The following is a 57,671-nucleotide window of genomic DNA, read 5'->3' on the forward strand; positions in this document are numbered from 1 at the left end:
CATATGTTCTCAATAGTCTATCTCCTCAGCTTCCGATTTTCCAGTTTCAAAAAAAGGATTTTTCAAATTAGTCTTTGCAAATAACCTTTGAACCTTCACCATCAATTACAATTCCCTGATGGTTGTTAATAGGGCATAGATTCAAATCCGAAAATTCAGTCATTATTTTCTCGGTAACTTTCTTAAATGGTGCTGTAAGATAATGCGGAAGAACATAGAAATCAATCAAATCAAGCCCTGCATCATCTTCTTGTGAGTAGTCCTCCGGCTTTTCATCCATTTGCTCGATATATTGGATGCTTGGAGCGCATATAATCGCACCTGCCGATTCACCAATCATCAGTTTTCCCTTTGCCAATTCTTTTTTCAACAGCTCATCCGTTCCCGTTTTACGGAGCTGGTCTATAAGGAAAAAAGAATTTCCGCCGGTAAAATATATCACATCCGCATCTTCAAAAACAGACTGTATCGTTGAATAAGCCTCCGTTGAAATATCAATTTCAGTTACGATTGCTCCCAACTTTTTGAATAATTTTCGAGCCGAGCCGACATAACCGGTGTAGCCTTCACGCAGCGAAGCTGTTGGAATAAATGCGACTTTTTTATTTTCAATTTCTTCCTTTATCAGACTTCCTACACTTGAAAAGTGCGAACATAAAAACAGTTTCATCAATATTCTCCTTTATATATAAATTCTAATTTTCCAATTTAACAAACTTGAATTTGTAAATATCATTTTACATTTTTATATGAAATCACAATATGACTTGGTGCAAATAATACTGATGCAATAATCAATAGCACTGACCTACTCATAATCCCACTAAATAAGAACAACATTGAAGGAATAATAGAAAGTGCTAATGCTCTGAAAACGCTGTTTTTCTTAAAACATATAATCCAAATAGCACAATAAAGCATTACCAATATGGTATCTACAATCAGATATAGTGCAAATGCTTCGTCAGACCACCACCCGAACCAAGTTCCCGGAATATTGATTATCATGAATCCGAAACAACCCAATCTCCCTACTTGTTCTGTGACCTCAACATATTTATTATTCCACTTATTATCAAATCCATCTTTGCACTTAATCGCAAATACAACATTGGGTATCATAATGACTGCAATAAAAATCAGCCCAAAAACATTAAACCATTCCATATTATCTACCATCACAAACTCTGATTTGTATTTCTGTTTGTTTTAAAAATGGGCAACTCCGATTGGAATTGCCCACTCATTGCACTAATTATGCGATTTTTTCTTGCTTGCACCGATTTCTGCATCAATTGATGTAAGTTTGATGTAAATCGCTGTTTTTTTAGTTTTTTATCAAATGAAGTACGTCCCGTCTATTCGGTAAAACGGTACATCTTTACATCATCTTAATAGAGCTTTGCACCTGCTGGAATGTGGTCATCAACCATCAGAAGATGAAGCTTTTCTTCGCCTTCTTCTTCATGAATAGCACTGAGGAGCATACCGCAAGAGTCAATGCCCATCATAGCTCTCGGTGGAAGATTTGTGATAGCAATAAGAGTCTTTCCAACCAGTTCTTCCGGCTCATAAAAGCTATGAATACCGCTTAAAATGGTTCTGTCTGTGCCTGTTCCGTCATCAAGAGTAAACTGTAACAGTTTCTTTGACTTCGGTACTGCAACACACTCTTTAACCTTTACCGCACGGAAATCTGACTTGCTGAATGTATCAAAGTCTACCATTTCCTCAAATAAAGGCTCTACCTTTACCTTAGAAAAATCAATCTTTTCAGACTCAGTTTTTACATTTTTTTCAGGTGCTTCAGAAGCTGTATTATTTACATCATTTTTCTTATTTACACCATCTAAGGACTTCATTGTTGGGAAGAGCAGCACGTCTCTGATTGCCTCCGCGCCTGTCAGAAGCATACACATACGGTCAATGCCGAATCCAATACCACCGGTCGGCGGCATACCGATCTCCAATGCGTTCATAAAGTCTTCATCTGTTGTATTGGCTTCATCATCGCCCTGTGCAAGCAGTTCTTCCTGGGCTTTAAAACGTTCTCTCTGGTCGATCGGATCGTTCAGCTCAGAATAAGCATTTGCCATCTCCCAACCATTCATGAAGAACTCGAAACGCTCTACATATTCCGGATTTTCTGGCTTTTTCTTCGTCAGCGGCGAGATCTCAACCGGGTGGTCCATAACGAACGTCGGCTGAAGCAGATGCTCCTCTACAAACTCCTCAAAGAAGAGATTCAGGATATCACCTTTTTTATGTCTCTCTTCAAACTCAATATGATGTTCTTTTGCAAGTTCTCTTGCCTGCTCCAGAGTCTCAACTTCATTCCAGTCAACGCCTGCGTACTTCTTCACTGCGTCAACCATTGTGATACGCTCGAACGGCTTACCGAGATCCATCGGGATTCCTTTGTATACGATCTGTGTCGTTCCGAGCACTTCCTGCGCAACAAAACGATACAGGTTCTCTGTCAGATCCATCATGCCGTGGTAATCTGTAAATGCCTGGTAAAGCTCCATCAGAGTGAACTCCGGGTTATGTCTTGTATCAAGACCCTCATTACGGAATACACGTCCGATCTCATATACCTTCTCGAGTCCTCCGACGATCAGTCTCTTCAGGTACAGCTCCAGGGAAATACGAAGCTTCAGATCTTCGTTCAGGGCATTGAAATGTGTCTCGAACGGTCTTGCTGCTGCTCCACCTGCGTTCTGTACAAGCATTGGAGTCTCAACTTCCATGAATCCTTCTCCGCTTAAGTACTTGCGGATCGCACTGAGAATCTTGGAACGCTTGATAAAGGTATCTTTAGACTCTGTGTTCATGATCAGGTCTACATATCTCTGACGGTAACGGGTATCTACATCTGTCAGACCGTGGAACTTCTCCGGGAGGATCTGTAAGCTCTTGGAGAGGAGTGTCACCTTCTCTGCATGGATAGAAATCTCACCTGTTCTTGTTCTGAAAGCAAATCCTTCCACTCCGAAGATATCACCGATATCAGATTTTTTAAAATCAGCGTAAGACTCTGTTCCGATCGCATCTCTTGCAACGTATACCTGGATGTTTCCCTGTAAATCCTGGATATTGCAGAAAGATGCCTTGCCCATGACTCTCTTAAACATCATACGTCCTGCAATTGCCACATGGATCGGGCTTGCGTCCATGATATTTCTTCTCTCTTCGTAATCCTTTTTAAGAGCTTCTTTCGCCTGCTCCTCATCCATTCCCTCTACGTTCGGCTCCTGGCGGTCTTTTAACAGCTCAGTCTCATGTGCCTCGTAAAGACCTTTCACCTCAAGCGAATGATGTGTCTGATCGAACTTTGTAATCTGGAACGGGTCTCTTCCGTTCTGCTGCAGCTCTGCAAGTTTCTCGCGGCGAACCTTCAGTAAGTGGTTAATATCCTGTTCCTGTGTCTGCTGTGCCAATCTCTTCACTCCCTTTTCTTTGTATTTTTTAGATATTTCTCTGGATAGAAAGTACTTTGTACTGCATAATTCCGGCCGGTGTTTCTACATCGACAATATCATCCTTGTGCGCGCCGATCAGAGCTTTTCCTACCGGAGACTCGTTGGAAATTTTTCCTTCCAGGCTGTTTGCCTCGGTGGAACCAACGATCTGGAACTCAATTTCTTCGTCATACTCCAGATCCAGTACGTCTACTTTACATCCAATATTGATCTTATCGGAATCTACTTCGTCCTCAACAACAACCTCTGCGTTTTTCAGGATTTTTTCGATCTCTTCAATTCTTGCCTCGATGTCACGCTGCTCATCTTTTGCTGCATCGTACTCGGCGTTCTCGGAAAGGTCTCCCTGCTCTCTTGCTTCTTTGATTTTACCGGCAATTTCTCTACGTTTGTTTACTTTGAGATCGTGAAGCTCGTCCTCCAGTTTTTTCAGGCCGGCATAGGTAAGAATCGTTTTTTTCTGTTCCATTTTATACACCCTTTCTATCGTTTCTGTATCCAGTCATATCTGATTTTATTCTGTAAACTCTCCGGAAATGCGCTGTATTTTCAGTATTCCCGGTTGAAATAAGGATAGACTCCGCCTATCCTAACAATTAAAGTAGTATAAAGGATTGCCCACGGAATGTCAAGAAAAAAAGAAACGCAGGAAAGATTTTCTTTTTCACAAATCCTTCCTGCATCTTTCTCTTATTTTTCCTTTATTTTTCGGATGAGCTTCCTGTCAGTGCTTTCTTTTTCCAATTTCCTTTTTTATAGAAAATCAGCGTCAGAAGCGCACCCATGCACCAGCTTACCAGCATGGAAATCCAGAGTACCTGATATCGTCCGTTTGGCAGCTCCGGCGTTCTGGTCAGAAAGGCCAGACCGTATGCCAGCGGCACACGGATTACAACAGTAACAACCATCGAAATCCACATCGGGGTCATCGTATCGCCTGCTCCACGCATGACGCCGGAAAGCGACTGTGTTATTGCCATGGCAATATAGCCGACCGCAAGGATCTTCATCATATTGGCACTTAATGTTACGAGCTCTGTGGTATTCGTAAAGATTCCCATCAGATGATGGCCGAAAATAACAATTAAAAGGGTAATGGTCGTTGAGGTTCCGACTGCAATCAGTGTTCCCTGTTTTGCGCCCTGCTCTACGCGGTCCATACGGCGTGCACCGACATTCTGACCGGCATACGTTGTCATCGCGGTACCAAACGAAAAGTTCGGCATCATTGCAAAGCCATCGACACGCATGATGATAACATTCGCGGCGATAACCATTTCACCGAAGCTGTTGGTCAGCGACTGTACGATAACCATCGCCATGGAGAAGATCGCCTGGGTAATACCGGACGGCAGGCCAAGGCGGATAATTTCCATCGAATACTGTTTTTTCATTTTCAGGTATTTGGGTCTGAAATCAAAAATGTCGGTCATACGCATCAGACGCCACATGCAGAGTACTGCAGAAATTGCCTGCGCAATCACGGTCGCGTATGCAACTCCGGCAACGCCCATGTGGAACTGGGAAACGAATACAATATCCAATACAATGTTGATGACCGTTGCCACCAGCAGATAAATCAGCGCCGAAATCGAATCGCCGAGTCCGCGAAGGATACCACATAGAATGTTATAGTACGCACTGCCGGCACAACCCACCATCAGGATCACCAGATACGAGGTACACCAGTCGATGATAGAATCCGGTGTTTTCAGCATTTCCAGCAGCGGCCTTGAGAGGACGGCTCCCAGAATCATAATAATGATGGAAGAAATTGCTGTCAGCGTGACGCAGTTTCCGATCGTCATTGAAAGCTCTTTTCTTTGTTTTGCCCCAAAATACTGCGACACCATGACGCCGGCGCCGACGGAAATTCCGACGAACAGAACCAGAAGCAGGTTTAAGATCGGGCTGGCGCTTCCAACTGCCGCAAGCGCATTGTCCCCGACATATTTTCCGATCACAATACTGTCAACCGTGTTGTAGAGCTGCTGGGCAATGTTGCCGATCAGCATAGGGATTGTAAAAGCTACAATCTTTTCCCACGGCTTTCCCACCGTCATGTCGGACGGTGCGAAAAGTTCCTTCATAGTCATACACTACACTCCCTCTTTAGTGTTTTTTGTCCCAATACCTCTGTTTATCAGTATAGCACAGAAAAAGCACCCATGATATATCAATATTGGCATATCATAGGTACTTTTTTGACTTATTTTTTATCCTCGTTCCCACTCATTCAGCATCTGTTCCAGCGCCTGCAGGCTCTCCACCTGATTGATCGCCGCGCGTAGCTTTGCCGAGTGCGGAAAGCCTGCCGTATACCATGCAACATGCTTGCGCATCTCGCGGATGCCGATCGCGCCGCCTTTGTATTCCACCTGCATCCGTGCATGGCGGAGCATCATTTCTTTTACCTCATGCTGGGTCGGCCTTGCAAGCGTTTCGCCTGTTTCCATATAATGAAGAATCTGTTTAAAAATCCACGGATTTCCTTCCGCGCCGCGTCCGATCATGATTCCGTCACAGCCGGTCTGCTCCACCAGTGCCTCGGCACTTGCCGCATCTGTCACATCGCCGTTTCCGATAACCGGAATCGATACTGCCTCTTTTACCCGGCGGATGATATCCCAGTCTGCTTTTCCGGAATAAAACTGCGCTCTCGTTCTTCCATGAACCGCAATTGCGGCCACTCCGCAGTCCTCGAGGATCTTCGCAATTTCCACAGCATTCGCCGATTCTTCGTTAAAGCCCTTTCGAATCTTTACGGTTACAGGCTTTTTCACTGCCTTTACCATGCTTGTCACGATTTCCCTCACCAGATGCGGATCCTTCATAAGGGCCGAGCCTTCGCCGTTATTGACAACCTTTGGCACCGGACAGCCCATGTTAAAATCCAGAATATCAAACGGCCTTTCTTCGATCTCCGCGGCAATCTGCCCCAAAATCTCCGGATCACTGCCGAAAAGCTGCAGGGACACCGGATGCTCACCCGGATCGATCGTCATCAGATCCTCGGTATTTTTATTCTTATATAAAATTGCCTTCGCGCTCACCATTTCCATACAGATCAGGCCCGCGCCCTGCTCCTTGCACAGAACACGAAACGGCAGATCCGTCACCCCCGCCATCGGTGCAAGCACGAGTGGGTTTGGCATCTCCACGTTTCCGATTTTCAGTGGCGGCATCTTTTGCAGTGTACGTTTCTTATTTTCCATTCGGCTTCTCTCCGTCCTCTTCCATCAGCGCCTCCTCCGGCACCTCCTCACCGAGGAAGAAGACACGGTAATACAGCTCCAGGGATTCCAGCAGCTCCTTTTTTTCTTCCTGATACTGCTTAATCCGAAGCGCGCCGCCGATCTCGTCGTACATCGCATCTGCGTCTACGGCCTCTGTTTCAAACTGCAGACTTCCGTCGCTGTCGAACCACATGGTAAAAATACCGCCGATTTCCACCGTAAACATAACACACATGACATGAAGCTCATCCTGCACAGACTGTGGCAGGGATGCAAAATCCTGGTTAAAATAATATTTCTGTTCGTATGCACTTGCTCCGCAGAGCACTACTTTTTCATTATCTGAATACATAATTTTTCCTTTCTCTTCCTTTTCCGGTCTCTCTATACGTAGCTGTATAAGCCTCGCACCGAAACCTCGCCGGAATGCACCTCAGTGATCGTTCCGTCCTCTTTTTGCACGCGCAGCTCACCGGTCGGCGTGATGCCAAGTGCAACGCCCTCGAACGGTTCCTTCGGATCGAGTACACGCACCGGCTGGTCTTTGTTTGCAAGCACAGCCTCATATGCTTCCTTCAGCCCGGAGAGATCCCCTGCTTCCAGGAATTTTTCATAGTCCTCCTCAAATGCCTCCAGCACTGCTGCGACCACTTTCGCCCGGTTGACGGAATGACCCATTTCTATCGCCAGTGAGGTCGCAATCTCCGCGATTTCTTCCGGAAATTCCATCTGATTGACATTGATTCCGGTTCCGATGACAACATAATTGATATAATCAATCTGTGCACTCATCTCTGTCAGGATCCCACAGAGCTTTTTCCCATTCAGCACCGCGTCGTTCGGCCATTTGATTTTCGTATCGACACCGAGCGCTTTTTGCACACCCTGCACTACGGCAAGTCCCATTACAATCGTCAGCATCGGTGCTTTGGCCGGCTCAAGATCCGGGTACAGCAGAATCGACATCGAAACAGAGGTTCCCTCCGGTGATTTCCAGACTCTGCCGCGGCGGCCTTTTCCGGCAGTCTGCGTCTCGGCTGTTGTCAGGGTACCGTTCGGCGCACCCTCTTCCGCCAGCCGCTTCGCCCACGTGTTTGTCGAATCCACCTCGCGGCTGTAATAAACCGTCTGTCCGACATATTTCGTATGCGTGCGGCTTTCCAGCTCATCCTTCGTTACGAGATCCGGCTCATTTAACAGACGGTATCCCTTATTCTGAACAGCCTCAATTTCGTATCCTTCTTCTTTCAACTGATTCATCATCTTCCATACTGCGGTGCGGGAAATCCCAAAATGTTCACACAGCTCCTGTCCGGAAACATTTTTTCCGGATTCCCGCAGAAGACGCAGCGTCTCGGCTCTCTTATTTTCCAGCATATCGTATCTTCACACTCCTCGTGTCGCTTTCTCACATAAGAAGCACGCTTTCTTCGTTTCGTAAAATCAACAGCAGCGCTGCGGAAGAGTTTTCCGCAGCGCTGCTGTGCGTGTTTCTTCGTTATTCTATTATACACAGTCTATTCCGGTTTTTCCACCCAAAACTTTATGCTCCGAGGGTCGCTGCCATAACTGCTTTGATCGTATGCATACGGTTCTCTGCTTCTTCGAATACTCTCGACTGCGCAGATTCAAACACCTCATCGGTTACTTCCATCTCGTTCAGGCCGTAGCGGTCGTGGATCTCTTTTCCGATCTTTGTTTTCAGATCGTGGAAGGACGGCAGGCAGTGCAGGAATACGGCGGTATCTTTTGCATTTGCCATTGCTTCTTTTGTGACACGGTACGGAGTCAGATCGTGGATTCTCTCCTCCCATACGCTGTCCGGCTCACCCATAGATACCCAGACATCGGTGTAGATAACATCGGCATCTTTTGTTCCCTCTTTTACGTCCTCGGTGAGGGTGATGGTTGCACCGCTCTCCTTTGCATACTCCTCACACTGAGCCACAAGCTCTGCGTTCGGGAAGTATTTCTTCGGTGCACAGGCCACAAAATCCATTCCCATCTTGGCAGATGCAATCATCAGGGAATTTCCCATATTGTAGCGGGCGTCGCCCATGTAAACGAGTTTGATGCCTTTTAAGTGGCCGAACTCTTCCTGGATTGTCAGCATATCGGCGAGCATCTGGGTCGGGTGGTACTCGTTCGTCAGTCCGTTCCATACCGGGACTTTGGAATATTTTGCCAGCTCTTCTACGATCTCCTGGCCGAATCCACGGTACTCGATTCCCTCATACATACCGGCAAGAACGCGGGCTGTATCTTTAATGCTCTCTTTTTTGCCGATCTGGGAACCGGTCGGATCCAGATACGTTGTTCCCATACCGAGATCGTGTGCAGCTACCTCGAAGGAACAGCGGGTTCTGGTGCTGGTTTTCTCGAAGATCAGTGCAACGTTTTTACTGCGCAGGGTATCCACCGGAATGCCTTTCTTTTTCTTCTCCTTCAGCTCTGCGGACAGATCCAGCAGATAGGCAATCTCTTCCGGTGTAAAATCTTTCAATGTCAGAAAATCGCGTCCTTTTAAATCCATGGCTTGTTCCTCCTTATATCTGCATATGGTGTATTTTATTATTTCCTATACTGTGATGTTGGGTCAAAAAGTTTTTTGCCCCTTGGTTTCCTTGAATAGTCTCTATTATGAAACAGACCTGTTCATCTGTCAAGAGGAAAATGTATATTTTTACGTATTTTCTTTATATTATTCATATAATATGCATTTTTATGCACTTTAAAAACACTCTCTTTCCATTTTTCCCGTTATCACGGCTGTCACCGGGGGCTCTTGTAACTGCGGACTTTTGTTCGCTGTCCATGAAAAATCTCCCACATCCGGCATCACGCTTTCTGTGGGAGAATTCTCTTTTTCTTATCGATTTATCTCTATTTTACTTCTGCACTTCTTTTCCTGCCGGCACTTTCTGTTCCTCCACAATACCTTTGAATGTGGTGGCCAGACTTGCCAGTCCCTGCAGATCGGACGGAACAACAATCTTTGTTGCCTTTCCATTTGCCAGAACACCGAGTGCCTCGAGGCTCTTTAAGGTAAGAACAGCATCGTCTGCACCGGCTTCTTTGATCGCGCGGATACCATCGGCATTTGCCTGCTGTACTTTGAGGATTGCCTCTGCCTGGCCTTCTGCCTCACGGATCCGTTTCTCTTTTTCTGCCTCTGCGCGAAGAATAGCCGCCTGTTTTTCAGCCTCTGCATCGAGGATGGCCGACTGTTTTTTACCTTCGGCAACAAGGATGGTCGATTTTTTCTCTCCTTCTGCAATCAGGATTGCTTCACGGCGTTCACGCTCTGCCTTCATCTGTTTCTCCATTGCTTCCTGAATGGCTGCCGGAGGCATAATGTTTTTCAGCTCGACACGGTTTACTTTAATTCCCCACGGATCGGTCGCGATATCAAGCGCAGCCTGCATCTTCGTGTTGATGATCTCACGGGATGTCAGCGTTTCATCAAGCTCCAGATCTCCGATGATGTTTCGAAGCGTTGTTGCCGTCAGGTTTTCAATTGCCATCAGCGGATTGACAACACCGTATGCAAACAGCTTCGGATCGGTAATCTGGAAGAATACAACGGTATCAATCTGCATCGTAACATTATCTTTTGTGATAACCGGCTGCGGCGGGAAATCCACCACCTGCTCTTTTAAATTCACGCGGATGGCCACGCGCTCGATAAACGGAACTTTAAAATGAAGACCGGTTGCCCAGGTGCCTTTGTATTTTCCAAGGCTCTCAACAACGTAAGCACTGGCCTGCGGCACGATCTTCACACACGATGCTGCAATAAACAGTACAATCACAAGAAGCACAATCAATAAAATTCCTGCAACTCCTCCACCACTCATGTTTCATTTCCTCCTTCTTTTTCTTTGACCTTTACAATCAGCTTGACGCCTTCCACACGGAGCACTGCAACAACAGTGTCCACGGGAATCGTGCCTCCTTCGTTTTCTGTCCGCGCGGTCCAGATATTTCCGCCAAGCGAAACCTTTCCGGTTCCCGCAAGATTGGAGATTTCTTCCGTCACGACTCCTTCCATGCCAACCACACGGTCCACGTTCGTCTTCAGTGTATCCTTATTCAGAAAGCGAACGGCGAACGGACGTGTAAAAAACAGAAGTACCAGCGATACAACAAGAAACAGTACGATCTGAATCACAATCCCTGCTCCGCACATGGCAGCGATCAAAGCAACAAGCGCCCCACCTGCAAACCAGATCGTCGCAAGACCAAGTGTTGCTGCTTCAATCACTAAAAAAACGACGAGTGCGATCAGCCAATAAACCGGCAGGTAAGCTGTAATACCCATGCGTTTTTCCCCCTTTCTGAAAAAATTGGCTGTTGTATTCATCATACTATAATGATGAAAAAATAACAAGCAAAGTTAAAAACATTCAGAAAAAAGAAAGATTTGTCAGGAATCATCTACAGACTGTCAATTCCAAGCCGGGACATGAAAACGAGGATAGCTGACAAAAAACCATATGCGTGAATACGTAAAAATAATACGAGGGTGAAGCTCAATAGTTTCCAGAATACCGATTTGATTTGAACTGCGTAATGCAGGCAATTCCGTATCGTCAGGGTTTTTCGAACAAACGGATCTGACCCATACTGTTTCAGCAGCTTTCTGACCACAGAAACATTTTTTCCTTCATATGTCATCTCTTCCTTCGCCAGATACATTGCACCAATCACCAGGTGAAACAGCATCAGGTCGCCATAAATGTGTGTTGCTCTGGCCGGTATTTTGGGGAATCACTTTTTTCTGTTTTCTCTCCAATACCTACCGCGTCCGCCATACAACACTACGTCAGACATTAGCAGACTTCCGCGCCGATAACCAGAAAACCAAGCTGTTGAAAATTTTTGAAAATAACGATGTCCCGTAACTGGAAATCCAACAACATTTCCTGTAAAACTCCATAAGGATAGTCTGCACTTTTTGACTATCCGGTAGTATTTGTTTCAGAGTAAAAAAAGAGTAAGTGAACGTCTCCCCTTGTTCACTTACTCTTTTTTCTATACCGTCGATTCCATCTCATTTTTCATGACTTTGAACCGATCACAATCTATGGAAATGCATGCTCTCTCCGCCTATCCCCTTGCGAAGGTTCCACGCCTGTTTTTAATAAAAATGCTGATATCCGATCTGGATTCCGCTGCCGTAGCCGCTGTTAAAATACAGGCATCCGCCAACCGGGCTCTCGCCGGAAAGTGCTGCCTGTGCAGCTGCATAACAGTCACTTCTTGCTCCGCGGGAAAGCACGCTCTGGAAGGTTCCGGTCGCAACCGGTGTAAACTGTCCACCCTGATAAATAACGCCGGAAACACTGTTCGGGAAGGAACCGCTGTTGACACGGTTTACTACAACCGCTCCGACTGCCACCATTCCTGTGTAGCTCTCGCCGCCTGCCTCGCACTCGATCAGTGCTGCAAGCATTGCCACATCATTGCTGTCTGCGGAAATTACCGATGCACTGCCTGCTGTGGAGGCTGCTGCTGCGCTGCTTGCCGCACAGGCCTGTGATGCCTGGTATTCCTCCATGGAAACAGCACCTTTTAACTCCTCTGAAAGTGTCACATAGTCTCCATGAACGTATGCGCTGCTTCCGCTGTACTGGATCTGATACCAGTCTGCCTCTTCGCCGAATACGCTGACCTCACCATTCTGTGTCAGTGTTCCGATCTGCGCGGAATCTGTGGATGCTGCCTCACGGACACGAAGGCTGTCCGCCTGAACAACTCCGGTGATACCGCACATATTGCGGTAATGTGCTTTTGCCTCTTCCCCAAATACCAGATATTCATTCTTTATGTAGCCTTCTACACCATTGGAAGAGATCTTGCTCCACTCGTCTCCTTTTTCTGTTACAGTAACCGCATAGCCCGGCATCAGAACTCCGACGATCTCGGAATCTGCGTTTGCCTCGCTGCGGATGTTGACATATCCTTCTACGTTTGCTGCAGCCATTGTGCTCCAGTCTGTTTTATTTAAAATGGTTTCTTCCTTTGTCTCTGCTTTTACGGGTGCAGCCATGATGACAGTCAGTGTGAGCACGCTCCCCAGGATGCCCGGCACATAACTTTTTTTGAATGTCATACTTACCTCCTGAACAATTATTACGTTTTTGTTACATCTTGTTACAAACCGATTCTACCAGTGTTACATCTTTTTGTCAACTGGAACATTTCGACAACATTCCTGTCTTTTCCCATCGTTTTTTTCATAGAACCCACAATTTTTCACCACTTTTCCGCTTTTTTGACGAATTGGATCGGTTTTTATTCCCACTTTTTCTTCTGCATGCGGCCTGCCTGGAATACTTTTCCGTGTCTTGTTTCCTTCTTTTTATTTTGCTTTTGTTTCACATTCTGCCCTTTCTGCCCTCTTTTTCCGCAAATATTTTTTAAGAAATTGTGACAGTTCTTTTTCTATTTTTCGACATGCATTACAAACCTTTTCCACTTTTGACGCATTTTCAAATTTTCTTTTAACTTTTTATTTTTACATGATATTTCTTTCTACATATGGTATAATCTTAAAAAAGAAAGAAAATTTATATTTTATCAATTATTTTTCTTTCAATTTATACGTGAAACTTACCGCAGGAAAATAAAACAGACCGACATTAGAAACCGATCAGGTGAAAGGAGGATGTCATATGTTACACAGCACACAGACAACGAAAAAACACACAGGAAATTTGATTCTGAGATTCGGAATGGCAGGCCTCCTGGCGGCCGGATTATTTTTTTCCGCTCCGTATTCGGCAGCAGCCGAGACAGTTCCAAGTGCAGAAAATACAGACGCCGGTGAAATTACCATTCACTTCACCCATTACGATGCACAGGACCTGGAATTCTATCTGAACACCGATCAGGCGGCTCTTGCTTTTACCGATGCTGCCCTGACATTTCAGGATTCCACAATGGATGCACCGGTCACCATGTCATATCTTTCCGATGATGGTTCCTATGTCCTGTATCAGAACAGCGAACCGGTCGAGGAAGTAAACGGAACGTTCTCCGTATCGATGGTTACGGAACCTGGCTACACACTGGATATGGATCAGATTTCCTTCTATGTTAATGGACAGGCCGTTTCCAATGGCGGTTCCGTTGTGATTACGGATTCTTCGGCGGCGATGACTTCTCTTGTTTACTGTACCGCAATCCCGGAAACACCGGCAACTGACCCGGAGCCATCTCTTCCGGAAGAACCATCTGCACCGGAAGTTCCGGAAGAACCGGCCGCTCCAGAACCATCCGTTCCGGAACAGCCATCCGCACCGTCAGAAACCCCGACCGTGGTACAGCCATCTGCTTCGGAACAGCCGGCACAGGAAAATATTCTTCCGGAAACCACAGCTCCTGCATCCAAAACCGCACCGGAACAGGTTCCTGCATCCGAACCGATCGCAGCAGAACCGATTGCCAGCGCAGTTGTTACAGAAGACGAAGAAGTTGATCTTTCCACCATCCACCCGGAAGTTACCGCATCCGCTGTTACTTCTTCCAGCCAGCTTCCAGCCGCAACGCAGATTGTACCATCTGTCAGAACAACAGACCCGGATGCACAGATTATTACTTCGGAAACTGCAGCTCTTGAAAATGCCGCACAGACCGAGAATACACAGACTGCACACACAGGAATCGGCTCCTGGTTCCATCAGCGAACAAATCAGATCCTCGCAGTCATGATCGCTGTGATCCTGCTTCTGATCCTGATCGAATCACTTCTGGCACTAAAGGATTCCATGAATCAGAAAAGATCGCATCGCTTCTATTAAAAATAAGGTCCATAATAAAAAATAAGCATACAAAAAGAAGGAACGTATCTCATGAAACATGGGATACGTTCCTTCTCTTATATTATTTTTTATCCTCTTTTTTTCGCAGCCGCTTTCTGAATCTCACAGAAATCGTGCAGCGCCTGACGGCCGATTTTTACAATTTTACGGATGTTGATGGAATTTGTTCCTCCCTGACGCGGCTTGAAGCTGATCGGGATGAAACGGATTTTCCGGTGAAAATACGCTCCGAAGGCAGTCATCAGTGCGTTCGGCAGATTGTAGTTTTCCGGCATCAGCGGCAGATACTCGGCCACGTAGTCTGTTTTCATCAGACGGAACGGGGCATTTGCATCCGGCACGGATACGTGGAAATAGGTCCAGAGCACCGCGCACAGCACTTTTTCCACGACAGCGCGGGAAAAGCCGTCGCCGCGGCTTGTGCGGTTTCCGAAAATGGCGTCGTAGCCCTCGCGGATCTGCCAGAACTTTTCGAACTCCGCCGGATCGGTCTGACCGTCGGAATCGGTCTGGAAGATATAGTCCGCACCGTTTTCAAGTGCATAGCGGTAGCCGTACAGAACGGTGGAACCGTGGCCGCCGTTTGGCTTCGTCAGCACGGTGAGCAACGGGCGGGTTTCGCACTCTGCTGAAGCAATTTCATACGTATCGTCGCGGCTTCCGTCGTTGATGATCACAAGACGGGACGCACCGCCGCCGTTATGCTTCTCCACGACGGGACACCATTCCTCGATCGTTCTTTTGATATTTTCCGACTCATTATAGGCTGGTATTACAATATATAAGGTATCCATTGGTATTCTCCTTGCATTTCCTTCCATCCATTATACAGGATTTCTTTTCATTGCGAAAGATGCTCTCATGGAGAAAATTTCCCAGTACCGTTCGTTTGTTATTCTTCCCACAGTTTCTGCGGATAACGGCCCTCGTCTTTTAATTTCTGCAGTGCTGCCATGACATTTTCTTTGTCTTCTTTGTACGTTACGCCGTACCAGTTATCATAGGAGCGGAGTACGGTGACTTCCGCTTTTTTCTCCTGCAGCAGTTCATCGACAATGAACGGCAGGAAGTATTCGCCTTTTAACGGGTTAGTTTTGTATACATCCTCGAGGAACGGCAGGAAGCGGCGTTTCAGCTCAATCAGGATACTCGGTGTGAAGCCCCAGAGGTTCATGGAAACGATCGTTCCCTGCGGCAGTCCGGTCCAGGTTGCGCCGTCATCCTCGGTGTATTCGGCCTGTCCGCCGTGGTTTTCGATTCTTGTGCGCTCATGAATGCCGACAAGGTGGTTCTGGTCGTCTGCGGTGCAGATACCGCGGGCTACGTGGCCATTGTCGGTCAGGGTTTTGTACAGGTCGTAGGCAACCATCGCGTACTGATAGGTCGCGCCGTCCTGCTCGGTTGTCAGCTGGCGGTAGATCTCCTCGAATGCCGTTCTTCCATAATAATCATCGGAATTGATGACGGCGAACGGTGCGCCGTCGATGGCTTCTGCCGCACAGAGAATCGCATGACCGGTTCCCCACGGTTTGACGCGGCCTTCCGGCACTTCGTAGCCTTTCGGGAGAACGTCGAGTTCCTGGTAAGCATACTCTACATCCATGTATTTCTCAATTCGCTTGCCGATGCCCTCGCGGAATGCCTCGTCGATGGCTTTTTTGATGATAAAGATGACTTTCTCAAAGCCTGCCTGTTTTGCATCATAAATGGAAAAGTCGATAATCATATTTCCGTACGGGTCAACCGGATCAATCTGTTTTAATCCGCCGTAACGGCTTCCCATTCCTGCTGCCATGATGACTAATACTGGTTTTTTGCTCATGATGTTCTCTCCTTTTTATTCTCCAAAATAAGCTTTTAATCTCTCCGCAAAGTCTGCCGGGATTTCTCTTTCAAATGGAAATGGTTCTGCATCCGCCAGATACTCGGCGATTTCGCCCAGGACACCGGCGCTCCGGTTCAGTGACCAGGCGGAGATCCAGTCGATCGTATCGTGGCAGGTGTGCATGCCGAAACCATCGCGGTTCAGCGTCATCGCCGGGATGCCCTTCCATGCGAAGGTGTTGGAATCGCTGCTCCAGATGTTGTTGATGAGCGATACGCCTTTGTCCGCCTGTTTTAAGTGCTCCATGATCGCGTCGCATGCCTCTTTCGTTGCTGCCACGCCAAGCACGGTTCCGCCGATGGCCTGTCCGGCGAGGTCGACGTTCATGTTGAAGCGGTGCTGCGTCAGCTCGGCTTCATGCGCTTTCACATACGCCCGGCTTCCGCAGAGACCCAGCTCCTCCGCGCCGAACCAGATGCATTCCAGTGTCCGTTTCGGGCGGTTTTCGGCGAAGTAGTGTGCCAGCTCCATGATGATCGCTGCGCCCGCCATGTTGTCGTATGCACCAGGTCCCTGCGGAACGGAATCGTAATGAGCCGTCAGCGTCAGGATTTCCTCTGGCTGCTCGGTTCCCGGGATGCGCAGGATGATATTTTTCGACGTTCTCCTGATTTTTTTCTGCTGTAAAACGAGGCGTGCACGGCTCGCTCCCCGTTCTACCAGTTCCATCGCATCAAGATAATGAATGACGGCGCACGGCAGTTTCGGATTTTTTACGCCGCGCAGGGTGCGGTAGTCCGGCAGGCGGTCCTCGTCTTTGTCCAGCGGCGTTCCGGTCAGGATCAGAAATCCGACGGCTCCTGCTTTTTCCAGTTTTTCATAGTTTTCTGCATTGGCACCGCCGTTGATCAGGACGATTTTCCCTTCTGCATGGGAAAGGCTGACCGGGTCGCCGTTTTCTACGTAGAGGAATGGTGCCTCCATGCCTTCCGGAGCGGTATTGGCTGCCGCGAAGCAGCCGCGGACGGTGTATGTTTTCTCATATGGCTCTGTGACCGTAAAGACAGCTTCGTCAACCTGCCATGTCTCAATCTCGAACGGCTCGCGGCGGATCTGCAATTCGCCCTGCCCCCATTTTTCTGCGATTTCAGAAAGTTCTTTTTCGATCCGGCAGGCTGCTTTTTCTTCGCCTTTCGTTCCGGCTTCGCGGATGTAGTTAAACTGGCTGACGAACGCATACTGCCGCTGGCCGCTGATGGTATTTGCTTTCATAATAATGTTATGTCCTTTTCTTTTCTTTTTTTATTTTCTTAAAGTTCTTCCAGTACCGCTCTCGCGCTGCGCACGGCTTTAACATCGGTGCGGTAGAGGGTGTATTCGCTTAAGGATGGAAGTCCCATGTTCACATTTTCTTTCCGATACTGCATCGGGCTCGCCAGTTCGATTTTTCCGGACATGTGGTAGGCGGTCACGCCGGTTTTCAGATACAGCTCGCGGATCGCATCCGCGCAAATACCGCCGCCCGCCTGAATACGGATGCGTCCCGCCGCCTGGCGCTGCAGTTCGGCGAGAAGCTCTGCTCCTTTTACCGCACTGTTCTGCTGACCGGAGGTGAGAATGGTGTTCATACCGAGCGATACCGCCTGCTCAAGCGCTTCTTTCGGATCGCGGCAGACATCGAACGCGCGGTGCAGCGTCACAGACATGCCGTTTGCCGCCTCCATCAGCTGTTCCATCGCTGTCATATTCATTGTTCCATCCTCTTTCAGCACGCCGATCACAACGCCCTCTGCACCGAGTTCGCGATACATCGCAACTTCCTCGCAAATTTCTTCTAATTCATATGGGGTGTAGCAGAAATCCCCGAACCGCGGGCGGATCAGTGCATGAATCGGAATGGTTGTCTGTCTGCGGATCACCTCAAACAGCTTCGAACCCGGAGTTGTTCCGCCGATCACCAGATTCTGACACAGCTCCAGCCGGCTTGCCCCGCCTTTTGCCGCCGCAAGCGCCGACTCCGCCGAGTCCACACAGACTTCCAGGATATAATCGTTCATAAAATTCCCTCTGTTTTCGTAAGTTTTCTTTCTCTATCATACCCTATTTAGGGCGATTAGGAAAGAGCTTCTTTGGTTCACTTTCGTTCACTTCTGCTTCTGATGCAGATATTTTTCTCTCGTTGCCATGCCGCCGCGAATGTGGCGTTCAGACTTGTTCACATCCAGAATTTTCCTCGCCTCTGCCGCCAGACCCGGATTCACCTGTACCAGACGTGATGTCAGATCCTTATGCACGGTACTTTTGCTCACTCCGAATTTTTTCGCCGTCTGCCGTACGGTCGCTTTCGTCTCAATCATGTAAATTGCTGTCTCCACAGCACGCTCTTCGATATAGTCCCTCACAAAAAGCCTCCGAAGACGCTGTTTTTACAGTGTATTCGGAGGCTTTGATGGGTATGTCTTCTATTTTATTATTTGTAATATACCCATACCGCTTTTGTCTGTTCCAGCACCTGATCGATATCCCAGGTTTTTTCGGAATTTTTTCTGCTGTTTGGGTCGTTGATTTTCAGTCTGCCATTCTGCAATCCGGTAAGAACGATAAAATGACCGTTGCTGGTAAACTCCCCGGGTCCCATCAGGGCAATGATGGGGTTTCCGGCCTGCAGGTTGTTTTCCACCCGTTCCCGTTCCACAGGGATTTCTTTGCTGGAAAGGCCGATCTGCCGGGCTCCTTCCAGCATCAGAGACCAGGCGGTTCCGCTGCCGTCTACGGCATAGCCGTTCTGTGAGGCAAAATCGGCGACCCAGCGCGGATTTTTTGTGATATCGCCAGTCATGAAAATGGCAACCATGGAAAGTGCTGTCGGTCCGCAGCCGCTTAATCCCATCACTTCACCGGCATATCGGTGATAGCCCCATCTCTGATCCCACTGCAAGAGAAGCGGAACCTCCGATGCGGATGACAGGTCGCTCAGGTCAATCTCCGGCTCCTCCTCTTTTTTCAACGGATATTCTTCGACGAACGTCTCCGTCTCATTGTTTCTCTCGTAAAGCGACAACAGCTCCTCCGGGTACTGATCCATTGAAATGCCGTTTGCTTTCGCATACCGTTGGATCGGATTCTGCCGGAAGCGCCGCACACCGCCCAAAAACAGAAGACAGCCGAACAGCAATAGCAGCCCGCGGATCCGCCATACCTTTCTTTTTCGTCTCCGTGCTCTTTCTCTTCTTTGTATTATCCTTCTTTGTGTCATTCTTTTTTGTTCTGCTATCTCTTGCCATTCCAGTGTATTGTTTTCACGGATCATGAAAAATCCCCCTCCCGATCTTATGGTGTACTCCCAAAATCTTTCTGTGCCTGATTTTGTGAGATGATTGAGAGTACATTCTTCCTTTTCATCATAACAAATTTCCGATTTTTCTTTTTGTATATTTTCCGAAGAAAAACTGCTTTTTTTCCGTCTGCTTTCTTAAGATTTTTTGTATCTGTGCAAAGCCATGCGAAACGGAAGCAAAACCGCAAGCAGGAAAAAGATGGCAAATTCCGGAAATATCATTGAGAAAAAAGTTCAAAAATGGTAAAATAGGAAAAACAACATCTTTAAGCGGAGGATAAAACAAAATGAAAAAACTGAAAGTAAAAAAAGGCAGCACCTGTATGGCTTGTCTTGCCTGTGTGGGAGCATGTTCTGAGGCATTTTATAAGGTATTTGATCCGGACAAGGCATGTCTGCAGATCGTAGAGAAAAAGTCTGTTCGCCCGATCGCCTGTCCGCAGTGCGGTAAATGTGCCGAGGCCTGTCCGGAAGGCGCCATCACCCAGAACCCGAAGGGCGTTTACATGATCAACAAGAAAAAATGTACGGGATGCGGAGCCTGTGCGAAGGCCTGTCCATTTGGCCTGATCGTAAAAACCGAGGGAAATCCGGCTTCCAAATGTATCGCCTGCGGTATCTGCGCGAAAGCCTGCCCGATGGATGTACTGGAAGTTGTGGACGAATAATGATCCGAACTCTTAGATACCGCCAGGATCTCATGTAAGCACAGATCCTGACTCATTGCTCACATAAACATAAAAATGCACTGTGGAACGTCGTCGGACAATTCCACAGTGCATTTTTCTGTTAAACGAAAAACAATTGATTCCCGCTCGCCGCTTGGCAGAATGATCGATGCCCGTTTCCGCAGACAGCATTCCGACAAAAAGGGACAAAATTTACAATTTTACTCCCGCGCCAGCAGAACCATCGATTTTGCCGGAAGCATCATGCTTTCTTTCATCTCTGCTCCATCCTCTGCACAGCGTTTTCCATCGCAGAGCAGTTTCCAGTTTCCTTCCGGGAGTTTCTGCAAAGCTTCTTTTTCCCATGGATTGTAGAAGACGCAGACTGCGCGGCCATTCGGGTATTCCAGTTCGTAACCTGCGATCTGGTTTTCACGGAAAAATGTCTTTTTACAGTCCGGCTCGCACGTTCCGTATGCCTGAAATTTTCGGCGCAGAGCGAGAAGACCACGGTAATAGTCCACCAGCTCTTCCTGCTCTAAGGCGCGTGTCCAGTCAATTTTGTTGAGCTGCCACGACGATTTGAAGCTGTTTCCTTCGCCATGCTTCGTGCGCGCAAATTCCTCACCCGCCTGGAAAAACGGCATTCCCTTGCAGGTCATCACAATGCCCGCCGCCAGACGGTTCATCGAAAGCGTCCGCTCATCCATCTTGTCAAAATCCGGCTCCGCATCCTCCTTCCGCTTCGGATCGGACAGTTTTAATTTATCCCACAGTGTATAATTATCATGTGCCGACACATACGGAATCAGCTGGCTCGCATTGCGCGGCTCGTAGGCTCCTTTTCCGTCCATCCAGCCATCTGTCGCAGAAAGTATTCCTGCGGAAAGACGCTCTTTTCCATTGACATAGCCTCCCTCTGCGGCAATAAAAACGCTTCCCTTGATCGAATCTCTCGTATCGTCGCAGAACATGGAAATGCCATCCATCAGCCTTCCGATATTCTGTTTATCCGACGGAAAATATCCCTCCTGCATTGCGCTTGCCGCTGCTTTCCACGGTTCACCGTAAACCAGAATCTCCTCGCCGCGCGGCATCCGGTTCAGAGCTGTGCGGATCGCATTCATGGTCTCCGTGTCATGCAGTGCCATCAGATCGAAGCGGAAACCGTCGATATGATATTCCTTCGCCCAGTAACAAACCGAGTGAACCATAAAGCGGCGGAACATCTCCCTTTCACTTGCCGTCTCGTTTCCACAGTCGGAGCCATTGGAAATCGTGCCATCCTCCCATTCACGGTAATAATAATAAGGAACTGTTTTCTGAAGCGGCGAATCGAGATTGTACGTATGATTGTATACCACATCCATAATCACACCGATGCCGGCCTTATGCAGCGCCTGAACCATTTCCTTCATTTCCCGGATACGTACCTCCCCGTGGAACGGATCGGTTGCATAGGATCCCTCCGGCACATTGTACTGCACCGGGTCATATCCCCAGTTGAACGCTTCCGCATCATCTTCCGGCACACTGCCAAAATCGAAAACAGGAAGCAGATGCACATGAGAAATGCCAAGCGATTTCAGGTAATCGAACCCCGTCGCATGAATCCCGTCGCCGTTCAGCGTCGTGCCTTCTTCCGTAAACGCCAGAAACTTTCCACGGTGTTTATCCGAAATACCGGAATGCGGATCACTCGAAAAATCTTTCACATGAAGCTCATACACACAACGATCCTCCGGCCGGATTTCCGGTCTTTCATCCTGCTCCCAGCCTGCCGGGTCCGTCTCTGCAAGATTCACCACCATGCTCCGCTCCGAATCAATACCGGAAGCCACGCCGTACGGATCTGTCGTATCAAAGACACCATCCGAGTGCAGGATATGATACGTATAATACGTTCCATACCAGGCTCCCTGCATTGCACAGCTCCAGACACCCTTTTCGCCGCGCGTCATCGCAATCGAGGCTATTTTTCGGTCCCCGCGCTCACGGCTGCTGCCGCAGGAAAACAGTTCCAGTGAAACCTCCATTACTGTCGGCGCCCAGAGCTTCCACTCTGTCACAAACTGCTCATCCTTTTTCGGCATCTGCCAGTTTTCATCACATTCCCTGCTCTTTCTCACCGAGACACCGAGGTCATCTCCTTCGTACGTAAAGTTTTCCACAAATTCTTCCGATTCAAAAAAGCTTTTCCACTCCGCCGGCGTTCTTTTCACCACCGCATTCATCTTCTTTCCCTCCATTTCTTTGTAAACCCGCAGAATCTCTCCGACACTCCACGCCTGCGCATAGCAGCCCTTCGACATCACCGGCGCCGCACCATCATAAATCTCCGCCAGATGAAACAGACATCCTTCCTGCATCCAGCTCGCAAGACGGTCCAGTCCGCGGCGCACTTCCTGTTTTCCCTCCTTCGGGAAATAGTTCAGCACCGCACGGAAATACGCCCCAAGCGGAAATCCCCAGACTGTCCCCTGATGATATGCCCTGTCACGCTCCGGCTGGCTTCCGCCGATCCATGGATGAAACGCCGGATCCTCCATCTCCAATGACCGCAGTCCTGCTGTCGTATACAGCTTTTCTTTGACCGCCTGTAAGATCCGCTGCCCCTGCTTCTGACTCACCATCTGAAACGGAAGCGCCAGCACAAAGACCTGATTGCATCGGAACTGCTTCTCTTCATACGTGCCGTTCAGCACATCCTTCAGATATCCTTCCTCTTCCATCCAGAACTTTTCGAGAAAACTCTTCTTCACCTGCCCCGCAAGCTTCCCATACACCGATCCATCCTTTCCGACAAACGGCGCCAGCTCTTCCAGAATCCTCAGACCATTATACCAGTACGCATTAATCTCCACCGGCTTCCCGTGACGCGGTGTCGGCAGCTCCTTGTCAATCCGCACATCCATCCACGTCACCTGTTCCAGACCGCCCCCGGCCATAATCAGCCCGTCACTGTCCATTTTAATATGGAAATCCGTTCCCTTCTGATACCAGAACACAATATCCTCCATCACCGGAAACGCCTCGCACACAAACTCCAGATCTCCTGTTTCAAGGTAATACTCATACACCACATCCAAAAACAAAAGGGCCGCATCCACCGTATTATACATCGGAAGCGCATCCCCCTCCGGAAACAGGTTCGGCATCAGTCCTTCTTTTGTATATGCCATAAAAGTCCGAAGAATGCTCTTACACTCCTCATACTCCCCAATTGCCAGCGTGCACCCCGGCAGCGAAATCATCGTATCCCGCCCCCAGTCCGCAAAATAAGGAAAACCAGCCATAATACTCTTCCCACCTGTCGATGCCCGTTCCGTAATATACTGACTCGCACTCACCGCCAGCCGCTTTCCCACCGGATCAGAAATCCCGGACTTTTCCGCAATCGCCTCCTGCCGCTTCTCTTCCCCTTCTATCCACAGCGCAATCCTTTCCTCATCCCACTTATCCACATCATCCGCGAGACTATACACAACAAAAAAGACCTGCTCCCTGCCGTCTCCCGTCATCTCAAACCGAATCCGGTGATTCACGACAGCACTTCCGATGCCATCTCTTCCATCCCGCGCATCCTGCTCAAAAAACAAATCCCTCCAGATCCTCTCCTTCTCCATCTGAAGCTCCCCATTCGTTCCATAAGAAAGAATCACACCATTACTCGCAATGCACTTCCGGTCCACCGCAAAATTCTGCCCCTCCTGCAGCTGCTCTCCCTTCGCCGCAAACCGCATCACCGGCCGAACCGAAAAACTCCCCTTCTTCCCACTTCTCACCCGATACCGGACAAGAACCGTATTCTCCCCCTGAACCATCCCAATCGTCTTCTCAATTTCAATCCCCTTCACCCGGTAAAACCATACCGGCAGACTCCCCATCTCAAATCCTTCCAGAAACCGAAACCCCTCCACATTCTGCGTCCGATTCACAAACTCCTGTGAAAACAGCTCCGTTTCCTCTCCATCCACCTCCAACGTCTCCCAGACATTCGAAATCAGATGCTCCCGCACCGTAGGCGCCTTCAATGCTCCCATTAACAGCGCCTGATCATTCCTCGCCGCATTCCCCATCACCGTCAGCGAACAATAACCTCCCAGTCCGTTTGTCAGCAAAAAACACTTCTTTTCTCCACTCCGGAAATCCATCCACTCCGAAGCATTCAGTCGAATCCTATCCATACCCAAAAACCTCCAAATTTCACACAATATCTTCCCGAAACTTTTCTGTTTTCATAAAATCAAGCACAAAAAACTCCGAAAATATTTTTTTTCATTCTATCTCCAAACTTTGCACCAGTCAACAAACTCACGCCGATTCGCCCTCCAGGCGAATCCAGCCCCTCTCCCCGTCCTCCAACACACTCTCCCCTTCCACACACAACAATCTCACGCCGATCTGCCCTCCGGGCAGATCCAGACCACTCCTCCCGTCCTCCAACCCCAGGATCTGGCTCCGGCGTCGTGGCACCTGCCGCGCAGACAGGCGCATTGGCATCGGCGGCATGCGGATGATGCACACGTGGGAGGCGGTGGATTGAGGATGACGGACGGCCATCCAGGCCGGAAGTCAAGAGGCTCTGAGACGGGAAATCATCAGATTTCCTGTCGAATAGCCTCGGTTCCTCAATCCACCGCCTCCCACACGTCATCATCCGCCCGCCGATGCCACCGCGCCCGTCTGTGCGGCAGGTGCCACGGCGCCGGAGCCAGATCCGTCCCTCCCCCCCACACACAAATAGAGCAGCCGACCCCTCATCGGCTGCTCCACAAATCATCCTTTGACGGCTCCTGAAAGCCCATCTGTATAATATCTCTGCATTACAACAAACAAAATCGCAATCGGCACCGAAATGCAAACCGCTCCCGCCGCAAAGCAAGTATACCAGCTGTCGATATACTCCTTCTCCAGCATCTTCCACAGACCCAGTGCAACCGTATAATACTTCGCATTCGCCCTGCAGATAACCTTTGCGAAAATAAAGTCCAGCCACGGTCCCAGAAATGCACTCAAAGTCGTGTACACAATAATCGGCTTACTCAGTGGAATTGTCACCTTCGTAAATACCTGGAATCTCGTTGCTCCATCCAGATAAGCCGCCTCATCCAGTGCCTTCGGAACCGTATCAAAAAATCCCTTTGCAAGCAGGAATCCCGCTCCGGAACCGCCCGAGTACACCAGAATCAATGCCACACGGATCATCGATCCCTCCGAAAGGCCAACTGCCTTTAAAATATAGTAGACAGCAACCATCGACATAAATGCCGGGAACAGACCTAAGATCATCGCGATGTTCATGTAAGTCTTACGGATTTTAAACCGCATTCTCGACATGCAGTAAGAAACCGAAAGCACAAATATTGTAGAAATCAGACAACTGAACACCGCAATGATAAATGTGTTCTTAAACATCTGCGGAAAGTCTAACACCTGCGTATCTGTAAACAGACGCACATAGTTATGAAGCGTATATCCCTTTGGGAAAAAGCTGGTAACATAAGATCCCTTCTGTGTACTGAAGCTTAAGAGTGCAATCCACAGAACCGGAATCACCCACACAATCGCAAGCAGTGCCAGAACCACATGTACAATCACATCGGAAATCATTCCACGCGCTTTCATGGAGTGTGTTTTTTTCTCTTTGTTATTCATTATTGGAATCCCTCCTCGTTCTTGTAAGAACCAGTATTCCGGTACGTGATCAGTGAAACCACAGCCAGAATGACAAAGGTAAGAATACCGACAACCGCACCAACGTTAAAGTACTGTAAGTCAACCGTCAGCTTGTACAGCCAGGTAACCAGAAGGTCCGTCTTTCCGGCGGTTGCTCCGACCGGAACCGGTGCTCCTGCAGTCAGCAGATAGATAACGTTGAAGTTGTTGATATTACCCGTAAACGTCGTAATCAGATACGGAGTCGTGACAAACAGCATGTACGGCAGCGTAATTTTAAAGAAAATCGTCACAGGGCCTGCGCCGTCCACACGGGCTGCCTCGTAAAGCTCACCCGGAATGTTCTGTAAGATACCGGTAACCTGCATCATGGTAAACGGAATACCAACCCAGAGGTTGATAATAACAACCGTCGCTCTCGCCCAGGTCGCATTTGTCAGGAACGGAAGCGGACTGCTGATCAGCCCGGCCTGAATCAAAAGATTGTTGACCAGGCCGTTGTCCTTTAACATCGTACGCATCAGAAGAAGAGAAACGAACTGCGGAATTGCAGCGGAGAGCATAAAGCAGAATCTCCAGAATCCCTTGATGCGGGTCGTTTTACGGTTGATGACAATCGCAAGAATCATACCAAAAATATAGTTCAGGAAGGTAGCGAGCACAGCCCAGATCAGTGTCCATCCAAGAACAGACCAGAATGTCTTGCCGATCGAGTTGCCCATGCCAAGAACCGTACTGAAATTTTTCAGTCCAACCCAGTGAAAAATCGTCAGATGGTCGCCGACTTTACTGTAGCTGGTGAAAGCCATACAGATCATAAAGACCAGTGGAAGGATTGTGAAAATCACAATACCGAGAATCGGAAGTGTCAGCAGGGTCCAGTGCAGTCTTTTGTCAACGAGTGCTTCCAGATCCTCTTTGATGGTGTTGATATGTTTCCCTTCCTTTGCGCGACACTCTACCTCATAAGCACTCTTCATATTGACACGCCAGATCATAAAGAAGAGAACCGTAATAAAAATCGTTGCTACTCCGTAGAGCAGGAACAGAATTGTCATATCGCCGCCGGTATATTCATAAATACCCTTGGCCTCGTTCCACACCTCTTCCTGCGCACGGCCGCCCAGGGTGATGAGATGATAGAGATTGTTGATACCGCCTTCGATCATAAACAGGAGATACGCAATTTCTACTGCCAGAAATAAAATACCCTTTACGATCTGTTTGTGAGCCAGATTTCCCAGTCCCATGACAAACATGGAAAGTTTCGTGACCGCATCGCCCTTTGTGATGGCTTTTGTCACCGGATAGGGAGTCTCAAACTCTTTGGCGCGTTTTTTCAATGATGCCATAATCTATCCTTTCCGAAAGACAGGCATTGTCAATCCTGGTGTCTGACAATGCCTGTGGTTTCAATCCTGTTGATTTCCGAACACTTCAGTGCCTGTCTTGCTTACTCGACTGCAGAAGTATTCATGCTTGTGTTCAGTTTCTCTGTCATTTCTGCAGCGTTATCATGGGTAACTTCACCGTTGACCAGAGATTTACCAAAATTCTCTGCCGGAGTCCAGTAGTTGCTCATATTCTTAACGAACGGCTGGATGATAGAAGTATTGTTGAAGGTATCGTTCTGAGCAGTTACCAGTGCATCGTCTGTGATCTGGGAAAGCAGCTCTTCGTTACACGGAACTACGTTTCTCATTTCATAGTGTGCTTTCTGAGCATCTGCGCTTCCGAGATATCTTGCAAGAGCAACTGCAACCTGCGGATATTCACAGTTCGGATTCACACCGATTGCTTTAGAGCCGGAGAAGGATTTCATCTGTTTCTCCTCGCCGTTGATGGTGATGGTCGGAAGCTGTACAACACCGTAATTATCACCGAGTGCCTCTTTAACTGCGGATGCATCCCAGGAACCGGAGAACATTGCTTTTACAGAACCGTCACGCAGACCGGAAAGACCGGATCCGTCTGCATCAGATACGAAGTTCGGATTGTTTACCAGGTCAACCAGGTAATCGGTTACTGCTTTTGCTTTGTCGCCTTCGAAGTCAACGCCTGCTGCCTCGTCTGTTCCGTCCTCACCGAACAGCGTACAGCCGTTTGCTACGTAGAAGGAAGCAATGTACCAGGAGTTTGTAATCGGGAAGGAAATCTTGTCTTTTGCAATCATGGTATCCAGGTTTTTCACTTCATCCTCTGTGAATGCGGATTTATCATAATACATAAACCAGGTGTTTGTGGTGAATGGTACACCGTAGATATCGCCGTCAACGGATACAGAATCCACAATTGCCTGAGAGTTGTTCTTTTTTACATCCTCTGCTGTCTGTCCGCCGAGTTTGGAAATTCCGTTTGCAGCGATCAGGGATGTCAGGTTGTCGTTTGCAAACATGTAAACATCTGCTGCACCTTCCACGTCCTGTGTTACGGTATCTTTTGCATCGCTCTCTGCGCATACGCCGTAATCGAAGGTGATGTGCCAGGATGGATGCTCCTCTGCAAACTGATTGCACATGGTCTGCAGCCACTCACCGCTGTCGCTTGCCTGATCCTCTGACGGAGACCATACGGTAAGAGTTGTGGTAATTTCCTCTTCCTCTGCTGCGCCGGAAGCAGATGTGCTTGTGCTTCCTGCCTCAGATGTGCTCTTGGAATCGTTTCCGGAAGCGGCATTCGAAGAACCGCTGTCGCTGTTTCCGCATCCTGCCAGCATGCCAACTGCAAGTGCTGCGGTCATCATAATAGATACTACTTTCTTTTTCATATTGAAAATCCTCCTTGTATGATTTTTCTTTCTGGAACGTCTGCTGTCATATCGCATTTGCTGCTTGGTATCTCTCGTTCTTGTTGATTTTATTATAGCATTCGGCGGATTTTCCTGAAATATCAAGAATCTATGATCTATGTTGGATTTCTACGTTACATTTCTACACCAGTGCATATCCGAAAACTCATTTCCGCAAGCCGCAGGATTCTTTTCCGCAACCCAAAAAGAGACAGCGCACCGTTTTCCCGGTGCGTCCTGCCTCTTCTTCTGTTTTTTATTCTGCTTTTTCTTCTGTCTTCTGTTCTTCCTGTGAATTCAGGCTTTTCCTTTCCTGAATCATCTCCTGAATGATCTCATTTCCGCCTTCCTCCTGCCACTCTTTTACAAATTCGTTAAAAGCAGAAAGCTCAGACTCACCCCGGATAATTTTTAAAAAGGTCTCCGACTCCAGTTCTTTTAAGGTGTAACGATATGCTTCTGTGGTCTTCGTCCGGGTCGGATAAATCGTATTCACTCTTTGAATCTTTTCGTCGCTCAAAAGCGAGCAGGCTTTGATACGGGATAAATACGCGCTCCACTCCTCCGCACTCGCTGTTTTCGGGTTCTCCAGATAGGCGCGGCATACCTTTTCGAACGATCTTTCCAGAATCTCCAGCTCATCCTCCGATTTTTCCCCGTTCAGTGCCGCCTGCAGATTTTCGTAACAGATCGTCAGTGCCTGATTATAGTCGAGATTGATTGCTAAGGGGCGTGCCGTCGGATCGATATTTCCCGTATAATATTGCTGAAATTCTCCCCTTGGATCATCGTAGGAATAACGCATATAATCAAACATCACCGACAGAATCTTCGGCACAATCTCCGGATATTCATACCCTTTTCGCACTACCACATAATTTCCGGTCAGCTTTTCGTTGCAGTACCGCACACTTCCATCCTTCCCGGTCCGAATCAGAAACGGCTGCCAGTCGGCCTCCGGATCCGTCTCATGACAGCGCCAGAGCGGATTGTTCGGTGCCCACCACGGTGCGAAGAAAATGCCGCAGCGTCCCTGGGCAATGAGATCGGCAATGTCATCCTGTGTGCGGATCAAAAAGTCCCGGTCAAGGACGCCCTCCTGGTACCAGTCGGCCAGCATGCCAAGTGCGTCTTTTACATTGGGCTGAACGGAACCATAAACCGGCATTCCTTCCGCATCCGTCAGCCATCTTCCCGGATATGCACCAAATGAGGCAAAAATAAGATTCATGCCGTATTCCGAAGAAATGCCCGTGCCGCCGTACAGAGTTGTGCTGACTGCAAGGCCGATGTTACTCATCTCCTGGTTTGCCGGATTCTCCTCTGCAAACGTCAACGCAATATGTTTCACATCATCGATCGTTTCCGGTACGGAAAGTCCCAGTTTTTCCATCCAGTCCTTCCGCACCCAGAGAAGATTCGGACCGTCCGAAATGTTGGTTTCCGGGAATGCCATCAGCTTTCCGTCAAAGGTACAGCCCTGCAGAATCTCCTCACCGTAGCTTGCATAAATATCCTTGATACGGTCGCTGGCACAATTTGCATAAACCTCTGTAAGATCGGCAAGCTGATCGTTTTTCTGCATGGCATTCATCGTTTTCTGATCCACAACCATGATATCGGCAATGTTTCCTGTTGCAATCATGGTAGAAATGCCAACGTTATAGGTATCACCGTAGTTTTCATAAACATCCTCGTTCTGTACATTAATGATTTCGCGGATCAGGCGTGTATAGGCATTGTCCTCATAGGTTTCTCCCTCCGGGAGATTGGAATTATTCACACCCGTCATTTTTGCCAGCGTGTACGTGATGGTTTCCGGGTAACGTCCGTACGGCGTTGTTTTCGCTTCCGTAAGAGCCGCAGCCTCATTTCCGGCAGCATCGGAAACAGAATCATTCCCTGCTGCGCCACTTTCTCCGCAGCCACCCAGAATCGTTCCCGCTGCCAGCAATACAGCGAGGCCTGCCGCAATTTTTTTTTGCATCATGCCTGTACCTCCCTTTCCACACCCGGAATCCGTACCGTCACTTTCGTTCCCTTTCCCGGCTCACTCTCAATCGAAAGACCATACGCTTCTCCGTATTCGAGCTGAATCCTGGAATTGACATTCCGCACACCGTAGCCGCTGCTCTTCTCCGTCAGAATGGTCTGTGCTTTTTCCTGTTCCATGCCAACGCCATTATCCGCCACGGAAAGCACCACACAGTCTCCGTCACGCCGTCCGCTGATTGTGATCACGCCTGGCTCACTGCCGCGCCGCCGGTCAATTCCATGTGCAATCGCATTTTCGGCAAGCGGCTGCAGAATCAGGTTCAATGTACGGTAATCCAGAATATCCTCCGCCACATCCATTTTGACCGTAAAACTGTAGTCGTGAAACATTTCCTGAATCTGCAGATACGAACGCACATTGTCGATCTCCTCGCGGATGGACATCGTATTTTTGCCTTTGTTCAGAGAAGTCCGGTAGTACCGCGAAAGCGCCAGCGTAGCCTTGCTGATATCATCCGAACCGATTTCCAATGCTTTCCAGTTGATCAGCGACAACGAATTATACAGAAAATGCGGGTTAATCTGCGCACGGAGCGCCGTCATTTCATACTGCTTCTGGCGGATGCGGCTCTCATAGACTTCCTGAATCAGCTGACGGATACGCGACAGCATCTGATTAAAGCCACGCGTCAGATCACCGATTTCATCTCTTTCCGTAGAAACCATTTCCACTTCCAGGTTTCCTTCCTCTACCTCGGCCATCGTCTTTTTCAGCTTTTCAAGGCGGTGCGCCATATTTCCGGAGAATCTCATAATCACGACCGCAGAGAAAAGGACGCAGCCCGCCCACATCAGAAGAACTATCAGAAGAATCGGCTGCATCGGACTGATGATGCCTTTTTTCGGCAGATAGCACGCGGCATGCCATCCATTCTGCTCAATCTCCTTTTCCAGGAGAATGTAGTTCGCTGTATTCTGCTTCTCTTTTTTTTGTATCTTCTGAAAGTCTGAAAATTCCATCTGGTATTTCGCATTCCTGGTCATCTTCTGATTTTCATACAGCACTTCTTTGTCCTCATTGTAGACGAAAACACCGTAATCCTCATTGACTGCAAGCTCCATGGAGCCAAAAATCTTACTGTAGTCCATGGAAATGTATAAAAAACCGCCTTTTCCGTCATCAATCAGCGGCATAGACCGCACCATCGTCACCGTTCCCTGATCCATATCGGCATACCAGTGAACGTCATTGTCCGCCGGTGCTGTCCATTCATCATTTTCAATTTCCTGCGCCGGACGCAGATACGTGCCGTGCGGAATGACGAAATCACGCACATAGACCGTAGATTGTCGGATTTCCGGGTAAAAATAACTTAAGGAATCCATCATCGGATCAAACTCTTTCACCATGCGCTCGTATGCTTCGAAGCTGTTTTTGTCTTCTGCCTTTATAATCTGAACAATCGTCTGGTCGAATGCCAGATAGTCCGACATACTCTGGTGCAGCGCAAGCTCCGTATTCACATCGTCCACTGCCTGCTCAAAGGTGGTCTGCAGATTTTTGATCTCACGCTCGACAAGTACACGGCGCATCTGGGTGTAAAACAGTGTGAACATCAGGCACATTGGGAAAAGTCCTGTGAGAACGTAAGCCACGATAAGTTTCCGGTGTACCTTCATATCTGAAAATGCTTTTTTTATTCTGCCGGCAAATGATGTCATCTTACTCCCCCTGATCCCGGTATTTCTGCGGGCTGATTCCAAAATATTCGCGGAAGCTCTGACAGAAATAGGACACATTCACAAAACCGCATTTTTCGCAGATTATACCGATTTTCTCATTCGTATTTTCAAGCATCTCCCGCGCACGCTCCATGCGGAAACCTTTTAAGTAGCGGCTCAGGTTTTCTCCTGTATTTTTCTTGAAAATGCTGCTCAGATAATTCGGTGTCATGCCAACCTCGCGCGCAAGCTGGTCAACACCCATGCCACTGTCAGAATAGTTCTCACAGATATACTGTTTAATCTGCTCGACTTCTCTGCGTTTCGCAACACCGCCGTCTGCGCGGAAGACCGTTTCGAGCCGGTCAATACCCATACGGACCGCTTGAATCACACCGGTCATGTTGCTGCTGTGATACAGGGCGTCGATCTCACGGTCCAGCTCCCGCTCATCTTTTCTCTCGAGATTGTCGTAAATCTCTTTCAATAAGTTGGAAAACATAAATTTGATGTAAATCTGAGAAAAAATCGTCTGGTGCTCATACTTTTCGCAGAACTGGTCAAAGTGTTCACGCAGGCTCTCCAGATCCTTCATGCGAATGTCCTGCTGGATCTGGCGGATCAGGATTTCAGCATCAATCTGCACCAGCACCTCGGACTGCTCCTCCTGAAAAGGAAGAAAAACATGGTTTCCCGTGTGATAAAAGCGCCGCTCCATGAGCTGCTCCGTCTGTGCAAATGCATCGTAAAGCTCACCGTCCGGCGTGATCTCGCCCGACACGGCCAGAAAGCATTCCTGGTCCCACATTTCACGAATATAATGGTACAGCTTCCGTCCGAACGCTTCCCAGCCGCCATCCGGCTCCTCGCTAAAAAACAGGATGGACTGCTGTGGGTTCAGGTTCAGATAGTGAAACGGCATCTGCAAATCGCTCTGCATCTTTTCAATCTGTTCGCTGTTTACCTGTTCAAAATAGTTGTTGGCACACTCCAGCAGTACCATACGGCAAAAATCCCGGACAAAGCTCATATCGAGAAGCGTCTGTGTTTTCTCCTGCATTGCGCTGCGGCTCTGACCATTGACCATCAGATACAGCAGATGCTCCCGCAGAAACTCCATACTTTCGTCCTTCCGTTTTTCCTCACGCTCACTCTTTGCAAGCTTTTCCGTGATTTCACCAACCACCTTTTCAAATTCTTCCGGGTTGACCGGTTTTAAAATATAGGCGGAAACACCGTAGGAAATTGCCTTTTTTGCGTAGGAAAACTCATCATACCCGCTGAAAATCACCGTTTCCGTCCCCGGATACGCCTCATGAATCCGGGAAAGAAGCTCAATTCCATCCATGAACGGCATATTGATGTCGGTCAGCAGTACGTCAATTTTCTCTTTTTCAAACACCTCCAGCGCTTCCTCTCCATTGGAGGCCTCCAGAATATTCTCCCGGATATTCATCCGCGAAAGCAGCATCCGAATGCCCTTTCGCTCTATCATTTCATCATCTACAATCAGATATGTGTACATGCATCGATCCTCTTTCTAAGCAGCCTGCCTAAAGCGGCGCATACTGGTTTTATTATACCATTCCCGCGGCAGAATTGCATAGCATTTACCGCTCAAAACCGTTACCGGAAACGCAAAACCAGAGCCGGTGAAAACATTCTCATCCGACTCTGGTTTTTCTATTACATGATTTCAGGACACCACTCATCCTGTCCCGAATCAGGCCTTCGTCCTCTCCCTTTTACTTCTGATATTCCTCAATTCTGCAAACATGTTCTTTTGTCTTTTTATTATAATTAATTCCTACCAGAAGCAAGTTTCCCTGATATTCTTCCAGACTTCTGCAATATTCTTTGTCCTTAATCTGCGCAAGCGCACCCTCTGCTGTTTTGTCCCATTTCAGTTCTACAACCAGCGCCGGTTTGTCCTGGTATCTTTTTCTTGGTACGAAAACAAGATCCGCAAACCCTTTTCCCCCAGGCAGTTCACGGTAAACCGTGTAAAAATTCCGTGCTGCATACAGCGCCAGTGAAATCGTATAGCTCAACGCATTTTCATCATTGTACTGAAGCTGTGACGTTTCAAAATGTGCCAGCCGAATTCCCTCTGCTACCTGTGTTTCCTGTTTTTCCCACACAGCCTGCAGAAGATCTGCGGAATTTTTCAGTGCCTTTGAAATATCTCCCCATTGGGAAACGGTTACCGCACTGGCATATTCTGACTGTACCTCGGCATTCGGAATAAAAACATATTTATTCTGTTCCTCATAACCAAGATATCCAAGATGAATCAGCAGTGTCAGCACATCATCCTCTGTCCGGAAAGTTGTCATATCATTCGTAAAACTGCCCGTGTTCACCGGAATCTTTTTCCCTGCCATCATCTGCAGTACGTCATCCCGCAGGCCGTCAAAATTCAGATCAATATACCACTGTAGTGCTTCAAATGTTTCTGTCTGATTCCAGTAATTGCCGATTTTCCGGAATCGCATGGCATTGACAACCGAACGCGGGCTGTAAACCGAACTTTCTCCCGGGAACGAATAGCCGTCATACCAGTTTTTAATTTCTGCCAGATCCATCTGATACCGGCCGCAGAGTTCTTCTACTTCCTGCTCCGTAAATCCTACATATTCTGCGAGCGGCCCTGGATCAAGCATTGTAAATTCATCAAACATATTCAGTGCAGAATGGGTTCCATATTTTTTGATCGGCAGAATACCCGTCAGATAGGCAAGTGCTACGTAAACCTTATCTTTCAGAAAATCCCGCAGGAAATCAAGATACTCTTCCTGTGCTTTTTTATCCTGCTGATATTCCCGGAAAACACAGTCCCATTCATCAATGATAATGACAAACGACTGTTTTGTTGCCGCATAAATATCCTGCAGCGATTCTACCAGATCCGTATCGTCAAAGTAGTCCACGTCCGGATAACTGTTTTTCAGTTCCCGCAGCAGCATTCTTCGAACACGGTCAATCACCTGGCCAATTTCCTTGCTCCGGCTCAGAAATTCCTGCATATTCAAAAAAATCGTAGGATATTGATTTAAGTGCTGTCCAAATACAGCATTTTGAGAAATTTTCAATCCAGAAAAAAGTTCTCTGGAATCGCATTCCTTCCCATAATAAGCCGTCAGCATATCCGCCGTCATAGATTTTCCAAAGCGCCGCGGACGGCTGACACAGACATATCTCTGCACAGTATTAATCACCTGATTGGTATACTCGATCAGCCCTGTTTTATCCACATAAATTTCGGACTGAACCGCTTTTGCAAATTTTTCATTTCCCGGATTCAGATAAACTCCCATATTCCACCTGCGCCTTTCTCTTTCTACCTCTATCATACGATATTCTTGCCTTAAGTTCAATTTAGCATAAGTTGAAAAATGCCAGAATGTTTTTAACTGAGGCAAAACATTCTGGCTGTTTTTTCTGGGATTGCTATGAGTCAATTAATTAATGAATAAAGAACGCGTCCTCTTCCTCGTCTTCCACAACCGGTGTCATCGGGTTATACTCGGTTTCCACCAATTTTTTCACCAGCTCGTGATCGAAGTTGCGGCGGATTTCACAGGTTCTGTCGAAAATCATGGTTGCTTCATCCCCTGGGGTGCATGCCGGCCAGTTCGGGAGGGATGGGGTTTCCGGACTTCCGTAGCGGGCAAAGTTGATCCAGGCGGTGGCCATACGCTCCTGCAGACGGTCTGTTTCGCCCGGGACATTGCATACGGCGATGCGGTCGATGTTATGGAATACGAACGGAATCTCGGCACAATGCCATGCGGCTTTTCCGCCATCGATCGGGAATTCATAGGTAAACTGATAGGAATAAGTCGGCGCTTCTGTAAACTCCGATTTCTGACGAATGAATTCGATCGTGTCCGGACGGAAGAACGTATCCACAGACCACAGATCCACAATTGTTTTGTCCGGATATGCTTTTTCAAAAAGAGAAATCAGCTCCGGCGTTGCATCACCATATTTTCTCGTCAGGAACGCAATCTGTTCCTCACGGTTCATCTCATGTTTTCCCGGCACAACCGGTCCAAAATCAAACTCACCGATGTTGGTTCCTGCCAGCACAGGAATCGTTTTAGCGTGATCCGTAAATCCGCACTTGATCGGATTTCCGCGGAACCAGCCATTCTCCATCGGTCCCTGTCCGATATAGCAGCCTTTCGCAGCAACCTCTGCCTCAACTTTATTGTACGCATTTGACAGCTCATAATACGGGATCGTCTCAAGCTTCTCCACCTCGGACTCGTCCAGATTCAGTTCTTTTAACAGAGCCTTCACAATCGCGGTGCCGTCTCCGTCCTCTTTCTGATAAACCTTTGCCTCATAAACACCGCTCTCGATGATACCCTTCTGGAACAGGCCGTCTGCTGCCGGCGTATTCATCAGCGTTGCCACCTTCATACCGCCGCCGGACTGACCGAAAATCGTAACATTCTCCGGGTCTCCGCCGAATGCCGCGATATTGTCATGTACCCACTGCAATGCAGCTACCATATCTGCGTTTCCTGCATTCGCAGAATTTTTGTATTTTTCGCCAAACGGCGAAAGATCGAGATAACCGAGGATATTCAGCCGATGGTTCACGGAAACAACAACGACATCACCGAACTCGCTTAAGTGATCCCCCTCATATGCCACATGCTCAATCGCAGAACCGGCGCTGAAGCCGCCGCCGTGGAGCCATACCATGACCGGCTTTTTCGCACCCGGATCAAGACTCTGTGTCCAGACATTCAGGTTCTGGCAATGCTCGTCCTGCGGCCAGTAGCGATGCGGTACCAGCACCTCCATGTTCGGCTCATCCTGCTTTAAAAGCGGGCATACATAGCCGTATGCCAGTGCATTTTTGATTCCTTTCCACGGTTTCACCGGCTGCGGCATCTGGAAACGATCCGCCTCGGCGTAATGGATTCCATGAAAGGCATACGTCGTGTTCAGTCGGAAACCGCGTACCTTTCCTGCTTTTGTCTCTACTACCGGATCTGTTTTACTGCATACAAAATAATCTCCCATATTTCAGTTACCTTCTTTCTATCCTGTTCTGTGACGCGCAGTTTCCAAAAAACCACCGCAAAATCCCCCTGATCTTTCCGTTTTTGCACCGGTCTTTGAAGCATCTGTTGTTTTTGCATTTACGCATCTGCTCCTTATTATACCAGACAATTTTTTCAGAAACAATTCTTTTCACTTTTATTTTCGGCTGTTTATATCAATAAAGTCCGAAAATCGCGTCAAAAACTGATATTTCCATCACAACTTCAAAGTGCTACAATAAAAAAGAAGGTAAAATCAACGTAAAAAAGGGGACTACTATGACGAAAACAGTACAAAAGAGCAAAGCCCGCGATATGACCCAGGGCTCTATCTGGAAACAGCTTCTTCTCTTCTCGCTTCCGCTGATGGCCGGAAATCTCTTCCAGCAGCTTTACAACACCGTTGACAGCATCGTTGTCGGCAACTTTGTCGGCAAGGAAGCACTCGCCGCCGTCGGCTCCGTCGGTCCGATCATCAATTCTCTGATCGGCTTTTTCATGGGACTTTCCACCGGTGCCGGTGTCATTATCTCTCAGTATTATGGCGCAAAGGCGGATGAAAAGGTCAGCCGCACCGTCAGCACGACACTGGTGATGACATTTTTTCTCTCTATTGTCTTTACTATTCTCGGCATCTTCATTACACCGTACATGCTCCGCATGATGAGTACGCCGAACGACGTCATCCGTGAGTCGGCAACGTATCTTAAAATTTACTTTGGCGGTGTTGCCGGTCTGATGTTCTACAACATGGGCTCCGGCGTTCTCCGCGCTGTCGGCGATTCCCGTCATCCGCTGTATTTCCTGATTTTTTCCGCTGTTGTCAATACCGTGCTCGATCTTTTGTTTGTCGTTTCCTTCGGCATGGGAATCGAGGGTGTGGCGCTTGCAACCGTTATTGCACAGTGCCTTTCGGCGGTTCTGACGCTGTATGTGCTGACCACAACAGACGGCCCATACCGCATCTGTTGGAAAAAGCTCTGCATGGACTGGTCTTTGCTGTACCGCATCGTCTGCGTCGGACTGCCGGCAGCGATCCAGCAGATGGTGACTTCCGTTTCCAACGTTTTCGTGCAGTCCTATATCAATGTATTCGGCTCGGATGTTATGGCAGGCTGGAGTGCCTGCATGAAAATCGACCAGTTTATGATGCTGCCGATGATGAGTGTTGGTCTTGCTTCGACCACCTTCACCGGACAGAACGTCGGTGCCAGCTACATTGACCGTGCAAAGAAGGGTGCTACAACCGCATTCCTGCTTGCTGAGCTTGTAACCATTGTGATGATGATTCCTCTGCTGATTTTCGCTCCGCAAATGGTCTATCTGTTTAACCAGGAGGCAGCTGTGATTCGTTACGGAACCCTGTTCCTGTATCTCCTCTCCCCGTTCTACATTCTCTGCTGCGTCAACCAGGTTTATTCTAACGTCCTGCGTGGCGCAGGAGACACCAGAACACCAATGATCGTAATGCTCGGAAGCTTCGTCGTGTTCCGCCAGATTTACCTGTTTGTGATGTCTCATATATTTGATTCCATCATTCCGATTGCACTTGGTTATCCGGCGGGATGGCTGGTATGCAGTGTTCTGATTTATGCCTGCTATCGGAAATTCCGATGGGATAAAGGAATGCGGAAAAACTGAAGGATTCCTTTCCGGACATAAGCAAAAGGGGCTGTCGCACTAAGAAAATGAACGTAGTGCGACAGCCCCTTTTTTCGCATTATTTTTTCAGGAGTGCTGCTGAATGCTCTTTAATCAGAACAACTCTGCAATCGCCGCGATCTTCTCACAGTTTTCCGGCAGCGGACCATTGATTTTCGGTGACTGGCGCGTTGCCACGTAACAGCTTGCGATTCCGGCAGAGGCTGCACCGTGGCAGTCAGCGATGTCGTCATTTCCTGTCATCAGGCATTCTGCCGGATCGAGGTGATACTGCTTCAGCAGCATCTCATAAAACGCCGGATCCGGCTTTTTCACACCGGCATCCGATGAGAGCAGGATTCCGTCAAAGTATTTCGTAAGGCCGAGCAGGGAAATTTCCGGCGCGGTGAAAAGCGCCTGTGCGTTGGACAGCAGAAAAACCTTCTTTCCTGCGTCTTTTAAACGCTGCAGCATTTCCGGCACGCCGGGGAACAGTTTCAGTTCTTCTATCGAAATCGCACGGAACATTTTCGCCAGATCTGCAATTTCTTTTTCCGTTACCGAAACAGCTTGATCCTCAAACAGCTGCCGGAACACATCCGCAATGTCGATTTCCGGTACATGGCTGCCGCGGCATTCCATTTTAAGCGCAGCTTCCTGCTCTTTGATTTTTGTCTCATACGCCATCCGGAGTTCTTTCGGCTCATAGGCGGCCCCTTTCATGCCGAAGAACAGGCTCATTTTTTTCCAGAGATACGCTTTCTTTTCATTCGTATGTATATCTACCAGAGTTCCATATAAATCAAAAATATAATTCTGATACATCCTTCATCATCCTTTCTTACGGAAAGTTTTCCACACGACACGTATTCTACCAGACTTTTCTCCACAATTCCATGTCTTTTTTCCAGACTTCCTATCTTTTTTCTCCACCCGGGCTTTCCATCAGACCAGATCGTTGAAACCTGTTTTGTCTTGCTTTCTGTAAGAAAGAATCCTGCCAGGAGGGCTTTTTACTTTATCGGAAAATTCAACGAAGTTTCTGGTAACGCAAAAAATTCCCCTGTACAGATTTTGTCCGCAACAGGGGAATTCATTACATCTCACAGTTTCCTGCGAATTGTAATCTTTGATTTACTTTCTCGCATCCAGCATTTCTTTCACCAGACGAATATACTCCGGTGTCGTTCCGCAGCAGCCGCCGACAATGCCTGCACCCGCGTCTACCAGAATGTTCATATATTTTGCAAACGTCGGCGCATCCATGCTGTAGATTGCCTCACCGGTCGGCGTGATTTTCGGCAGGCCGGCATTCGGTTTTACGATAACCGGTACTCTTGCCACTTTTTTCATGGAATTTACGACTGCCTCAAGCTGATCCGGTCCGACCGAGCAGTTCAGTCCTACGGCGGATGCTCCCATTTCCTGCAGTGTCTCAACTGCTTCCACAGCGTTTCCGCCGAACAGGGCAGAACCGTCTGCTTCCAGCGTCAGAGAACACATAATCGGCAGATCGCAGACAGAAAGTGCAGCATCCATAAAGACACACGTTTCGTCTACGCTCAGCATCGTCTCCGCTACCAGAAGATCAACGCCCGCATTTGCTACCGCTGTTACCTGCTCTGTGTAGGATTCCAGCAGCTCTTCATAAGAGAGATCGCCTTTTGGCTGCAGCATTTTTCCCGGTGTGGAAAAATCTCCCGCGATCAGCGCACCCGTTCCGGCAAGCGCTTTTTTCGAGATATCCACCAGGCGTGCGTTCAGCTCCTCCACCTCGTTTTCTCTTCCATAATCCGCTAATTTCAATCTGTTTGCACCAAAGGTCGGCGCATAGACAATCTGGCTTCCCGCCTCCACGTAAGCCTTCTGTAAATTTGCCAGAATATCAGGGTGCTCCAGAACCCAAAGCTCTGTACTGACTCCTTTTGGCATTCCCGCTTTTGTCAGATTTGATCCGGTTGCGCCATCCAATAAAATGACACCTGCTCCGGCAAGCTGTTCAAATTCTTCTCTTGTCATTTTCTTTTCTCCATTCTGCCCGAGTTACCTGCAGCACATGTCCGCGTATACTGACAAATCCCGGCTGTTTTTTCTGAACCTGCCGCGCTTTTCGCGTCAAATTCATGTTCAGTATAGCATTGTATTGTTTTCCCGACAAGTAAAAAAAGAGGTATCCGTTTTGGATACCCCTTCGTCTGTTTCTGTTCCCGAATGTTCAGCAAACCACGACATTCTCAATCATGATGCGCGTCTGAATGATGTGTCTCCGAATGATGCGTCTCCGAATGATGTGTCCTGCCCGAGCTGTTCCCCCCACCGGACGGGATATTCTTCGGTGACCCCGGAGACAAATTTGTTCCCTGGTTCACACGGGTTGCTTTCTGTCCATTTTCCACCTGCGAGGATGCCGATACCGTTGAAACACCCGAATCGGAACTGTTTTCCGTTGCAGCATTTTTTCCACACGCAACGAAAGCCAGTACTGCTGTACCGACAAGTACGGAAATTACTGCCTTCTTCATTTCTCCACCTTCTTTCCTGGTACATCGTTTTCGCCTGAACATTAGAGCGTGTCTGAAAAATTATTTCCGCAATTTGCGAGATACACTCTGGTTGTAATTTCATTTTAAATGAACTTCTTACTATTGTCAATTTACTCTACAAATTCCCTATTATTTTCTTTTTTTTGTTCAAAAATATTTTCAGACACAAACAGCAGCCGGACCCCTCTCCCGGATCCGGCTGCCGTTTGTCCTGTATCGTATGCTTTTATTCTGCAGTGCTTGAAGACGTCGAATCAGTGCCTGTGCTGCTTGTCGATGTCGTTTCGGTACTGCCTGATGTCGTGCTGTCAGACGTTGTACTGTCCGTTGCGGTACTGTCCGTTGTTGTGCTGTCGGTTGTGGTTCCATCTGTGGAATCTGTAGAAGCGCTGTCAACTGTCATCGTATACAGATCTGCGTCCGTTACTTCAAGTTTTTTCCAGTTGGATGCGACCTTGATATCGCTCTCCTTTACCCATCCATCCAATGTATCGTTGTACTTATCCGATTTGCGGTTGGAAATGATAGTCTGTCTTCTGGACTCGGTTTTGTCCTCGTCGAATGCTTTATCTACACGGATCACATAATATGCATCGTCGCCTTCGATGACACCGTCATAATACTCGCCATCCTTCAGCTTTGCTGCTTCTTCCGCTACTTTATCTCCAAGAGAACAGGTATCGTCATCGTCTTTCTCCGATCCGGTTCCAAAGGATGTCTCGGAAGAGGTCAGATAAGAAACCTCAGAGGAGGAATCGCTGGCGGAACTGCTCGATGTGCTCGCGCTTGAAGCGTCGGATGCGCTTGTGTCGGAAGCATCGGAAGAAGAGCTGCTCTCATCGGAGCTGTCGGCAGAATCGGTGGAATCTGCGGTATTCTCCGCATTTAACTGATCGTTCAGCTCCTTGCGCAGATCGGTAAACGATGCGGTTGCCGGATCCTCAGACTCTTTTAAGAGATCCAGGAATCTCTGTGCGATTTCTTTCTTTGCCGCTTTTTCCTCGTCCGTCAAATCAATCGTTTTTCCATCGTCATCCTTCTCGGTTCCTGCTGTGGATACCGTGATGTAGCTGATGGAGGTCTGCTTTGCCTCTTCATCGGATACCTCGGTATCTACATCTGCGATGATCGGATCATAAATTCTGGTCTGAATAACATACAGCTCCAGTGCATCCTGGATGTCCTCAACGGTTGCGTGCAGCTTTTTCATCACATCGTCACCGTTCTTATCTGCGAATGCCTGTGCAGCCTCTTTCGCCTGCTGTTTTTCCTCGTCTGTCAGGGAAATTCCGTATTCCTCTGCGTGCTGCCGCATCAGAAGCTCTTTTTCGATCGTATCAAGAGACTGCTCCTTGAACGTTTCCCCGGTAGTCTTTCCATCGTCGCCTTCCTTGTCGTACATCTCAGACGGCATCTGCATTCCGTACATAGAGTACATCTTGGAATAATAATTGTACATGGTTGCCTGCTGATATCTCAGCATGAAATTTGCCTGTCCGAGTGTAATCGACTCGTCATTTACAGTAACTGCCGTTTTTGTTCCGTCCACATTGTCGGAACCGCAGCCGGTCAGTCCCATCGCTGCCATCGAAGCACTCAGCATAACGCAGACTGCTTTTGCTTTTAAATTTTTCATTACTTCCTCCTCATGCAGGACGAAATGTATGCTCAAAAAGAGTTTTTCTTTTTACACATTCGAATTTCCGGTCCTGCATCGATTTTTATAAACGCTTTTTCTATTATACCCTTTTTGCTGATACAGGGCAACTTTTTTCTTCCCTGTTCACGCCTTTTTCACACGATTTTGGGGGTATGCGAGTGTTTCACTCCTGCGTGATCTGCAGCAGATCTTCCACCAGTGCATGGCTCTTCTCCAGCAGATCGATCTTTTCCTTTGAATTTCTCCGCCGCGGCGTGTAGACAAACGCCAGCGACTCCATCTGGAATTTCAGTTCGTCTCGGTATTTCTGCAGCAGCTCCGGAATCCGCGCCACATCGATTTTTGCATGCTGCTGTAAGGTGACTCGTACCGAATCGCCCATCTGTTTCAGCTCCGTCACATACGCACAGTGCGCCAGCGCTTTCAGTTCTGCAACAGCCAGAAGATTCTGTACATTTTTCGGCGGTTCCCCGAAGCGGTCGGTCAGCTCCTCCGTCATGTCCTCATACTCTTCCTTATTTTCAATCGCCGCAATTCGCTTATAGGTGTCAAGCTTCAGAGACTCGTTGCTGATGTAGCTATCCGGAATATAGGCACTGACATTCAGATCAATCGTTGTCTCGAACGCCTCTGCCGGTGCGATGCCCTTCGCCTCCTGGACAGCCTCTGCGAGCATTTTACAGTAGAGATCGTATCCTACCGACTCCATATGGCCTGACTGCTCCGCGCCCAGCAGATTTCCAGCGCCGCGGATCTCAAGATCACGCATCGCAATTTTAAAGCCGCTTCCCATCTCCGTAAATTCACGGATCGCATGGAGACGCTTCTCCGCCACTTCCTTCAACATCTTGTTTCTGCGGTACATCAGAAATGCGTAGGAAGTCCGGTTCGACCGTCCGACGCGGCCGCGGAGCTGATAGAGCTGTGACAGTCCCATCTGGTCGGAATCATGGATAATCATGGTATTGACATTCGAAATATCGAGTCCTGTCTCAATGATCGTTGTTGACACGAGCACATCGATCTCTCCGTTGATAAAGCCGTACATGATCTTTTCCAGCTCACGCTCTTTCATCTGTCCGTGCGCAAAGCCTACATTTGCATCCGGCACGAGCTTCTGAATCGTGTTCGCCATATCCGCAATCGACTGGACACGGTTATAGACATAGTAAACCTGCCCACCCCGCGCCAGCTCACGGTTAATCGCCTCGCGGACCATTTCTTCATTGTATTCACAGACAAAGGTCTGGATCGGCTGACGATCCTGCGGTGCTTCCTCGAGCACACTCATATCGCGGATGCCGATCAGGCTCATGTGCATGGTACGTGGAATCGGCGTCGCCGTCAGTGTCAGAACATCCACATTTTTTTGTAGCTGCTTGATTTTTTCTTTATGCGTCACGCCGAACCGCTGCTCCTCATCGACAATCAGAAGGCCAAGATCTTTGAACTTCACATCTTTCGACAGAACGCGGTGTGTTCCGATGACAATGTCCACGAGTCCTTTTTTCAGATCCTCCAGCGTTTTTTTCTGCTCGGCCGGTGTGCGGAAACGGCACAGAAGATCAACGCGCACCGGGAAATCCTTCATGCGCTCGACAAATGTATTGTAATGCTGCTGTGCCAGAATGGTGGTCGGAACGAGGTAGACGACCTGTTTGCTCTCCTGCACTGCCTTAAACGCTGCACGGATCGCAACCTCGGTCTTGCCGTATCCGACATCGCCGCAGATCAGGCGGTCCATAATCTTTTTGCTCTCCATATCCGCCTTTGTCGCCTCAATCGCCGCAAGCTGATCGTCCGTTTCCTCAAACGGAAACAGTTCCTCAAATTCCTTCTGCCAGATCGTATCCTTTCCGAACGGATAGCCGGATGACGCCTGCCGCTCGGCATACAGCTTCACGAGATCCTGTGCAATATTTTTTACCGCATGGCGAACCCGTGTTTTCGTTTTATTCCATTCCTGACCGCCGATTTTATTCAGCTTCGGTACCTTTGCAGCTTCGCCGGACGCATACTTCTGCAGCGTATCGAACTGGGTGGCCAGCACATAGAGGTTCGATCCGCCCGCATACTCGATTTTCATGTAGTCACGCGTTACGCGGTCCATCTCAATTTTTTCGATACCGCGGTAAATACCAAGACCGTGGCTCTCATGCACGACATAGTCACCGATCGATAGATCCGCAAAATTCTGGATTTTCTGACCGGAATACTCCGATTTCTTCCGGTTTTTCTTCTTCTCTTTTCCAAAAATATCCGTCTCTGTAATCAGCACAAATTTCTGCATCGGATATTCAAAGCCTCTGCGGGCCGCGCCGTGGATCAGCATGACCTCGCCCGGTTTCAGAACACGCTCCTCATTCTCGCTGTAGAAGGCCGGAATCTCCTCATTCTGCAGGTCCTCTGCCAGATGCTGCGCCCGCGTCCGCGACGGACTCGCCAGTACAATACGGTAACCCGCTTTTTTCCAGGATTTCAGATCTTTTACCAGAAGCGGGAACTGATTGTTATACGAATTGACCGATTTCACCGTCACACTGAATTCGTCACGGATATTCCACTCGCCCTTCTGCGGCTCCATCAGCGATACGGCAACACAGCCGCGGCGGTTTAGTTTTGCCACAAGCTCCGCCGTACTGCACATCAGCTTCGCCTGTCCCGGCAGGAGGTATCCCTTTTCGAGACGGTGGCTCACGCTCTCCTGAAATTCTGCTTCCAGCGCATCGGCACACTCGATGATGCGGTTCGGCTCATCGAGGAAAATGCGGCTGTTCTCCGGCAGATACTCAAGAAACGAGACGGTCTCCGGATAAAAATAGTGAAGATACTGTTCGGCTCCCTGCAGAATTTCGCCTTCTCCGATCTGGTCGCAGATTTCTTCTGCTGCATGGCGGATCCTTGCCGCTTCCTCTGTCATCATTTTGTCGCGGAATTTTGTGCTTTGCGCTTTCGCCTCTTTTTTAATCGCTTTCACACCGCGCGCAATCGTATTCTCTGTTAAAATCAGCTCCGATGCCGGATAGATTATGATTTCCTCGAGGTTTTCAATCGACCGCTGGCTCTCCGCATCGAAGCTTCGGATGGAATCTATCTCATCGCCCCATAGCTCAATCCGGATCGGGTTCTGTTCCGTCAGCGGATAAATATCGAGAATGCCGCCGCGGACGGAAAACTGGCCGGTCGACTCCACCTGAAAGGTACTCTCATAGCCGAGCCGCACCAGCTCTTTTCTTATTTTATCCAGATCGAGTTCGCTGTCATTGCGCAGATGGATGCAATGTTTTTCGAACACGCCAAGAGGCAGAAGAAAGTCCATACATCCCCCTACACTGGTGATGATGGTAACTTCCTTCCGCTCAAGAAGTGCCTGGATCACCTGAAGCCGCTGCCGGATCAGCAGATTTCCGTGAATGTCTGCCTGATAGAAAATCAGGTCCTTCGCCGGATAATACAGCGTCTCCGCATCGTACAGCCGGTAATCCTCATATAATTCTTTTGCTTTTAATTCATTTTCCGCGATCAGAAGCCGCACCGGGGCATCCTCGGAGAGACCTGCGATCATATGGGCTTTCTGGCTTTCCAGACAGCCCGAGATCACCGTCACACCTGCGGTTCCTTTTTTCAGATCACGGAACAGCTCGTCAAAACGGGCAATTTCTTTGATCGGTTCTAATAACGCTTTCATTTTCCTTACTCTGCCGGGTTTGCAGATTTGCGGTTATACTCGTTCATGGCTGCGTCCACATCCCCGTTCAGCATCTGCTCGATTGCTTTTGCCGCATGCTCGATCGCCAGATTTACAAGGGGACGTTCGTCTTTCGTAAACGGACTTAACACGTAGTCCGCCAGATCCCAGTTTTTCGGTTTCTCACCGACGCCGACCTTCACACGCATAAAATGGTCGGTGCCAAGATTAGCGATGATGTTTTTGATGCCATTGTGGCCGCCCGCGCTTCCTTTTTTGCGGATACGGATCTGTCCCGGCGCCAGGCTGATATCATCGTAAACCACGATCAGCTCGCTCTCCGGATCCACTTTGTAATAGTTCACCAGCTCCCGCACGGACTCACCGCTCAGGTTCATATATGTCATCGGCTTTGCAACGATAACCTTCTGACCTGCGATCATGCCTTTTCCGAACAGAGCCTTGTGGCCTGTACCGGAGGAAGGGATCTGATATTCATCGATCAGATAATCGATGGTATCAAATCCGACATTGTGCTTCGTCCCTTCGTACTGGCGCGTTGGATTTCCCAGACCTACTATAATATACATAAATTCTCCTGTCATCAGACCATTTTCCGGCGCAGTTTTTGTTCACGTCACGGTCAAAACGGATATTCTCCATCCACTTCGCTACTTGCGCATAACCGAATAGCTGCTTCGCCGCACCGAAAAATGATATATTGTTTTTCCATCTGTCATAAAGAAAGAACACGAACAAAAGAGCAGCCTTTTTCCTGCTCTTTTATTCGCTGAAATGCTTCGGCAATGTTTAGTTAAAGTATACCAGTTCGCTCTCCGGTTTCTTGGCCGGTTTGATTTCTTTTGCATACAGAACCGGGCCTTCGCCATCGTAAACCTTCATATAGCCCCATTTTACCGTTGCAGTCACGTCAACCCAGGAACCCATTACGAGAGATTTGGCGCTTGCGCATTTGCAGACATAGCCGATAAAAGAAGTATCATCTGCACAGCAGGTCATTGCCATACGACCCGGAACAAAGAAATCGGCTCCGACATCCTTGCTCTTTAATACCATACCGCGGAAATGAACAGTCTTGCCCTCGTAACGCTCCGGGTTGTCGCCCATATCGACATACCAGATTCCGTAATCGGCGTCATCAATCTCGATCACATCGGCATCGGTATCAAACGGCATCTGATCCTCAAAAATGTTGTCAATTTCGCCTTCTTCGTTCTCAAACAGAACGTCGCACGCCTGGTTGACTACTTTGATGCTGCGGCGGAAGGATGGAAGCGGATCTTCCGGACGACAGCGGTTGAACATAACCATATCCGCATTTTTTGCCATCTCCATGAAAACAGATTTCATATTCTGCATATAAATCTGGAAGCAGCTTGCATCGACTGTCACAATCTCCTGTACAATGCCCCAGCCGCGCGGCAGCTCCATTTCTTCGAGTTTTTTTACACTCCAGAGCGGATTGTATTCCAGAATAATACGCTCCGGGCGATATTTACGGTTCAGTTTTTTCAGGTAATCCAGGGTAAACTGCTCTGGTCCTTCTACGATTTCCAGGACGGTGTTGTGTTTGAGCAGTTCTTTTTCGTCGTACTCTACTTCACCTTCTTCGGTTGTGATCAGAAGGGTCGGTCCGTCGATCTGGAAATAGTCCTGTGCTACGGTAAAATTGATAAAAGAGGTTTTTCCACTCTCCAGAAATCCTGTTATGAGATAAATCGGAATTTCTACTTCGTCTTCTTCGTACATTTTGTACCTCCGTTGTCTTTGACGTACTCCCGGAATCTTTCTGCACTTGCTTTTGCGGCTGAGATTCCGGACGTGCCTTTTGCTTTGTCTCTAAATCAAGAAAAAAGCTGCCACATCGGATTTTGTTTCTGATGCGGCAGCTTCACTACAGTTCACAGGTACCCTGCGGACCGTAATTTTCGCAGCTACTTTGTATTTTTACAGTCCGAACAGCTCTGCCAGCTTATCTTCTGCTAATTTGGAACCGATGACACAGATTCTTCCGGTGAATTCCGGTGCTCCGTCACGTACTTCGTACTCTTCCGGAACCATATCGAAATAGATCCACTGTCCATCGGCGCCTGCTACCATACCTTTGGCCCGAAGAACCATACCATAAGCGGTATCCTCGGAAAGTTTCTTTAAGATGCCTTCGATCTGCTCTTTGGTGAAGGTCTTCACAGTCTCCTGACCCCAGCTTGTGAAAACTTCGTCTGCGTGATGATGGTGATGATGATCATGACCGCAGCAGCACTCGTCATCGTGGTGATGATGATGCTCATGGTCGTGATCATGGCCGCAGCAGCACTCGTCATCATGGTCGTGGTGATGATGCTCATGCTCCTCGTCGTGATCGTGGCCGCAGCAGCACTCGCCGTCATGGTCGTGATGATGATGTTCATGTTCGTCCTCATCATGATCGTGATGATGGTGCTCATGCTCCTCATCGTGGTCATGGCCGCAGCAGCACTCGTCGTGGTCATGATGATGGTGATGATGCTCTTCCTCTTCTACCTGCGCAAGGTTGATGATGGCACCTTCCATCGTATCGAGTACTTTCTTACCACCCAGTACTTCAACCGGTGTGGTAATAATGTGTGCTTCCGGATTCAGCTCGCGGAGCATCTTTACTGCTGCCTCTACTTTTGCAGTGTCAGCCTTATCGGTACGGCTCAGGATGATGGTTCCTGCGCTCTTTACCTGATTCTCGAAGAATTCGCCGAAGTTTCTGAGATACATTTTGCATTTCATAACGTCGACTACGGTTGTTGCGGAATTCAGGGCTACGCCTGCTTCTTTTTCTACGCCGTCTACCGCTTTGATGACGTCGGAGAGTTTACCTACGCCGGACGGCTCGATGATGATGCGGTCCGGGTGATATTTGGTGATAACGTCTTTTAATGCTGCGCCGAAGTCTCCCACAAGAGAGCAGCAGATGCAGCCGGAGTTCATTTCACGGATTTCGATACCGGCATCTTTTAAGAAGCCTCCGTCGATTCCAATTTCACCGAATTCGTTCTCGATCAGGACAACCTGCTGGCCTTTCAGCGCGTCTCCGAGGAGTTTTTTGATCAGGGTTGTTTTTCCTGCGCCCAGGAAACCTGAAATAATGTCTATTCTTGTCATTGATTTAACCTCTTTATCTTGTTGATTCCGTTTATAGTTAGCTATAAAAGGGCCGAAGTTTATCCTCCGCCCCACACTCACGCCTATTATAGCAACCATAGAACAAAAAATCAAGGGGATTTCCCTTGCTTTTTCTGCATTTCACCATTATAATATATTACATGTCTTTTCTACTTTAACGCGTTGAATGGGCAAATCATTTTACCTATGAATGGGGGACTTTTTTTATGAGTGGAACGAAAGAAAAAAAACTCAATCTGCCACAGTCACTGCTTTTGCTGCTGCTGATCATCGTATCCGTCGCAGTCTGTATCCGCCTGAAAACCGGCGGTCCTATGATCGGCCTGTTTGCAAGCTGGATTTTTATCTATCTGTTTTGTAAAATTTTCGGTATTTCTTACGCCAAAATTGTTGCCGGCGCATACGATGCCATCCGTATGGTCGTCCCGACGCTCTGCCTTCTGATGACCATCGGTGTCATGATCGGCACCTGGCTGCAGAGTGGTACCATTGCCACCATCATTTCCTGGGGCTTAAAAATGATTAACCCGTCCTGGCTGCTGCCTCTGACGCTGCTGTTCTGCTCCATTTTGAGTATTGTAACCGGTACTTCCTATGGTTCCGTCGGAAGCGCAGGTGTTGCCATGATGGCGATCGGAAACGCCATGGGTATCCATCCTGGCATGGTAGCCGGTGCTGTCATCTGCGGTGCCATGTTCGGTGACAAATTAAGTCCTCTTTCCGATACCACAAACCTTGCTCCGGCCGTTGCAGATGCCAAACTTGGCGATCATATCCGCTCGATGCTCTGGACCACCCTTCCAACGTATGTGATTACCTTAATTCTTTTTACTATTCTCGGTTTCCAGCAGACCAGCGGAAGCTATACCGAGGGAAGCATTACCGTTTACATCGATGCTTTAAACGATGAATTCCAGCTCGGATGGATTACCATGATCCCTGCCATCCTGATTATTGTATTGCTCCTCTGCAAAGTAAATGCGATCTCTGCACTTGGTCTTTCCAGCTTCGCTGCCGGATTTGTTTCCTATTTTGTGCAGCACGATACTCTGCAGGGCATCATCCGCACAGCTTACAACGGTTACACAACCACAATCGAAGAACCGGTATTACAATCCATCTTAAACCGCGGCGGCATGGGAAGCATGCTCCAGTACGTAGCCATTATCTGCTTTGCTGTCGGCATGGGCGGCATGCTGGAAAAACTCGGTGTACTGGATCACATTCTTCAAGCGATTGTAAAGAGAATCAACAGCGATGGAAGTATGATCCTTGCAACGATGATTGTCGGTTACGTGACCAGCCTCATCAGCTGCTCCCAGCCGATGGCACACGTTCTGACCGGCCGTCTGATGGCACCTGTCTTTCAAGAGCGCAAGGTTGCACCGGAAATTCTTTCCCGCTGCCTCGAAGACTCCGGAACTATGGCTGGTCCTATGATTCCATGGCATGGCTACGGCGTATACATGGCCGGCACACTTGGTGTTGCATGGTCGGCATTTTTCCCGTACTTATTCCTGCTTTACCTGACCCCGGTTTTCAGTATTTTCTATGGATTTACCGGAATTTCCATTAAGCATCTTCTGGAAACCAAAAACAATGAATCAAAAGAAGAGAAATAAGGCAAAAGCAGAAATCGTAACAGAAAATCATAAACAGAAACAGAAACAAAAAAAGAAAAGGAAAAGAGAAAGAATGCAGACAAAACTTGTTCTTCTCGGAACCGGCACACCAAATGCGTGTCCGAATGCCAACGGACCTTCCTCCGCTGTCGTGGTCGGTGACCGTGCTTATCTGGTAGATTTTGGCCCTGGCGTTGTCCGCCAGGCCTCAGCCGCCTATTTTAACGGCGTGGATGCCCTGCGGCCGGATCTTCTGACCGTTGCCTTCTGTACGCACCTTCACACAGACCATACCGCAGGGTACCCGGATCTGATTTTTACTCCGTGGGTGCTGGAGCGCCCGGTTCCATTGAAAGTTTTCGGGCCAAAGGGCTTACAGCACATGACCGATCATATCTTACAGGCCTATGAAACCGACATTGATTTCCGAATTCACGGTTTCGAAAAAGCAAACGAATCCGGCTACCGCGTTGAGGTAACAGAAATTGAATCCGGCATTGTCTACCGGGATGACCTGGTTACGGTGGAGGCTTTTCCGGTCAGCCACGGAACACTGGAATGCTACGGCTATAAATTCACCACACCGGACCGCACAATCGTCATCACCGGCGATACCGCTCCGCTGGATCTCGTGGCAGAAAAATCGAAAGGCTGTGATATCCTGCTGCACGAAGTGGAATACGCCGCCGGAATCTCCTGCCGCGAACCAAAATGGCAGAAATACCACCGGGAAGTGCATACGTTAAGCACGGATCTTGCCGGTGTTGCAAAAAAGGCAAATCCGAAACTGCTCGTTACGTATCACCGGATTTACCATATGAATGTACAGGATAACCACAAAAACCTTGCCGCCGAGATGGCATGGCGCGATGCCGCGATTCTGGATGAAATCCGGGATGCAGGGTATGACGGATATGTCGTGAACGGAAAAGACCTGGATGTATTTTAAAATACGGGGCAGCGTACCAATTCTGGTTTACGAATTGGTACGCTGCCCCGTTCGTTTTGGGATGAGCCCGGAGACGCTTTCTATTTTCATTTACCCGACTGGCAGATTCTACCATACTCTGCGTTATTTCAGAACTGTTTTTTCTTTGACATTAACCTCCTCAGAACGTATAATCATAGTATTACAACTCTGGCAAAACAGCAGGATTTTCTGCTGTTTGTCGTTACAGGAACCTGATCCGCAGACGGCTTGCACAGTCTGCCTTTCGTTTGCGTTCCAGAAAGGATGTTTTATATGGCAGCTACTACTGCGAAACCCGTAAAAAGCGCCGGTAAAATTCCCGGCAGTACCTTGAAAATCATTGCGATGGTCTGTATGCTGATCGACCACACTGCAGCTGTACTTTTCGACCGAATCCTGATTTCCCGTGGTCTTCTGGATGCGGTGAACGCTTCGGACGGAGGCGCATCATTTCTCTCCACAGGAAACACAGCTGTGATTTATTACGCGGACATGATTATGCGTGCCATCGGACGAATCAGTTTTCCAATTTTCTGTTTTCTGTTAATTGAGGGATTTCTACATACACATGATGTGAAAAAGTATGCTCTGAATCTTGGTATTTTCGCACTGGTTTCAGAAGTTCCGTTTGACCTTGCATTTGCGGGAAAACCGTTTTATCTGAATTATCAGAATGTATTTTTCACTCTGTTTATCGGCCTTGTGATGATGATTTTCCTGCAGAAGATTGATGAAAAAACGCATCAGGACGGTACAAACTGGCGGGGAGCCAACTGGAAAGTTTCCATTGGAAAACTGCTGGTGATCGTAGCGGCATGCACTGTTGCTACACTGCTGAAAACCGATTACAGTGCGATGGGAATTCTGACGATTGTTCTGATGTATAACCTGCGTAACAATAAGATGTATTGTATTGGAATTGGCTGCGCCGTACTTACGCTGCTGAGCCTGAATGAAATCACCTGTTTTCTGGCGATGATCCCGGTGCATTTTTATAACGGAAAACGAGGATTGAATCTGAAGTATCCGTTTTATGCGTTTTATCCGGTGCATCTGCTGGTGCTGTTTGCGATTGCGGCGGTACTGGGGATGGCGGGGGTTGCGGTTGTTTAAAAAACGGACACCCGGAAGTGCACCTGCGCCGCCTGGGACTGTGCCCTGGGGCACAGTCCCAGACGACACAGACGCACTTCCGGGCTGACATTGAGGCGGGCGGTGGGGAGGTCTGGATTTGCTGCGCAAATCGGCGTGAGATTCTACTTAATATACTTCTTAACTTCCAACGGATACCCCAAAAGCTCTTCGCTGCGAATCACTTCAAAATTCTCCGGTTGAAAATCTTTGCGTAACGTCACAGTGTTCAGGCAATGATATCCCAATCTATGATAGAGTTTTATCGCTCCAAAATTTCGTGCAGCTACCTCAAGATAGACAGATTCAGAATACTTTTTTATCTCGGCTTCGACCAGCGCAATCGCATGACTTCCGTATCCGTTTCCCTGGTATTCCGGAAGTACGAAAAGATCTTCGATCCAGTCAACTTCCGCCCCGCGGCTTCCGAGATGCACAAATCCAATGGGGATCTCTTCTTTTAAGATAAAATAAAACACATGCCCTTTGTCTGTCCAGGCAGCAAGATTCTCCGCGGCCTCTTCGTCGGTTATAACATAATCACCATGAGCCAGCCAAAAGCCTCGAATCAGCTCTTTTGCAAGTTGTGCTTCGTTTTCATATTTCTGTAAAGCTATAATTTCATTCATTTTTTCATCTCCCTTGTTTTTTTAACCGAATCAAGTAAGTCCCAACCCCCTGCTTATTGCTTCGCGCAATGGAAGCAGGTGACTTGCTTGATTCGGTTAAACTATGATATACTCAAATCATCATGATACCAGGCTCAAAAAGCTAATGCAAGCTCGCTTGCAAGAGGATTTTTGAACTCTTGACCTGTCAAAAACATGACGAGGAGTGCAATGATATGAAAAAAGCGACAAATTTGATATCCTTTCTGATTTTAATGATGGTACTGGTCGGCTGTAGCAAAGAAACGGTCCATATCGACTTTCCTTTTGAAGTTGGAGATGTTGAAAATATCGAAATGTACCACTATGCGGGAGCACCGGTATCAGCAGAAAAGAAAATAGTCGTTGCAAAAACTGATATAACAGACTTGTATCATATGTTTGAAAACTTATCATTGACAGACAAACAAGTCGAAGAAACCACAGGCGCAGATGTGACCAGTTTTCGATTTAACCTTTCGGATGGGACAAACTACGAACTGGTTTATGTCTGCAATGGAGTCAAGAATGGAAAGCTGAAATCTTCCACGGGCAATTTTGAATACTTCACAAGTTCAGATATCGGCTCATATTGGTCAAATATGGATCTTGAATCAGTTCCAGTGAAAGAAAGTGAATTGCCGAAGTGGCATAACTGATTCAGCCTCGAAGGACTCCCTGTCATACGCGCTGGGGTGTTTTTATATATGATTCATCTCGTTTCCGTTTCTCATAAGTCGCTTCCATCCATTCCAGCACATCCTCTTTGTTCTGCTGAAACGGTTCGCTGTGGCTCAGGAGAAAATACGGCGCACGCACGTTTTTCAGAACTCGGATTTCCGCCAGCAGCCGCTCCGCATTATATACGGTCTGACCGCTTTTCTGCGTCGCATATGCCGCATCCCCGAGAAAGCACCACGTCTCATCCACTTCCAATGCAAGCGATCCTTTGGCATGACTCGATGGAATCGGAAATAAATGTAACCGCACGTCACCGTCCTGAAACCACGTATCTTCTTCTATCACAGTTCCTGTTTTTGTATAACGAAACGTATTTTTCCCCTGGTAAACCGCTTCGCACGAAATCTCCGACAGATTCCCGATATGGTCGGGATGAAAATGGGATAAAATCACCCGAATTTTTTTTCCTGTCTGTTTTGACTTTTTCTGCAAAATTTCCGGAACCGCAGGATGATTTCCCACGTCATATCCCCAGAGAAATGCGTCACCCTCGATGATCACAACATTTGCCGAAAGTGGATGTTCTGTCGGTGTAAGATAAGAAATGTGATTATTGATTGTCCGGATGTGCGGAATCTGTATCGGCTCTTTTCTTTCGTTCTTCATCCAATCAGCACCTCTTTTCCTTCGAACGCAAAACACAATGACCGACAGATTTATGAAATCACTTTCTTTCTCTGTCGGTCATGATATTAATCAAAATTAGTAACTATCTTATTTTAGAAGCTGAACACCGCCACACCATATGCCGGAAGTGAATATGCAATCCGATATGGCTGGCCATCGCATTCGCCGTTTTTGGCGCGGTAGACCATCTGGCGTTTTTCGGTCGGACCGCCGTATTTCATATCGGAGCTGTCGAGTATCAGGCGGTACTGTTTTTTGCGCGGTACGCCGCACATGTAGTCCGGTCTCTCGACTGGTGTGAAGTTGCAGACAAACAGCAGATTGTTCTTGCCTGTCGGTGACCAGCGGACGAAGCTGTAAATGCTGCGGTCGCCGTCGTTGGCATTGATCCACTGGAAGCCTTCGTAGCCGCAGTCGTTCGCGTAGAGTGCCGGGTACTTGCGGTACATTTTCAGCAGGTCACTGAAGAAGGTCTGCAGATGCTGATGCCCCTCATCTGCCAGCAGGAACCAGTCGATCTCGCGTTCCTCGCTCCACTCGCGGAGCTGTCCGAAATCCTGTCCCATGAACAGAAGTTTTTTGCCCGGGTGCCCGAACATGAAAGCATAGCCTACCATCAGGTTCTGGAATTTTTCCTCCAGATCGCCCGGCATTTTGTTGATCATCGAGCATTTCAAGTGGACAACCTCATCGTGCGAGAGCACCAGAATGTAGTTCTCGGAAAATGCATAGGTCATGCCGAAGGTCATCTTGTTATGGTTGTATTTGCGGAAGTATGGATCGAGCTTCATGTAATCAAGGAAGTCATGCATCCATCCCATGTTCCATTTGTAGGAGAAATGCAGGCCGCCGTCCTCTACGCTTCCCGTTACCTTCGGCCACGTTGTGGACTCCTCGGCAATCATGATGACACCTTTGTTTCGTCCGCGCACCAGGGTATTCAGGTGTTTGAAGAACTCGACGGCTTCGAGATTTTCATTTCCGCCGTTCTTGTTCGGCACCCACTGGCCCGGCTCTTTTCCGTAGTCGAGATACAGCATCGAAGCAACAGCATCGACACGGAGACCGTCTACGTGGTACTCTTCTACCCAGTAAAGCGCATTTGCCAGCATAAAGTTTTTCACTTCATTTTTGCCGTAATCAAAGATCTTCGTTCCCCACTCCGGGTGCTCGCCCTTTCTCGGGTCGGCGTACTCATACAGCGGCTGGCCATCAAAATCAGCAAGGCCGTGCGCATCTTTCGGGAAGTGTGCCGGTACCCAGTCCAGAATAACACCGATTTTATTTTTATGCAGATAATCAACAAGATATTTAAACTCTTTCGGTGTTCCGTAGCGGGAGGTCGGTGCGTAATAGCCCGTTACCTGATAGCCCCAGGAACCGTCAAACGGATGCTCTGCAATTCCCATCAGCTCTACGTGGGTATAGCCCATTTTTTTTACGTAATCGGCAAGCGAATGTGCGAACTGAACGTAATTGTAAAATCCGTCCGGGTTGGATTCGGACCACGGATGTTTCATCCAGGAGCCCGGGTGCACTTCGTAGATGGAGAGCGCGGATTTCTGAACGTCAAATTTTTTGCGGTTCGTCAGCCATTCGCTGTCAC

The 57,671-nt window shown here is 48.2% G+C and carries 45 protein-coding genes (1 of these 45 running past the window's edge); 7 read left to right on the top strand and 38 right to left on the bottom strand.

Annotation, left to right across the window (positions count from 1 at the left end):
• Positions 1–67: 67 nt before the first annotated feature.
• The 12 genes from DWZ44_RS15455 to DWZ44_RS15520 all read right to left on the bottom strand — a co-directional run bounded on the left by DWZ44_RS15455 (position 68) and on the right by DWZ44_RS15520 (position 12,833).
• On the bottom strand, positions 68–670 hold the full coding sequence (locus DWZ44_RS15455) for a Type 1 glutamine amidotransferase-like domain-containing protein (protein WP_077326061.1): 603 nt from the start codon (positions 668–670) through the stop codon (positions 68–70).
• A gap of 62 nt (positions 671–732) precedes the next feature.
• Entirely contained in the window at positions 733–1,179 is a 447-nt protein-coding gene (locus tag DWZ44_RS15460; RefSeq protein ID WP_005330834.1) for a hypothetical protein, read from the bottom strand.
• Between the two features lie 212 nt (positions 1,180–1,391).
• Entirely contained in the window at positions 1,392–3,440 is a 2,049-nt protein-coding gene (gene lysS, locus DWZ44_RS15470) for a lysine--tRNA ligase (protein ID WP_117805256.1), read from the bottom strand.
• Positions 3,441–3,468: 28 nt separating this feature from the next.
• Positions 3,469–3,951: a transcription elongation factor GreA gene (greA, locus tag DWZ44_RS15475; protein WP_022461080.1), complete on the bottom strand. Its 483-nt coding sequence runs from the start codon at positions 3,949–3,951 to the stop codon at positions 3,469–3,471.
• A gap of 232 nt (positions 3,952–4,183) precedes the next feature.
• Positions 4,184–5,578 carry an MATE family efflux transporter gene (locus DWZ44_RS15480; protein ID WP_117805257.1) on the bottom strand — a complete coding sequence of 465 codons (1,395 nt, stop codon included), beginning with the start codon at positions 5,576–5,578 and terminating at the stop codon, positions 4,184–4,186.
• Between the two features lie 120 nt (positions 5,579–5,698).
• Positions 5,699–6,697 carry a tRNA dihydrouridine synthase DusB gene (gene dusB / locus DWZ44_RS15485; RefSeq protein WP_243002119.1) on the bottom strand — a complete coding sequence of 333 codons (999 nt, stop codon included), beginning with the start codon at positions 6,695–6,697 and terminating at the stop codon, positions 5,699–5,701.
• Positions 6,687–7,070 carry a DUF6145 family protein gene (locus tag DWZ44_RS15490; protein WP_117510128.1) on the bottom strand — a complete coding sequence of 128 codons (384 nt, stop codon included), beginning with the start codon at positions 7,068–7,070 and terminating at the stop codon, positions 6,687–6,689. The genes dusB and DWZ44_RS15490 overlap by 11 nt, the downstream gene beginning before the upstream one ends.
• A gap of 32 nt (positions 7,071–7,102) precedes the next feature.
• A complete protein-coding gene (locus DWZ44_RS15495; protein WP_117510129.1) occupies positions 7,103–8,095 on the bottom strand; it encodes a biotin--[acetyl-CoA-carboxylase] ligase in 993 nt (330 codons plus the stop codon).
• A gap of 166 nt (positions 8,096–8,261) precedes the next feature.
• Entirely contained in the window at positions 8,262–9,251 is a 990-nt protein-coding gene (gene argF / locus DWZ44_RS15500; RefSeq protein ID WP_117805258.1) for an ornithine carbamoyltransferase, read from the bottom strand.
• Between the two features lie 355 nt (positions 9,252–9,606).
• Positions 9,607–10,575 carry an SPFH domain-containing protein gene (locus DWZ44_RS15505; RefSeq protein WP_117761275.1) on the bottom strand — a complete coding sequence of 323 codons (969 nt, stop codon included), beginning with the start codon at positions 10,573–10,575 and terminating at the stop codon, positions 9,607–9,609.
• Entirely contained in the window at positions 10,572–11,039 is a 468-nt protein-coding gene (locus tag DWZ44_RS15510; protein ID WP_117805259.1) for an NfeD family protein, read from the bottom strand. Before DWZ44_RS15510 ends, DWZ44_RS15505 begins: the two co-directional genes overlap by 4 nt.
• 819 nt (positions 11,040–11,858) lie before the next feature.
• The gene (locus tag DWZ44_RS15520) at positions 11,859–12,833 is read right to left on the bottom strand and encodes a cell wall hydrolase (protein WP_117805260.1); all 975 of its coding nucleotides are present in this window, start codon (positions 12,831–12,833) and stop codon (positions 11,859–11,861) included.
• 562 nt (positions 12,834–13,395) lie between these two features.
• On the opposite strand from DWZ44_RS15520, the gene DWZ44_RS15525 reads away from it, so the two are divergent.
• Complete coding sequence (locus tag DWZ44_RS15525; protein WP_117805261.1) at positions 13,396–14,523, top strand: hypothetical protein; 1,128 nt, start codon at positions 13,396–13,398, stop codon at positions 14,521–14,523.
• An 89-nt stretch (positions 14,524–14,612) separates the two neighbouring features.
• On the opposite strand, the gene DWZ44_RS15530 is transcribed toward DWZ44_RS15525, so the two are convergent.
• The 6 genes from DWZ44_RS15530 to DWZ44_RS15555 all read right to left on the bottom strand — a co-directional run bounded on the left by DWZ44_RS15530 (position 14,613) and on the right by DWZ44_RS15555 (position 19,679).
• The gene (locus DWZ44_RS15530; protein WP_117805262.1) at positions 14,613–15,338 is read right to left on the bottom strand and encodes a glycosyltransferase family 2 protein; all 726 of its coding nucleotides are present in this window, start codon (positions 15,336–15,338) and stop codon (positions 14,613–14,615) included.
• Positions 15,339–15,436: 98 nt separating this feature from the next.
• Positions 15,437–16,366, bottom strand: a complete 930-nt coding sequence (locus tag DWZ44_RS15535) for a nucleotidyltransferase family protein (protein ID WP_117805263.1) — start codon at positions 16,364–16,366, stop codon at positions 15,437–15,439.
• Between the two features lie 15 nt (positions 16,367–16,381).
• On the bottom strand, positions 16,382–17,641 hold the full coding sequence (locus DWZ44_RS15540) for a M20/M25/M40 family metallo-hydrolase (protein ID WP_117805264.1): 1,260 nt from the start codon (positions 17,639–17,641) through the stop codon (positions 16,382–16,384).
• 38 nt (positions 17,642–17,679) lie between these two features.
• On the bottom strand, positions 17,680–18,426 hold the full coding sequence (locus DWZ44_RS15545) for a copper homeostasis protein CutC (protein WP_117805265.1): 747 nt from the start codon (positions 18,424–18,426) through the stop codon (positions 17,680–17,682).
• Positions 18,427–18,513: 87 nt separating this feature from the next.
• The gene (spoIIID, locus tag DWZ44_RS15550) at positions 18,514–18,771 is read right to left on the bottom strand and encodes a sporulation transcriptional regulator SpoIIID (RefSeq protein WP_055220903.1); all 258 of its coding nucleotides are present in this window, start codon (positions 18,769–18,771) and stop codon (positions 18,514–18,516) included.
• 68 nt (positions 18,772–18,839) lie between these two features.
• On the bottom strand, positions 18,840–19,679 hold the full coding sequence (locus DWZ44_RS15555; RefSeq protein WP_117805266.1) for a C39 family peptidase: 840 nt from the start codon (positions 19,677–19,679) through the stop codon (positions 18,840–18,842).
• A 314-nt stretch (positions 19,680–19,993) separates the two neighbouring features.
• Here DWZ44_RS15555 and DWZ44_RS15560 point away from each other — a divergent pair, with 314 nt between their 5' ends.
• On the top strand, positions 19,994–20,374 hold the full coding sequence (locus DWZ44_RS15560; RefSeq protein WP_117805267.1) for a 4Fe-4S binding protein: 381 nt from the start codon (positions 19,994–19,996) through the stop codon (positions 20,372–20,374).
• A 221-nt stretch (positions 20,375–20,595) separates the two neighbouring features.
• Here DWZ44_RS15560 and pulA read toward each other — a convergent pair whose 3' ends face one another.
• The 9 genes from pulA to DWZ44_RS15610 all read right to left on the bottom strand — a co-directional run bounded on the left by pulA (position 20,596) and on the right by DWZ44_RS15610 (position 37,598).
• A complete protein-coding gene (pulA, locus tag DWZ44_RS15565; protein ID WP_117805268.1) occupies positions 20,596–24,561 on the bottom strand; it encodes a type I pullulanase in 3,966 nt (1,321 codons plus the stop codon).
• 592 nt (positions 24,562–25,153) lie between these two features.
• Entirely contained in the window at positions 25,154–26,032 is an 879-nt protein-coding gene (locus DWZ44_RS15575) for a sugar ABC transporter permease (protein ID WP_227094136.1), read from the bottom strand.
• Positions 26,032–27,405 carry a carbohydrate ABC transporter permease gene (locus DWZ44_RS15580; RefSeq protein WP_117805270.1) on the bottom strand — a complete coding sequence of 458 codons (1,374 nt, stop codon included), beginning with the start codon at positions 27,403–27,405 and terminating at the stop codon, positions 26,032–26,034. The genes DWZ44_RS15575 and DWZ44_RS15580 overlap by 1 nt, the downstream gene beginning before the upstream one ends.
• Before the next feature lie 101 nt (positions 27,406–27,506).
• Positions 27,507–28,820, bottom strand: coding sequence for an extracellular solute-binding protein (locus DWZ44_RS15585; RefSeq protein WP_117805271.1), 1,314 nt, complete (start codon positions 28,818–28,820; stop codon positions 27,507–27,509).
• 277 nt (positions 28,821–29,097) lie between these two features.
• Positions 29,098–30,831 (bottom strand): extracellular solute-binding protein, encoded by a 1,734-nt coding sequence (locus tag DWZ44_RS15590; protein ID WP_117805272.1) that lies wholly within the window; start codon positions 30,829–30,831, stop codon positions 29,098–29,100.
• Positions 30,828–32,558, bottom strand: a complete 1,731-nt coding sequence (locus DWZ44_RS15595; RefSeq protein ID WP_158565935.1) for a sensor histidine kinase — start codon at positions 32,556–32,558, stop codon at positions 30,828–30,830. The genes DWZ44_RS15590 and DWZ44_RS15595 overlap by 4 nt, the downstream gene beginning before the upstream one ends.
• A 1-nt stretch (position 32,559) precedes the next feature.
• Positions 32,560–34,083 (bottom strand): response regulator, encoded by a 1,524-nt coding sequence (locus DWZ44_RS19035; protein WP_117805274.1) that lies wholly within the window; start codon positions 34,081–34,083, stop codon positions 32,560–32,562.
• 220 nt (positions 34,084–34,303) lie between these two features.
• Positions 34,304–35,875, bottom strand: coding sequence for an AAA family ATPase (locus DWZ44_RS15605; protein ID WP_117805275.1), 1,572 nt, complete (start codon positions 35,873–35,875; stop codon positions 34,304–34,306).
• 148 nt (positions 35,876–36,023) lie between these two features.
• Positions 36,024–37,598, bottom strand: coding sequence for a carboxylesterase/lipase family protein (locus DWZ44_RS15610; protein ID WP_117805276.1), 1,575 nt, complete (start codon positions 37,596–37,598; stop codon positions 36,024–36,026).
• 299 nt (positions 37,599–37,897) lie between these two features.
• On the opposite strand from DWZ44_RS15610, the gene DWZ44_RS15615 reads away from it, so the two are divergent.
• Positions 37,898–39,259 (top strand): MATE family efflux transporter, encoded by a 1,362-nt coding sequence (locus DWZ44_RS15615; RefSeq protein WP_117805277.1) that lies wholly within the window; start codon positions 37,898–37,900, stop codon positions 39,257–39,259.
• Between the two features lie 114 nt (positions 39,260–39,373).
• Here DWZ44_RS15615 and DWZ44_RS15620 read toward each other — a convergent pair whose 3' ends face one another.
• The 8 genes from DWZ44_RS15620 to DWZ44_RS15655 form a co-directional block, all read right to left on the bottom strand.
• A complete protein-coding gene (locus tag DWZ44_RS15620; RefSeq protein ID WP_117805278.1) occupies positions 39,374–40,084 on the bottom strand; it encodes an HAD family hydrolase in 711 nt (236 codons plus the stop codon).
• A gap of 309 nt (positions 40,085–40,393) precedes the next feature.
• A complete protein-coding gene (locus DWZ44_RS15625; RefSeq protein WP_055220913.1) occupies positions 40,394–41,278 on the bottom strand; it encodes a homocysteine S-methyltransferase family protein in 885 nt (294 codons plus the stop codon).
• Positions 41,279–41,493: 215 nt separating this feature from the next.
• Positions 41,494–41,781 (bottom strand): hypothetical protein, encoded by a 288-nt coding sequence (locus DWZ44_RS15630; RefSeq protein ID WP_055220917.1) that lies wholly within the window; start codon positions 41,779–41,781, stop codon positions 41,494–41,496.
• 247 nt (positions 41,782–42,028) lie between these two features.
• A complete protein-coding gene (locus DWZ44_RS15635) occupies positions 42,029–43,438 on the bottom strand; it encodes a SurA N-terminal domain-containing protein (RefSeq protein WP_117805279.1) in 1,410 nt (469 codons plus the stop codon).
• Between the two features lie 187 nt (positions 43,439–43,625).
• The gene (gene mfd / locus DWZ44_RS15640) at positions 43,626–47,150 is read right to left on the bottom strand and encodes a transcription-repair coupling factor (RefSeq protein WP_117805280.1); all 3,525 of its coding nucleotides are present in this window, start codon (positions 47,148–47,150) and stop codon (positions 43,626–43,628) included.
• A 5-nt stretch (positions 47,151–47,155) separates the two neighbouring features.
• Complete coding sequence (pth, locus tag DWZ44_RS15645) at positions 47,156–47,740, bottom strand: aminoacyl-tRNA hydrolase (RefSeq protein WP_022462621.1); 585 nt, start codon at positions 47,738–47,740, stop codon at positions 47,156–47,158.
• Positions 47,741–47,960: 220 nt separating this feature from the next.
• Complete coding sequence (locus DWZ44_RS15650) at positions 47,961–48,920, bottom strand: TIGR03943 family putative permease subunit (RefSeq protein ID WP_022462622.1); 960 nt, start codon at positions 48,918–48,920, stop codon at positions 47,961–47,963.
• A 198-nt stretch (positions 48,921–49,118) separates the two neighbouring features.
• Positions 49,119–50,306, bottom strand: coding sequence for a CobW family GTP-binding protein (locus DWZ44_RS15655; RefSeq protein ID WP_117805281.1), 1,188 nt, complete (start codon positions 50,304–50,306; stop codon positions 49,119–49,121).
• 227 nt (positions 50,307–50,533) lie between these two features.
• On the opposite strand from DWZ44_RS15655, the gene nhaC reads away from it, so the two are divergent.
• From nhaC to DWZ44_RS15670, 3 genes are all read left to right on the top strand, one after another.
• A complete protein-coding gene (nhaC, locus tag DWZ44_RS15660; RefSeq protein ID WP_117805282.1) occupies positions 50,534–51,949 on the top strand; it encodes a Na+/H+ antiporter NhaC in 1,416 nt (471 codons plus the stop codon).
• Between the two features lie 73 nt (positions 51,950–52,022).
• A complete protein-coding gene (locus DWZ44_RS15665; protein ID WP_117510903.1) occupies positions 52,023–52,898 on the top strand; it encodes an MBL fold metallo-hydrolase in 876 nt (291 codons plus the stop codon).
• Positions 52,899–53,192: 294 nt separating this feature from the next.
• A complete protein-coding gene (locus tag DWZ44_RS15670; RefSeq protein WP_022462626.1) occupies positions 53,193–54,032 on the top strand; it encodes a TraX family protein in 840 nt (279 codons plus the stop codon).
• 143 nt (positions 54,033–54,175) lie between these two features.
• Here DWZ44_RS15670 and DWZ44_RS15675 read toward each other — a convergent pair whose 3' ends face one another.
• Positions 54,176–54,679, bottom strand: coding sequence for a GNAT family N-acetyltransferase (locus tag DWZ44_RS15675; RefSeq protein WP_117805283.1), 504 nt, complete (start codon positions 54,677–54,679; stop codon positions 54,176–54,178).
• A gap of 215 nt (positions 54,680–54,894) precedes the next feature.
• Here DWZ44_RS15675 and DWZ44_RS15680 point away from each other — a divergent pair, with 215 nt between their 5' ends.
• Positions 54,895–55,356 carry a hypothetical protein gene (locus tag DWZ44_RS15680; protein ID WP_117805284.1) on the top strand — a complete coding sequence of 154 codons (462 nt, stop codon included), beginning with the start codon at positions 54,895–54,897 and terminating at the stop codon, positions 55,354–55,356.
• Positions 55,357–55,378: 22 nt separating this feature from the next.
• On the opposite strand, the gene DWZ44_RS15685 is transcribed toward DWZ44_RS15680, so the two are convergent.
• Positions 55,379–56,044, bottom strand: coding sequence for an MBL fold metallo-hydrolase (locus DWZ44_RS15685; RefSeq protein ID WP_179965885.1), 666 nt, complete (start codon positions 56,042–56,044; stop codon positions 55,379–55,381).
• A 113-nt stretch (positions 56,045–56,157) separates the two neighbouring features.
• Positions 56,158–57,671, bottom strand: the 3' portion of a protein-coding gene (glgB, locus tag DWZ44_RS15690; protein ID WP_117805285.1) for a 1,4-alpha-glucan branching protein GlgB. Its footprint extends 457 nt past the window's final position; only the last 1,514 of its 1,971 coding nucleotides appear in the window; its start codon lies off the right edge, out of view; it ends in the stop codon at positions 56,158–56,160.

This window comes from Blautia sp. AF32-4BH (genome assembly GCF_003460565.1).
In the GTDB taxonomy this organism is placed as follows: domain Bacteria; phylum Bacillota; class Clostridia; order Lachnospirales; family Lachnospiraceae; genus Fusicatenibacter; species Fusicatenibacter saccharivorans.

Coding starts and splice junctions, on each gene's coding strand:
- DWZ44_RS15535 (WP_117805263.1), bottom strand. CDS start 16,366: ATGAGCAAAAAACCAGTATTAGTCATCATGGCAGCAGGAATGGGAAGC.
- pth (WP_022462621.1), bottom strand. CDS start 47,740: ATGTATATTATAGTAGGTCTGGGAAATCCAACGCGCCAGTACGAAGGG.
- DWZ44_RS15625 (WP_055220913.1), bottom strand. CDS start 41,278: ATGACAAGAGAAGAATTTGAACAGCTTGCCGGAGCAGGTGTCATTTTA.
- DWZ44_RS15605 (WP_117805275.1), bottom strand. CDS start 35,875: ATGGGAGTTTATCTGAATCCGGGAAATGAAAAATTTGCAAAAGCGGTT.
- DWZ44_RS15560 (WP_117805267.1), top strand. CDS start 19,994: ATGAAAAAACTGAAAGTAAAAAAAGGCAGCACCTGTATGGCTTGTCTT.
- DWZ44_RS15575 (WP_227094136.1), bottom strand. CDS start 26,032: ATGAATAACAAAGAGAAAAAAACACACTCCATGAAAGCGCGTGGAATG.
- dusB (WP_243002119.1), bottom strand. CDS start 6,697: ATGGAAAATAAGAAACGTACACTGCAAAAGATGCCGCCACTGAAAATC.
- DWZ44_RS15595 (WP_158565935.1), bottom strand. CDS start 32,558: ATGACATCATTTGCCGGCAGAATAAAAAAAGCATTTTCAGATATGAAG.
- argF (WP_117805258.1), bottom strand. CDS start 9,251: ATGGATTTAAAAGGACGCGATTTTCTGACATTGAAAGATTTTACACCG.
- nhaC (WP_117805282.1), top strand. CDS start 50,534: ATGAGTGGAACGAAAGAAAAAAAACTCAATCTGCCACAGTCACTGCTT.
- pulA (WP_117805268.1), bottom strand. CDS start 24,561: ATGGATAGGATTCGACTGAATGCTTCGGAGTGGATGGATTTCCGGAGT.
- mfd (WP_117805280.1), bottom strand. CDS start 47,150: ATGAAAGCGTTATTAGAACCGATCAAAGAAATTGCCCGTTTTGACGAG.
- DWZ44_RS15615 (WP_117805277.1), top strand. CDS start 37,898: ATGACGAAAACAGTACAAAAGAGCAAAGCCCGCGATATGACCCAGGGC.
- DWZ44_RS15590 (WP_117805272.1), bottom strand. CDS start 30,831: ATGATGCAAAAAAAAATTGCGGCAGGCCTCGCTGTATTGCTGGCAGCG.
- DWZ44_RS15490 (WP_117510128.1), bottom strand. CDS start 7,070: ATGTATTCAGATAATGAAAAAGTAGTGCTCTGCGGAGCAAGTGCATAC.
- DWZ44_RS15635 (WP_117805279.1), bottom strand. CDS start 43,438: ATGAAAAATTTAAAAGCAAAAGCAGTCTGCGTTATGCTGAGTGCTTCG.
- DWZ44_RS15505 (WP_117761275.1), bottom strand. CDS start 10,575: ATGAGTGGTGGAGGAGTTGCAGGAATTTTATTGATTGTGCTTCTTGTG.
- DWZ44_RS15510 (WP_117805259.1), bottom strand. CDS start 11,039: ATGGGTATTACAGCTTACCTGCCGGTTTATTGGCTGATCGCACTCGTC.
- DWZ44_RS15545 (WP_117805265.1), bottom strand. CDS start 18,426: ATGAACGATTATATCCTGGAAGTCTGTGTGGACTCGGCGGAGTCGGCG.
- DWZ44_RS15525 (WP_117805261.1), top strand. CDS start 13,396: ATGTTACACAGCACACAGACAACGAAAAAACACACAGGAAATTTGATT.
- DWZ44_RS15655 (WP_117805281.1), bottom strand. CDS start 50,306: ATGACAAGAATAGACATTATTTCAGGTTTCCTGGGCGCAGGAAAAACA.
- DWZ44_RS15665 (WP_117510903.1), top strand. CDS start 52,023: ATGCAGACAAAACTTGTTCTTCTCGGAACCGGCACACCAAATGCGTGT.
- DWZ44_RS15675 (WP_117805283.1), bottom strand. CDS start 54,679: ATGAATGAAATTATAGCTTTACAGAAATATGAAAACGAAGCACAACTT.
- DWZ44_RS15495 (WP_117510129.1), bottom strand. CDS start 8,095: ATGCTGGAAAATAAGAGAGCCGAGACGCTGCGTCTTCTGCGGGAATCC.
- DWZ44_RS15670 (WP_022462626.1), top strand. CDS start 53,193: ATGGCAGCTACTACTGCGAAACCCGTAAAAAGCGCCGGTAAAATTCCC.
- DWZ44_RS15650 (WP_022462622.1), bottom strand. CDS start 48,920: ATGTACGAAGAAGACGAAGTAGAAATTCCGATTTATCTCATAACAGGA.
- DWZ44_RS15530 (WP_117805262.1), bottom strand. CDS start 15,338: ATGGATACCTTATATATTGTAATACCAGCCTATAATGAGTCGGAAAAT.
- DWZ44_RS15620 (WP_117805278.1), bottom strand. CDS start 40,084: ATGTATCAGAATTATATTTTTGATTTATATGGAACTCTGGTAGATATA.
- greA (WP_022461080.1), bottom strand. CDS start 3,951: ATGGAACAGAAAAAAACGATTCTTACCTATGCCGGCCTGAAAAAACTG.
- DWZ44_RS15555 (WP_117805266.1), bottom strand. CDS start 19,679: ATGATCCGTGAAAACAATACACTGGAATGGCAAGAGATAGCAGAACAA.
- DWZ44_RS15685 (WP_179965885.1), bottom strand. CDS start 56,044: ATGAAGAACGAAAGAAAAGAGCCGATACAGATTCCGCACATCCGGACA.
- DWZ44_RS15630 (WP_055220917.1), bottom strand. CDS start 41,781: ATGAAGAAGGCAGTAATTTCCGTACTTGTCGGTACAGCAGTACTGGCT.
- DWZ44_RS15580 (WP_117805270.1), bottom strand. CDS start 27,405: ATGGCATCATTGAAAAAACGCGCCAAAGAGTTTGAGACTCCCTATCCG.
- DWZ44_RS15680 (WP_117805284.1), top strand. CDS start 54,895: ATGAAAAAAGCGACAAATTTGATATCCTTTCTGATTTTAATGATGGTA.
- DWZ44_RS15460 (WP_005330834.1), bottom strand. CDS start 1,179: ATGGTAGATAATATGGAATGGTTTAATGTTTTTGGGCTGATTTTTATT.
- DWZ44_RS15610 (WP_117805276.1), bottom strand. CDS start 37,598: ATGGGAGATTATTTTGTATGCAGTAAAACAGATCCGGTAGTAGAGACA.
- DWZ44_RS15455 (WP_077326061.1), bottom strand. CDS start 670: ATGAAACTGTTTTTATGTTCGCACTTTTCAAGTGTAGGAAGTCTGATA.
- DWZ44_RS15540 (WP_117805264.1), bottom strand. CDS start 17,641: ATGAAAGCAAATACCATCAGCGGCCAGCGGCAGTATGCGTTCGTCAGC.
- DWZ44_RS15480 (WP_117805257.1), bottom strand. CDS start 5,578: ATGACTATGAAGGAACTTTTCGCACCGTCCGACATGACGGTGGGAAAG.
- DWZ44_RS19035 (WP_117805274.1), bottom strand. CDS start 34,083: ATGTACACATATCTGATTGTAGATGATGAAATGATAGAGCGAAAGGGC.
- DWZ44_RS15520 (WP_117805260.1), bottom strand. CDS start 12,833: ATGACATTCAAAAAAAGTTATGTGCCGGGCATCCTGGGGAGCGTGCTC.
- DWZ44_RS15585 (WP_117805271.1), bottom strand. CDS start 28,820: ATGAAAAAGAAAGTAGTATCTATTATGATGACCGCAGCACTTGCAGTT.